Source organism: Aromatoleum toluclasticum ATCC 700605 (assembly GCF_000378245.1).
In the GTDB taxonomy this organism is placed as follows: Bacteria; Pseudomonadota; Gammaproteobacteria; order Burkholderiales; family Rhodocyclaceae; genus Aromatoleum; species Aromatoleum toluclasticum.
Genome location: NZ_KB899500.1, coordinates 1 through 56,692, shown reverse-complemented (window position 1 = coordinate 56,692; position 56,692 = coordinate 1). Strand labels below are relative to the sequence as shown.

At 64.0% G+C, this 56,692-nt stretch carries 52 protein-coding genes and 2 tRNA genes (1 of these 54 cut by a window edge); 23 read left to right on the top strand and 31 right to left on the bottom strand.

Annotation, left to right across the window (positions count from 1 at the left end; all coding sequences use genetic code 11):
- Positions 1–287 carry the 5' portion of a hypothetical protein gene (locus F464_RS0116780; protein WP_018990998.1) on the bottom strand. It extends 55 nt beyond the left edge of the window, so the window shows 287 of its 342 coding nt (coding positions 1–287); its start codon is at positions 285–287; the stop codon falls past the left edge of the window.
- Positions 288–397: 110 nt separating this feature from the next.
- On the opposite strand from F464_RS0116780, the gene F464_RS0116775 reads away from it, so the two are divergent.
- The 4 genes from F464_RS0116775 to F464_RS0116760 all read left to right on the top strand — a co-directional run bounded on the left by F464_RS0116775 (position 398) and on the right by F464_RS0116760 (position 3,666).
- A complete protein-coding gene (locus F464_RS0116775; RefSeq protein WP_018990997.1) occupies positions 398–598 on the top strand; it encodes a helix-turn-helix transcriptional regulator in 201 nt (66 codons plus the stop codon).
- Entirely contained in the window at positions 595–2,931 is a 2,337-nt protein-coding gene (locus F464_RS29995) for a bifunctional DNA primase/polymerase (protein ID WP_018990996.1), read from the top strand. Before F464_RS0116775 ends, F464_RS29995 begins: the two co-directional genes overlap by 4 nt.
- Positions 2,928–3,173, top strand: coding sequence for a hypothetical protein (locus tag F464_RS0116765; RefSeq protein ID WP_232428968.1), 246 nt, complete (start codon positions 2,928–2,930; stop codon positions 3,171–3,173). Before F464_RS29995 ends, F464_RS0116765 begins: the two co-directional genes overlap by 4 nt.
- A 163-nt stretch (positions 3,174–3,336) precedes the next feature.
- Positions 3,337–3,666 carry a hypothetical protein gene (locus F464_RS0116760; RefSeq protein WP_018990994.1) on the top strand — a complete coding sequence of 110 codons (330 nt, stop codon included), beginning with the start codon at positions 3,337–3,339 and terminating at the stop codon, positions 3,664–3,666.
- A 318-nt stretch (positions 3,667–3,984) separates the two neighbouring features.
- On the opposite strand, the gene F464_RS31035 is transcribed toward F464_RS0116760, so the two are convergent.
- Both F464_RS31035 and F464_RS31030 read right to left on the bottom strand, forming a co-directional pair.
- Entirely contained in the window at positions 3,985–4,194 is a 210-nt protein-coding gene (locus F464_RS31035) for a hypothetical protein (protein WP_157353847.1), read from the bottom strand.
- A 238-nt stretch (positions 4,195–4,432) separates the two neighbouring features.
- A complete protein-coding gene (locus tag F464_RS31030) occupies positions 4,433–5,224 on the bottom strand; it encodes a hypothetical protein (RefSeq protein WP_157353843.1) in 792 nt (263 codons plus the stop codon).
- Positions 5,225–5,599: 375 nt separating this feature from the next.
- On the opposite strand from F464_RS31030, the gene F464_RS31025 reads away from it, so the two are divergent.
- Entirely contained in the window at positions 5,600–6,574 is a 975-nt protein-coding gene (locus F464_RS31025) for a hypothetical protein (protein WP_157353840.1), read from the top strand.
- Between the two features lie 46 nt (positions 6,575–6,620).
- Entirely contained in the window at positions 6,621–7,484 is an 864-nt protein-coding gene (locus F464_RS0116755; protein ID WP_026296084.1) for a hypothetical protein, read from the top strand.
- Positions 7,485–7,757: 273 nt separating this feature from the next.
- Here the strand turns inward: F464_RS0116755 and F464_RS31020 are convergent, their stop codons facing one another.
- From F464_RS31020 to F464_RS31015, 3 genes are all read right to left on the bottom strand, one after another.
- Positions 7,758–8,672 (bottom strand): hypothetical protein, encoded by a 915-nt coding sequence (locus F464_RS31020; RefSeq protein ID WP_157353838.1) that lies wholly within the window; start codon positions 8,670–8,672, stop codon positions 7,758–7,760.
- A 124-nt stretch (positions 8,673–8,796) separates the two neighbouring features.
- On the bottom strand, positions 8,797–9,312 hold the full coding sequence (locus tag F464_RS0116745) for a hypothetical protein (protein ID WP_157353836.1): 516 nt from the start codon (positions 9,310–9,312) through the stop codon (positions 8,797–8,799).
- Between the two features lie 283 nt (positions 9,313–9,595).
- Entirely contained in the window at positions 9,596–9,940 is a 345-nt protein-coding gene (locus tag F464_RS31015) for a hypothetical protein (RefSeq protein ID WP_157353834.1), read from the bottom strand.
- A 1,323-nt stretch (positions 9,941–11,263) separates the two neighbouring features.
- Between F464_RS31015 and F464_RS0116735 the strand changes: the two genes are divergently transcribed.
- A complete protein-coding gene (locus tag F464_RS0116735) occupies positions 11,264–11,959 on the top strand; it encodes an SOS response-associated peptidase (protein WP_018990990.1) in 696 nt (231 codons plus the stop codon).
- 476 nt (positions 11,960–12,435) lie between these two features.
- On the opposite strand, the gene F464_RS0116730 is transcribed toward F464_RS0116735, so the two are convergent.
- The 16 genes from F464_RS0116730 to F464_RS0116655 all read right to left on the bottom strand — a co-directional run bounded on the left by F464_RS0116730 (position 12,436) and on the right by F464_RS0116655 (position 27,496).
- Positions 12,436–12,511, bottom strand: a tRNA-Thr gene (locus tag F464_RS0116730).
- A 10-nt stretch (positions 12,512–12,521) separates the two neighbouring features.
- Complete coding sequence (locus tag F464_RS0116725) at positions 12,522–13,682, bottom strand: HD-GYP domain-containing protein (protein WP_018990989.1); 1,161 nt, start codon at positions 13,680–13,682, stop codon at positions 12,522–12,524.
- Between the two features lie 77 nt (positions 13,683–13,759).
- Complete coding sequence (locus F464_RS0116720) at positions 13,760–14,512, bottom strand: Crp/Fnr family transcriptional regulator (RefSeq protein WP_018990988.1); 753 nt, start codon at positions 14,510–14,512, stop codon at positions 13,760–13,762.
- Positions 14,513–14,516: 4 nt separating this feature from the next.
- Complete coding sequence (locus F464_RS0116715; protein ID WP_018990987.1) at positions 14,517–16,382, bottom strand: nitric oxide reductase activation protein NorD; 1,866 nt, start codon at positions 16,380–16,382, stop codon at positions 14,517–14,519.
- Positions 16,383–16,395: 13 nt separating this feature from the next.
- A complete protein-coding gene (locus F464_RS0116710) occupies positions 16,396–17,436 on the bottom strand; it encodes a 4Fe-4S binding protein (RefSeq protein ID WP_018990986.1) in 1,041 nt (346 codons plus the stop codon).
- A gap of 4 nt (positions 17,437–17,440) precedes the next feature.
- On the bottom strand, positions 17,441–17,848 hold the full coding sequence (locus tag F464_RS0116705) for a hypothetical protein (protein ID WP_018990985.1): 408 nt from the start codon (positions 17,846–17,848) through the stop codon (positions 17,441–17,443).
- Positions 17,849–17,879: 31 nt separating this feature from the next.
- A complete protein-coding gene (locus F464_RS0116700; RefSeq protein WP_018990984.1) occupies positions 17,880–18,680 on the bottom strand; it encodes a CbbQ/NirQ/NorQ/GpvN family protein in 801 nt (266 codons plus the stop codon).
- Positions 18,677–18,988 carry a cytochrome C oxidase subunit IV family protein gene (locus F464_RS0116695; protein ID WP_018990983.1) on the bottom strand — a complete coding sequence of 104 codons (312 nt, stop codon included), beginning with the start codon at positions 18,986–18,988 and terminating at the stop codon, positions 18,677–18,679. Before F464_RS0116695 ends, F464_RS0116700 begins: the two co-directional genes overlap by 4 nt.
- A gap of 13 nt (positions 18,989–19,001) precedes the next feature.
- Positions 19,002–19,622, bottom strand: a complete 621-nt coding sequence (locus tag F464_RS0116690; protein ID WP_026296079.1) for a cytochrome c oxidase subunit 3 family protein — start codon at positions 19,620–19,622, stop codon at positions 19,002–19,004.
- Between the two features lie 180 nt (positions 19,623–19,802).
- Positions 19,803–21,185, bottom strand: a complete 1,383-nt coding sequence (locus F464_RS0116685; protein ID WP_018990981.1) for a cbb3-type cytochrome c oxidase subunit I — start codon at positions 21,183–21,185, stop codon at positions 19,803–19,805.
- A 37-nt stretch (positions 21,186–21,222) separates the two neighbouring features.
- Positions 21,223–21,648, bottom strand: coding sequence for a c-type cytochrome (locus F464_RS0116680; protein WP_026296078.1), 426 nt, complete (start codon positions 21,646–21,648; stop codon positions 21,223–21,225).
- A gap of 223 nt (positions 21,649–21,871) precedes the next feature.
- Positions 21,872–22,612, bottom strand: a complete 741-nt coding sequence (locus F464_RS0116675; RefSeq protein WP_018990979.1) for a hypothetical protein — start codon at positions 22,610–22,612, stop codon at positions 21,872–21,874.
- 42 nt (positions 22,613–22,654) lie between these two features.
- Positions 22,655–24,205: a DUF5666 domain-containing protein gene (locus F464_RS0116670; RefSeq protein ID WP_018990978.1), complete on the bottom strand. Its 1,551-nt coding sequence runs from the start codon at positions 24,203–24,205 to the stop codon at positions 22,655–22,657.
- Positions 24,202–25,062: a DUF6502 family protein gene (locus F464_RS0116665; protein WP_018990977.1), complete on the bottom strand. Its 861-nt coding sequence runs from the start codon at positions 25,060–25,062 to the stop codon at positions 24,202–24,204. The genes F464_RS0116670 and F464_RS0116665 overlap by 4 nt, the downstream gene beginning before the upstream one ends.
- 114 nt (positions 25,063–25,176) lie before the next feature.
- Entirely contained in the window at positions 25,177–25,773 is a 597-nt protein-coding gene (locus F464_RS0116660) for a hypothetical protein (protein WP_018990976.1), read from the bottom strand.
- 190 nt (positions 25,774–25,963) lie between these two features.
- Entirely contained in the window at positions 25,964–27,496 is a 1,533-nt protein-coding gene (locus F464_RS0116655) for a fumarate hydratase (protein WP_018990975.1), read from the bottom strand.
- Between the two features lie 249 nt (positions 27,497–27,745).
- Here F464_RS0116655 and acs point away from each other — a divergent pair, with 249 nt between their 5' ends.
- The 7 genes from acs to F464_RS0116620 all read left to right on the top strand — a co-directional run bounded on the left by acs (position 27,746) and on the right by F464_RS0116620 (position 37,774).
- Positions 27,746–29,719, top strand: a complete 1,974-nt coding sequence (gene acs / locus F464_RS0116650; protein ID WP_018990974.1) for an acetate--CoA ligase — start codon at positions 27,746–27,748, stop codon at positions 29,717–29,719.
- 200 nt (positions 29,720–29,919) lie between these two features.
- The gene (locus F464_RS0116645; protein WP_018990973.1) at positions 29,920–30,117 is read left to right on the top strand and encodes a hypothetical protein; all 198 of its coding nucleotides are present in this window, start codon (positions 29,920–29,922) and stop codon (positions 30,115–30,117) included.
- 10 nt (positions 30,118–30,127) lie between these two features.
- Positions 30,128–32,887 carry a sensor histidine kinase gene (locus F464_RS0116640; protein ID WP_018990972.1) on the top strand — a complete coding sequence of 920 codons (2,760 nt, stop codon included), beginning with the start codon at positions 30,128–30,130 and terminating at the stop codon, positions 32,885–32,887.
- A 25-nt stretch (positions 32,888–32,912) separates the two neighbouring features.
- The gene (locus F464_RS0116635) at positions 32,913–33,284 is read left to right on the top strand and encodes a response regulator transcription factor (RefSeq protein WP_018990971.1); all 372 of its coding nucleotides are present in this window, start codon (positions 32,913–32,915) and stop codon (positions 33,282–33,284) included.
- 3 nt (positions 33,285–33,287) lie between these two features.
- A complete protein-coding gene (locus F464_RS0116630) occupies positions 33,288–35,459 on the top strand; it encodes a 3'-5' exonuclease (protein ID WP_018990970.1) in 2,172 nt (723 codons plus the stop codon).
- A 64-nt stretch (positions 35,460–35,523) separates the two neighbouring features.
- Positions 35,524–37,581 carry a sodium:solute symporter family protein gene (locus F464_RS0116625; protein WP_018990969.1) on the top strand — a complete coding sequence of 686 codons (2,058 nt, stop codon included), beginning with the start codon at positions 35,524–35,526 and terminating at the stop codon, positions 37,579–37,581.
- Positions 37,582–37,683: 102 nt separating this feature from the next.
- Positions 37,684–37,774: transfer RNA gene (locus F464_RS0116620), tRNA-Ser, on the top strand.
- Between the two features lie 214 nt (positions 37,775–37,988).
- Here the strand turns inward: F464_RS0116620 and F464_RS0116615 are convergent.
- Complete coding sequence (locus tag F464_RS0116615) at positions 37,989–38,891, bottom strand: LysR family transcriptional regulator (RefSeq protein WP_018990968.1); 903 nt, start codon at positions 38,889–38,891, stop codon at positions 37,989–37,991.
- Positions 38,892–39,041: 150 nt separating this feature from the next.
- Here F464_RS0116615 and F464_RS31010 point away from each other — a divergent pair, with 150 nt between their 5' ends.
- The 7 genes from F464_RS31010 (at position 39,042) to speB (ending at position 46,005) form a co-directional block, all read left to right on the top strand.
- Positions 39,042–39,188 (top strand): hypothetical protein, encoded by a 147-nt coding sequence (locus tag F464_RS31010; protein ID WP_018990967.1) that lies wholly within the window; start codon positions 39,042–39,044, stop codon positions 39,186–39,188.
- A gap of 25 nt (positions 39,189–39,213) precedes the next feature.
- Entirely contained in the window at positions 39,214–40,719 is a 1,506-nt protein-coding gene (locus F464_RS0116605; protein WP_018990966.1) for an aldehyde dehydrogenase family protein, read from the top strand.
- A gap of 77 nt (positions 40,720–40,796) precedes the next feature.
- Entirely contained in the window at positions 40,797–40,970 is a 174-nt protein-coding gene (locus F464_RS31360; RefSeq protein WP_198292287.1) for a hypothetical protein, read from the top strand.
- Between the two features lies 1 nt (position 40,971).
- On the top strand, positions 40,972–42,471 hold the full coding sequence (locus F464_RS0116595; RefSeq protein ID WP_018990964.1) for a purine-cytosine permease family protein: 1,500 nt from the start codon (positions 40,972–40,974) through the stop codon (positions 42,469–42,471).
- 13 nt (positions 42,472–42,484) lie between these two features.
- Positions 42,485–44,170, top strand: coding sequence for a choline dehydrogenase (gene betA / locus F464_RS0116590; RefSeq protein ID WP_018990963.1), 1,686 nt, complete (start codon positions 42,485–42,487; stop codon positions 44,168–44,170).
- 97 nt (positions 44,171–44,267) lie between these two features.
- Positions 44,268–45,005, top strand: coding sequence for a TorF family putative porin (locus F464_RS0116585; protein ID WP_018990962.1), 738 nt, complete (start codon positions 44,268–44,270; stop codon positions 45,003–45,005).
- Positions 45,006–45,030: 25 nt separating this feature from the next.
- Positions 45,031–46,005 (top strand): agmatinase, encoded by a 975-nt coding sequence (speB, locus tag F464_RS0116580; protein ID WP_018990961.1) that lies wholly within the window; start codon positions 45,031–45,033, stop codon positions 46,003–46,005.
- An 89-nt stretch (positions 46,006–46,094) separates the two neighbouring features.
- Here the strand turns inward: speB and F464_RS0116575 are convergent, their stop codons facing one another.
- The 7 genes from F464_RS0116575 to F464_RS0116545 form a co-directional block, all read right to left on the bottom strand.
- Positions 46,095–46,682: an RBBP9/YdeN family alpha/beta hydrolase gene (locus F464_RS0116575; protein ID WP_018990960.1), complete on the bottom strand. Its 588-nt coding sequence runs from the start codon at positions 46,680–46,682 to the stop codon at positions 46,095–46,097.
- Between the two features lie 33 nt (positions 46,683–46,715).
- Positions 46,716–48,017, bottom strand: a complete 1,302-nt coding sequence (locus F464_RS0116570) for an MFS transporter (protein WP_018990959.1) — start codon at positions 48,015–48,017, stop codon at positions 46,716–46,718.
- A gap of 115 nt (positions 48,018–48,132) precedes the next feature.
- On the bottom strand, positions 48,133–49,191 hold the full coding sequence (locus F464_RS0116565) for a BKACE family enzyme (RefSeq protein ID WP_018990958.1): 1,059 nt from the start codon (positions 49,189–49,191) through the stop codon (positions 48,133–48,135).
- Positions 49,192–49,246: 55 nt separating this feature from the next.
- A complete protein-coding gene (locus F464_RS0116560) occupies positions 49,247–50,185 on the bottom strand; it encodes a TauD/TfdA dioxygenase family protein (protein WP_198292286.1) in 939 nt (312 codons plus the stop codon).
- Between the two features lie 89 nt (positions 50,186–50,274).
- Positions 50,275–51,255, bottom strand: coding sequence for a quinone oxidoreductase family protein (locus F464_RS0116555; protein WP_018990956.1), 981 nt, complete (start codon positions 51,253–51,255; stop codon positions 50,275–50,277).
- A 59-nt stretch (positions 51,256–51,314) separates the two neighbouring features.
- Positions 51,315–52,340 carry a universal stress protein gene (locus F464_RS0116550; RefSeq protein WP_018990955.1) on the bottom strand — a complete coding sequence of 342 codons (1,026 nt, stop codon included), beginning with the start codon at positions 52,338–52,340 and terminating at the stop codon, positions 51,315–51,317.
- A gap of 31 nt (positions 52,341–52,371) precedes the next feature.
- Positions 52,372–52,686, bottom strand: coding sequence for a Rieske (2Fe-2S) protein (locus F464_RS0116545; protein WP_018990954.1), 315 nt, complete (start codon positions 52,684–52,686; stop codon positions 52,372–52,374).
- A 231-nt stretch (positions 52,687–52,917) separates the two neighbouring features.
- On the opposite strand from F464_RS0116545, the gene F464_RS0116540 reads away from it, so the two are divergent.
- Complete coding sequence (locus F464_RS0116540) at positions 52,918–55,623, top strand: LuxR C-terminal-related transcriptional regulator (protein ID WP_018990953.1); 2,706 nt, start codon at positions 52,918–52,920, stop codon at positions 55,621–55,623.
- A 231-nt stretch (positions 55,624–55,854) separates the two neighbouring features.
- Here F464_RS0116540 and F464_RS28840 read toward each other — a convergent pair whose 3' ends face one another.
- Positions 55,855–56,274 (bottom strand): hypothetical protein, encoded by a 420-nt coding sequence (locus F464_RS28840; RefSeq protein WP_157353832.1) that lies wholly within the window; start codon positions 56,272–56,274, stop codon positions 55,855–55,857.
- 272 nt (positions 56,275–56,546) lie between these two features.
- Here F464_RS28840 and F464_RS32065 point away from each other — a divergent pair.
- A partial coding sequence (locus F464_RS32065) for a phage integrase N-terminal SAM-like domain-containing protein (RefSeq protein ID WP_040395395.1) occupies positions 56,547–56,692 on the top strand: 146 nt, incomplete at its 3' end.

Below are 56,692 nucleotides of genomic sequence, written 5' to 3'. Positions count from 1 at the left end.
GGATCGTTCGGCTCCAACACGTATTCAGAATAGGCGCGCTTGACGTGACGCGCACTCATTCCCAATTTCGCGCCGACATCCTCCGCGATTTCGTGATTTGAAGGCGTGCGCGCGCCGTGCGCATCCCGCGCGTGCATCGCGGCATCCATCGCAAGGGCCGCTTCGATGCGCCGTCTCCAGATGGCAAAGCTCCCGGCAGGCCGGTGCGCCGGATTCACCGGCAGCGGAGCGCCGCCAATGTTCGCGCAATCCGCGCTATCTAGCTTACCCAGTTCGCCGCGCGACATCCCCGTATCCCATTCAAAGAGCTACTCCCCGTTCAGAGTTCTTGTCACTGAAAGAGTTTCTTGGACCGGCCAGACTGTGTCTGTCACGTCCTCACCCTGGAGCACACAAAATGGATCGGGTTCTACGACTGCCTCAAGTCAAAACGCTTACCGGACGCTCCCGCAGCGCGATCTACGCCGATGTCAAGGCAGGCGCTTTTCCAGCGCCCGTGAAGATCGGGCCGAAAGCGAGCGGCTGGCTCGAAAGCGAAATCGAAGCATGGCTTGCGAAGCGGGTCGCCGAAAGCCGCGCGGGGCACGCGGCAGCATGAGCACCATCGTCTGCGCCTCGTCGATGCGCGACGCTGCCTTCGCCTACGCACGACGCAGTTGGCCGGTTCTTCCTTGCGCTCCTGGAGCGAAGACGCCGCTCACGACGCACGGCTTCCGCGATGCCACGATGGACGGCGGGCAGATCGACGGGTGGTGGACAAAGTGGCCAGACGCGAATGTTGCCATCCTCACCGGCGAGGACTCCGGGCTGCTCGTCGTCGACGTCGATCCACGCAATGGAGGCGATGCATCGCTAGCCACACTGGAAGAGATACACGGCGCGCTGCCCCGCGATTACGTCGTCGAGAGTGGCGGTGGCGGGCTGCACATCTACCTGCGCTTGCCCGAGGGTATCGAGTTGCCTTGCAGCGTGCTCACGGATGGCATCGACGTGAAGTGCGAGGGCGGGTATGTCATTGCGCCTCCGAGCATCCATCCGAATGGCACACCCTACCGACTGTTTGCCGGGGGCGCTGTACCGCCTGCACCGGACTGGCTCGTCGCGCTGCTCCAAGAGCGGGCAGCACAAGCACACGTAGGTACGTGCGGTGCGGTCGAACTGCCGCACATCGACATCGATGAGTTACGCATTCCCGATCGCACCAAGGAACTGATCCGCGCTCGAACACCTCGCGGCAGTCGCAGCGAAGCCATCTTCGGCGTGATGCGTTCGCTAATTGGGTTCGGCTACAGAGACTTCGCCTTGCATACGGCGATCTTCGCGGACCCTCGCTACGGCATCAGTGAAAAGGTGCTGGAGCTAGAAGCGCAGTCGTGTGGTGCTGGACTACGTTGGTTACGCAAAGACTTTGAACGGGCGCAGGCAAAGCCGGACCGCGAGGACGGCAATATTGGCGGCAAGGAACAGAAGATGCATCACAATCCGACGGGCAGCCGACAGTCAGGCAACGAACAAACGCAACGCCTGGAATGCGTTCAAGCCTCCGCCGTCATACCGAAGCCGGTCGACTGGCTGTGGCACCAGTACATCCCACGCGGAAAGACGACGCTCATTGCCGGAATGCCGGGACTCGGCAAGTCGCAACTGATCATCTATCTTGCCGCTGTCGTAACGACGGGTGGAGCCTGGCCCGATGGCACGCGACCTCCAGCACCCGCGAATGTCTTGATTTTTTCGGCCGAGGACGATGCCGATGACACGCTCGTTCCGCGCTTGCTGGCGGCTGGCGCGGACCTTGATCGCGTGCACATCGTGAAGTGCACGATCGCCGGTTGCGACGACAGTGGAAGGTTGGTTGAGCGGTTGCCCGACATGCGCCATGACGTCGACGCGCTGCGCGCCAAAGTCGATGAGATTGGCAACGTAGCATTCGTCGTCTTTGATCCCTTCTCTGTCTATGGCGGCGACACCAATCACGCCAAGAACGCCGACGTGCGCAAACTGCTCGCGCCGCTTGCTGCCTTGGCTGCCGAGAAGAAATTCGCTTTGATATGCTTGAGCCATTTCAACAAAGGCGGTGGTGAGGGGGCACCGCGCGAGGCGCTTACCCGCGTCCTCGACTCAATCGGCTATACGGCGGCAGCCCGTGCTGTCTACGGCGTCTTCAAGGATGCAGACGCCCCGTTGCGTCGCCTCTTCCTCCCGATCAAAAACAATCTCGGTCTCGATACGAGCGGATTCGTCTACCACATCGAATCTGTCATGTCGGGCGGAATCGAGACAAGTCGGGTGGTGTGGGATGGGCCCTGCGAAACGCGCGCCGACGACGCGGTCAATGGCAAAGTTGGCGATGATGTCCCTGATAGCGCAACGCTTGCCCGGGCCGTCGCCTTCCTCTTCATGCAACTGCGCCACGGTGCGCGCAACGCCACGGAAATCGAGAATGGCGCCGCCGCAGCCGGGTTTTCCCAACCAACCGTCAAGCGCGCAAAGAAAATCGCCGGTATCCGTTCCGCGAAATGCGGGATGCACGGCGGATGGGAATGGGAATTGCCATTCGACGACTCCCACAAAAACAATGCTTCCTATAAGAGTGAAAGTAATGATCCCCTTCGTAATACCACCACCATAAAACCTAGTAACCATGCGGGTTTCGCCGAAGGGGATCAAAGGTCGACAAGAACAGGAATGAATGATCCGCTTCGCGGCAGTCCATCCGACACCCGAAACGGCGAAGGGGATCAATGGAACCCTTTGGACTGCGACGGGAGCGGTCCGAAAACTCGCGCCGTTGCCGAAGGGGATCAGATAGCCGAAGGGGATCAACGGGTATGTGAAGGAACTGAACTGGCCGCCACGCCGCCCCTCTCAACGCCCACGCATGCACCGCTGCCGGTGCGCAGCCGCGACGCATGGAAGGGCATGCCATGAAAACTCGTGACATGTCCGACATCTTCAAACTGATGCGCGCGGCCGAAAACGTCGGAGTGGAAATGCGCCTCACCGAGGACGGGTCGAACATCGAGATGCGCTCTGACGACGATGCCTTGCTCGATGAGTGGATCGAGCGTCTGCGTCCTCACAAAACGTCGCTCATCGAGGCGCTTCGCCACATCGATCGCGAATACCGCGACATGCTGGACATGCTCGCACTGAAAGGTCAGCCGCGATGACCCATGCGCGTCCACAACGTACGGCGAGCCCGCGCTTCCCGCGCCAAGGGCGCACGCGGCGAACGCCAACTCGCGCACCGCCATGCAACAGCGTGTGCTGGTGCTCCATCAATACGCATGGATGCATGCCACTCACCCACCGCCACCAATCCGGAGTCAAGTCATGACCGCCACACACCGCAAATTGCCGCGTCCCGTCCCCAACTTCGATGACTACGAACTGATCATCGAGCCGCCAGGAGGGTGGAACGCTAAGCTGCGCGAGAATTCCGACGACTGGCTGCTACAACTCGCTTGGATGCTCGATGACGACCCTGAACGCCTAGCCATGCCGGTCAACTCTTTCTGGTTGCTCACGGGTCTTACGAAAAGTGACTTTGACCAAGCGCTCGAACTCTCGCCCGTGTTCGACCTGGAGGGCGGTTACGTCTGGCGGGCTCCCTACCCGAGCCACGCAATACGTGGCCGCCATCCGGAATCGATCTTCGGGTGAGCCGTTCTCAGCGTGGGGGCCACGTCCGTCGATCGCGTCATACTTCTGGTCCCCGTTTCGTGTGCTTGGATTCGCACACACACAACTCCTGGCTTTCTCGCGCCGACTCACGAAATCAATACGACAGCTCGTGTGAGTTCTACGGCTGTCTCGATACGGGCGGCTTCATGGACGGAAAGGTGCGGTATGCGCCTGTGCGCGGGTACCGTTGCTTATCACTGTCCCTTCTGGTCCATCCTGAAAGACGCACCCGATTCGAAGCGACCGGCGAGTCGGTCTCGCCGAAGGTGGCGTTCGGTGTAGATTATCGGCTGGAAGTCATTGAGTAAACACAGGGGAAGACGACCTGTCGCTCTTCACACCGTCAGCTTCTTTTTCAGTAGCCTCTGGTTCCATGAGCGTCAGACAGATCAACCCGATTTTTCCAAACGTAATTCCAGTCAATCTCTTCAACGCTTGGCCACTCGTTTTGGCTAAAGACCTCCTGCGCATCTCTTTCCCAATCTGCAACAGAATACCCGTTTGCATTTGGCGCTCCTGTCGCTTGGGTAACAATAATCGAAGTCAAAATCGGCAACTTAGAATGCGCGCAGCCAATCCAAATAAGCTCAAGCCCATATCTAATTGAATGCCCTTGAACTCGGTTTCCATAGCCGAGATGGTCGAGCACCTCACGGTAAGATAACTTTCTGTGCTGCTTGGCGCTGATTACGCATATCTCATAGATTTTTCGTGCTTGCTGCTTGCAATCTATTATGAATATTCCTCAGCGCGTTCGGTCTGCCAATATTTCATTTAAAAAATTCCCAATCTCGATCACCGTCCGATTTGACAACTCAAAGGCCGGCTCTAAGACAGAATTAAATGTTTTCTCTGGAATTTCTCTTCCTGCGTATTTAAATGCCGAGAAACGAAACTCATGTCGTTGTGGCCGCGAACCAGTCCAGTCTTCGTTCAGGAGAGGTTTTACGATGCTTTGATGCTTACTCTTGTTTGCAAGAGCCGAAATTATATTATAAGAGGGGTCGCTTTGCATTCTTGAAAACACTTCAGCAATAGGTGCGTGCCCGGGGACGTCTTTAAAGCTCCGCTGAACTGATGCTGCTGAAATGTCGCGTTCCGGCATCGCGTTTTCCCGAAGACTATATCCGAGCGCGTGATAAGTCGCATTCGCGGCGATATCGGAAATGGCGTGAAGGGATAAAACGCAGGCTGTCGCGTGTGCTGCGACTGCGATCATTAATAGCTCAAAATCAACACGACCACTCTCATCTTCGTCGTAGATCACTGCTATGAGCGGCTTTGTGCAGAGATGCAATTCAGAAAAATGGTTTAGGAGGCGTTCGATCTCCTCGTAATGGTATTGAGCATGACTGAGACGGTCAGCGAGCGAATTAAGGCTCGGCGTAACTTGATCACGATGAGCCCGCCCAAACCGCGCTTCAACCAAGTCTCGTGTTTCTGCGATAGACCAGCGCTTCATGTGGGTCGCCATCTTTGTGTTGCAGTGGTTTTCTGACGAAAATTTTTCTTCAGCCTTTCCCTCGCCTGTTTGCATGAGTTGAGTTGCTCATCTCATGCATCAACTTACTTCGCCCCAATCTCTGATTGAAAGTGGAGTTGAAGTGTAACGCCGAAGGACGCCATCTGGCAGGGACTCAGCGTTCGCCCTGCACCGAGACCTGCCGATCAGCCCCCAACTTAGGTCGAATGGCAGCTGCATCCGTGTCCGACGGGCCGGGCCCGACCCCAAGCGGTTCCTCGGATTGCTCCAAAGGGGCCGCACGGGCAGGCACCAGATTTGTGAGTTTCAGATCTACGAAGCGGCCGTTCCCGGACTCGTGCAGTCGGCCAGAAGCAGTCAGGCGCGTCTAACCCCCGAAAGCGGGCCCCCGAACGGCGCACGTGCTATGCTTAACACGCGCAGTTGACCGTGTCGCTTTTCACGGATTGTTATGACGGCTCCGATGCACCCTGTTTGCTGAGAAATCACCTGCGCCAAGTGACTTTCGCCAACGCTGCGTCTACGATGTTATGGAGCAGTGCCCACGTTGCCCAGCAGAGCTGTCGCCAGAAAAATGCAGTTGGGCCGCTTGATGACATGACTTCTGAATCGACCTCAATAAACACAGAATACGAGTTCGAGCCGTTCGAGGAGATATTCTTGCGACGTCGCGAGCAAATTCTTAAGCTCGTTTGGGTTACTGGCGCGGCTCTTCGGCAAATGAACGGCGCGGCTCGCCTAACTGAGGTGCTTCGCAAGCCACCCGAGTCCGTCCAGAAGATGCAGGAACTCGAAGTCTTGGCGGCTGAAGAGGTGGCCGCAGATTTGCCGCTTCTACACAGCGCAGCATCAGTCTTGATTTGGGGGGCACTGGAAGCAGCATTTCGTGACTTCTTGGTTCGATGGCTATTTGCGTATCCTGCTGCCCGCCTTGTTCCGGAATTCAACAACGTCCGTGTCCGTATTACTGAGTATGAGAGCTTTGATGGTGAAGACAAGATGCGGTACCTCGTTGGAATCCTTGAACGAGAGCTTGCTGCCGCACTAAAGCCAGGCGCTGGACGCTTCGAATGCCTCCTTAAGCCTTTTGGCATTCGCCCTCAAGTCACAGAGGATCAGCGGCGCGCCCTTTCTGAATTGGCAGCAGTGCGGAACGTAATCGTCCATCGGGCAGGAGTTGCCGACGTGCGGCTACTTCAGCTATGCCCGTGGCTTCAATTGAAAGTCGGAGATCCAGTTGTTGTGGGGCGCGAGGCATTTCTTCGGTACGTCGATGCTGCCAGTTCTTACGCTGCCTCGCTTATCGAGTCCGCTCGGTTGGCATCTTCGGCGTTCAAGGGTCCCGATGCTGCAGCCCAAACCATCATGTCACCGGACCTTGCGCATGAAGCCAAAGGCCGGTGAGTTCAGACATTAGGCATCAGAAAGCACGCAATTTAGCGGGGAGTTGATGTTCAATCTTTTAGTGACTGGAATGGACGTCGCCGCGCCACGCGGCTCATTGACGCTGCCACATAACCGGGTTTTCCAATACACGGACAAGGATCTGGAGGACCGATACGCTCCAGGTGATGTGCTTGACGCCGCCGCCTTGATGGCGCTGCCTACCATCATCACGAACGAGTCAAGCAGCGATCCGGACTTCCCCGTGATGGCAAGAGTAGGCAAGGTCACCAAGATCAGGCGGGGGGCGGTAGATTACCAAATCGAGTACGAGCTCGATGTCAATGTCCCACCGATCGCCAACTCGGTGCTTGAGTCGCTCGCGGCGCCGCTTCACTTTGTCATTAGCAAACGGTTCTTCGATGACTTCCGCACAAATCACTGGGCAGTCAAGGACGCCGACTTGTTCCGCGTGCTGTTCACGGAAGGCATCGGTCGCATCAAACCGACCATGTTCAAGCTGCCGGAAGCGCCAGTTGATCCAAAGCTCGTAGCGGTGATGATGCCGTTCAGTGCGGAGTTCAACGGCGTTCATTCCGCGATTAAAGCCGGAGTCGACGCAGCCGGCATGCGATGTTTGCGTGCCGACAATATCTGGGATGACGACGTAATCATCCAAGATGTGGTGAAGCTCATCGGCACTGCCCGGGCCGTGATCTGCGACCTGACCGGCAAGAACGCCAACGTGTTCTACGAGGCCGGGATTGCACACACCATGGGCCAAGACGTCATCCTAGTAGCACAGCACGAATCCGACATCCCATTCGACCTTCGGCATATTCGACACATCCAGTACTTGCCCAACGAACAGGGGCTAAGAGAGCTGGCGGAGAAGGTGTCGAATCGCCTAGCAACTTTGGTCAGCAAGTAACCGAGCTTCTCGACTGATGCCTAACTCAAACGTTGAGGGTCCGCTTTGCGATAGCACTTAGGGCAGCTTCGGGTTGAGACGCGACGAGCAACTTTCTTAGTTCACGGCCGGAAGCCGGTCGCTGAGGTTTCTCCTCCCGAAAGCTGCCCTACGCCATCGAGTGCAGCCGACCCACAGCGGTCGAACGAGTTGCAGGAAAGCGGCCCTTCAATGGTTGAACTCACCGAGCCGCGAGGCCTTTTGTGCAGGTCCAGTGAAATGAAGAGTCGGGCATCATCTCCTCACCACTCCAGGGAATATCTTCATTGCGTGCCAAGGAAGAAGCTCAACCAGCACGACGGAAAGAGAAAAAATGACGACTAATGCCCCGCTACAAATGGAAAGCCACGCTATTCCCTCGATCGGAAGCAAAAACAAGCTCGCCACGTAGCATCCAATCGCAGGGGAGATAACGAAGACGATTAGGCCCATTCTTGTTAGGCTATATACAATAGGAATACTTTTGGCTGAAGGAATCCAGTAGGCAAGCCGGCTACGCTTTCGGAGAGTGGGGATGTCAACCGCCGGATAGACGTTGATCAAATGTGGAAAAACCGCAGCGATGTCATTAACTTTTCCGACAAGCAGCGACTCACGGTAGCGGGTGTTGTACAAGCTTCCCAGCCATATGACGAGTACGGGGGCAAGGCTTACTTGAAGCAAGGCCGTAAGCGATTCGAGACGGATTTTGACGTTCGTTCCGAGAATAGGAAGATCGGCTTTTTCAGGAATTTCGATGCCCCGAAACTCAAGCGGGGTGGCACGGAGCTGACTGACTCGCGAACTAAAATCTGCAATCAGTTTTTCAGGAGATGTTTCGGCGCCTTGGTCCAACAGAGGCTTAACTTGCGCGTGACATCCTGAGGATACTCCCGGCAATATCCAAAGCGTAGTAAGTTCGTGCTTGTAACTGTTTGCGAAGTACTTCGATTTCTTCCTCTCTTGCACATAAGTGGTCCAATGAGTATCTAAAATATCCCTGTTGTCATTAAGAGTATTGATTGCGACTTCAAGACATTTGGCAAGAACGCGTTCGTTCTGCGTTGTCGAGGCAAAGGCAACAAGCAAGACCACGAGCGCCACTAAAGCCAAAGGGCCACTCAGGAATAGCAGTCGCTCATAACGACGACCCAGTTCGTTTGATATCATCAGCGAAACCAATACAAAGATCGGTGGAGGACGATGGCGGCGCCTCGCGAATGGAGATGACCGGCGGTCAGCGGGCGGGCGAAGCCCGTGGATAGCATGTCCCTCTCGATCGACTTGTCAGAGCTCACTCCTGGGCCTTTCGCACAGCCTTCAGCCGCTCGTCCAGCTTTGCACGTTCCTCCTCCCGGTCCGCCTTGGAGTAGACGTCGACCTTTGCCTTCTTGAACCCCGTCGTAACGTTATGCACGTCCTTTGCCATCGCCTCAACGTGCTTCGCAATCTTCATGAGGGGGGGTTCTCCAAGACGACTGCTTCCTTTGAGGTCAGAAAGGTCGATTACGCACGTATGCTGATATGAGACGCCTGTAACCGATCGATAGGAGGCGTCGACGAGCAGACGGCTGTCAACTTTGGAAGCGTGCCCGTCCACTAGACTCGTCCAAAACGACAAGTACTCCTCATTGGGGCCGAGGTACGCCAGTCCCTTCTGAAACGGTGACAGCTTCAACAAGCGATCAATCAGTTCGGTAGTACCAGGCACATCGGTTTCGCCGCGAACACTGAGTTGAATGTTGTGCGCCGGCCCGAGGCCAATGTTTCGAACCGAGATGTCCAAGAAGTTTATCCAGTGCTCGCTCACCCGATACGTCACCTGAATCCGTGGCTCAGTCTGGACTTGACGCATTTTTCGCGTTTCTTGAACAAGCTTCGCGGTGAGCCACGCATAAATGACAGTTGCAACAGTTACCACTCCCGAGAACACAGCACTCAAGGCTCCCGAGTTCTTATTCAGTTGATCTAGGAAGTCAGACATAGTCTTCGTTAACTATAACCATTTGCCATGCGCGGCGGACAGCAGACGGCGAAGCCGGGTGTTGAACGTCCGCTCGCTGGAGGGGTTGAGCGAGACGACCACTGACCGCTCACTTCGGACTGCGCGCAACAAGGTCTCGAGCCTTCATCGTTGGCAGCACCGATGAATGAAGAGAGCCGTCGAATCCGTTGCCCGATAGGCCAGCAGATAGCCTGCGCTCCTTACTTACCAGACCGTCACGCTCAAGCCGATTGAGCAAGGTCATCATTTCATTGTGCGATACGTGGAAATGCTTCGTGCATTGTTCCGTCGTGGGCGGCACAATGTATCGCGACTTTGTTGCCGCCTTCTTGCGAAGGTACTCATCGGCCCAGACAACAAGTTGCCGCAGAACGCGGCTTTCTTGATGACTGAATCCCGGAAGAGGAAAGGCAAACGGCTCTTTGCTTTTCATGGTCGTTGTAAGGAAGATAACGTATCACGTGACGCCCAACATTCGACATGAGCGAAGCCCGATGGAGGTGTTGGGCGTCGTTGCACGTGCTGCCTAACTTGCGTGACCGGATTGAACTTAACCGGATTTTTTTGACTTAAGCAGCGCCGAAACAGCAACTTGCGTGCATTCAGCGAGGGTCTGCGCAAAGTCTGGGTGCTCTGCGGAGAGTTGTTTGAGTAGAACTCGTAAGTCTTCAAGACCTACGCTCAGCTGGACTTGCGTATCCCCACCGCCCTTGGACGGAAACATGAAGCTGAACCGAAGGCCCTCGGCGCCGGTCTGCCCGGAGACGTCCTGGGTGCCACCAGACCAGTACGAGGATGTTACGCCACCGCGTTTGACTGACGAGTGTCTTAGCTGCATTTGCGCTTCCTCTCGATTCTCGTGTGAGGCCCAAATTTGCTCTAGGGAGCCTGCATTACCGCATAGTATGGGCAGTGTTCGATAACATCGAATCGCACAAGCCTTCTGCCTTCTGCGAAGATGGGCACTTAGCACCATAGGTGACGCTTCTCGCGCCGAGCAACAGATCGCAGAAACGGGCGACGCTACAAACGCGAACAGCATACCTTATATCGATGTGGAAGGCCCGCTAGACGCGGCAACTCTCACTGACCGTTCCTCGCCGGACCGAGACCTCAGGAAGGCGATGGCCAGAGTCTGGAGCACTCACAGAGAAGCTCGCTATTGGCGGAAGCCGCCTCTGTCGGGCGAACGGCGGCTTACGGGCCCGAGATCCACTTTAATGTCGGCTTAACGGCAGAATCGTCACCGGCAGGTCCTGGCCGGGTAGCGCCAAAGCGGGGTTCAAGTTCGCCGCCGTAAACCGGTCGCTCACGAAAGGTCGAGCGTGGAAAATTCAGAGCGGACCACGAACAGCCGGTTGTGGCCGCCTGCCGTCGGTGATCAACATGGTCGATCTGGATGATCACAGGGCCGGACAGTCCGATCAACACTACCGGTGTCCGCGGCTGCGATGCCGTCACCACCGGCGCCATGTACGCACGGTTGAGAGGCGCGTGGGCGCGCTGTCCCCGCCGCATCGGTCGCGGCTGTCGGTTACCGACTCCGAAGAGCTGGCGAGTGAACGGCAGGCTTCGAGGCTGCACGGAAGAACGCCCTGCGCACGACCTCGACAGCGGCTCCACGTCTCGGAAAGAGGGCTTGCCGGGCGGCCTTGAGCCATTCGGACGACTCCTGCCCACGCTACCCATCACTCACACCCGATACACGGCTCGCCGGGTGTAGGCTGTGCAGGTCGCCAACCGGAGGATGTGCGCGATGTGTGGCAGATATGCGCTGTATGGTCCGACGTCGCGGATTGCGATGCAATTCGACGTGGAAGTGGATGACTTCGACCAGATGCCCCACGATCTGTGGAATCCCTTCAATATCGCGCCTACGCAAACTCCACCAGTAGTGCGCGCTCGGCCAGACGGCACGCGCGAACTGGTACTCGCGCGTTGGGGGCTTTTGCCGAGTTGGGTCAAGGAGCCTGCGGCCGTGGTGCATCCCATCAATGCGAAACTGGAGACCGCCGCAGCGAAGCCGATGTTTCGCCACGCGTTCAAGCACTCGCGCGTGCTGGTGCCCGCCTCAGGTTTTTACGAATGGCAGGCGGTCGCAGGCCACAAACAACCGTACTTCGTCCGCCCGGCTGCCTTGCAGTGCTTCGGGTTCGCGGGGCTGCTGGAGCGGTGGCGTGGCCCGGAGGGAGATCTTTTGACATTCGCAATTCTGACCACGGCAGCAAACGAGTCAGTGCGTCCGATACATGATCGGATGCCGGTCATCATCCAGCCCGCAGATTACGCGGCCTGGCTCGACCCACAGCTTGTCGACGCGGATCTCGTGTGCGAACTTGCCGGAGAATTTCCGCCGGCGCTTATGGAAGCGTATCCCGTCGGCCGAGCCGTCGGGAACCCGCGCGCGGAGGGCCCCGAGTTGATCGAGCCTGCGGACGATTTCCAGCGCTGATTGAGTTGCGCCCCGGCACGGAACTTCGACACAACAATTTCAGAGATTTGCCCGATTGCCTAGTTTGGCCGATTGGAGGGGCGCCTCACGTAACGCGCCCGTCGAGGCCCTACAGACATCTGCACTGCTGGCGGAATCACCCCTCTTGGCGCTGAGTTTATGCCTCAATGAGGTTCCAGCCTTAACGATGCCATGGTGACGTCCGATGTGCTTTACGCAGGATTCCAGCGCCATGTTGGCAAAGTGCCGCCCTGCGGGATCGGTGATCGTGATAAGTGGCGCTTATTGTTAGAGCAATAAATTTGATGGATTGCTCTTCTAAACAGGCAATCACTTCGTCACTCAAGCCAACGGACTGGCTGCGACCCTCGCCACGGAAGGGAGTAGGAAGGTCGAGAAAGGAACCATCAACGGAACCATGAACAATAACTTGCTTGCTCGGACCGGAACCAGTTGCTGTAAGCCCTTGTTTTGATTGGTGCCGACAATCTGACTCGAACAGATGACCTACCGCTTACAAGGCGGTTGCTCTACCAACTGAGCTATGCCGGCGCGGGCCGGATTATAGCGTAAGGATGGCGTCCTGAAAGCGCTGATAGATGGCTTCGACTTCCGTGCGGCAGTCGAGCAGGGCCTGTACCGCAGGAGCATAGAGCTGGGTGCCCGCGATGCGTTCGATTTCCTGGAAGGCGTTGGCGAGCGTCCAGGCGGGTTTGTAGCTGCGTGCGCAGGCGAGCGCATCGAAGACGTCGGCGGTGGCGACGATGCGGGCTTCGAGCGGGATGGCCTCGCCCGCGAGGCCGTGCGGATAGCCGCTGCCGTCCATGCGCTCGTGGTGGGCGGCAACGATGTTGCGCAGCATGTCGATGTTCGACAAGGATGCGAGGCCGAAGTCGTTGATCAGGCGTTCGGCCATCTGCAGCCCGACGATGACGTGCTGGCGCATCTCCTGGCGTTCGGTGTCGTCGAGCTTGCCGGGCTTCAGGAGGATGCGGTCGGGTACGCCGACCTTGCCGATGTCGTGCAGCGCGGAAAACAGGAAGATGTGTTCCGCGTAATCGTCCGTCTTGCCGTGCGAAGGCCCGATTTCGCGGGCAATGATCCGGGAATAGCGCGCCATGCGGTCGAGGTGGGCGCCGGTTTCCAGGTCACGCACATGGGCGAACTGGCTCGCCAGCCGCAGGCCGCCGACGAGCATCTGCACGGTGGCGAGTTCCTGCGTCACGATCATGCCGATGAGATGGCCGTAGAGCAGCAGGTCGGCGACCACGGGATCGGTGAAGACGTCGCGTTCGCGCGCGTCGAAGAAAAGAAAACCGAGCAGCTGGTCGCTGCGCCGGATCGGCAGCGTGAGGCTGGACAGGAAACCTTCATGGTGTAGCCAGCGTGAGTGCGTGGCCTCGCTGTGCGGCAGCTTGCTGAGGTCGTTGAGGACTCGCGCCTGTCCGCTGTCTGCGATCGCCAGGAGCGACGGGACGCTGTCGATCGGGCACTCGTAGCCGTGCAGCGGCGAGATCCCCGGGTCGTTGCTGGCGACGAAGGTCTTGAGTCGACGCATCTCCGGGTCGTACAGTGCCACGGCGATGCGCGCGATCGCGGGGTAGCGTTGGTGAATGCGCTCGTGCAGTTCGCGCACCTTGTCGCTGACCGAGGCCACATGCAGATTGCTGGCCTGCCTTGCGGCCGATGCGGCGAATTCCTGCCAGCTGTCGATGACGCTCATGATCCTGGTTCGCACTGGAACGGGGATCAATTATCAGTTACGGCCCGGGGCGCCGCCAGTACTTTCGGCACAGCCTCTCAGTAGCGCGCGCCTGTGGTGCGCAGGCGTTCGACGTCCGGGATATGGATCGTGCGCCCCTCGACGACGATCAGCCCGGCCTCGGCCAGTTCGTGCAGGATGCGCGAGAAGTGTTCCTGCGTGAGATTGAGCCGCGAGGCGATCGTGCCCTTGCTGGTGGGCAGGCGGATCGATACCCGTCCGCACAGGCCCGGTTCGCCGCTGCTCTCCTCCTCGCGCAGCAGGTAGCCGACGATGCGTTCGCGGCCGGAGAGCAGCGAGTAGGTCTCGACGTCGGCGATGAGGTGGTGCAGGCGCTGCGACAGGCCGGCGATGATGCGGCGGCAGAACGTGGGGTCGCGGTCCATCTCCTCGAACACGACGTTCTTGGCGATGTGCAGCAGCCGGCTGTCCGTGAGGGCCTGCGCCATCACGAAGTACGGTTTTTCCATGAACATCACCGCCTCGCCGAAGCTCTGGCCCGGGCGCATGATCTCGATGACCTTCTCCTGGCCTTCGGCGGACGTGAAGGCGAGCTTGATCTGGCCGCAGAGCACGAGGTGGAAGCCGTGACAGGGGTCCCCGCGATGGAACAGCACGGTTCCCTTGTCGACGTTCTGTTCGCGCACGCCGCGGGCAAAGCGGGCCAGTTCGGGCGGGTCCAGACCTTCGAGAAGGGGGACATGGGCGAGCAGGCGGCACACGTTCTCGGTGTCGGCGTGCTGTGTGACGGGCGCGCTGGAGCGGTCGCGCAGGCATTCGGTCACAGGCATGGCATCACCGCGTCAGTTGGGCATAGAACATCGGCAGGCGCGCGGGCAGTTCTTCCGGCTTGCGGATCACCGCGTAGCCGGCCGGACCGAAGAGATGGGGCAGGTAGCCTGCGCCCTCGCGGTCGATCGTGACGCAGAACGGCACGAGGCCTTGCTTGCGCGCCTCGGAGATCGCGACGCGCGTGTCCTCGATGCCGTAGCGGCCTTCGTAGAGGTCGAGATCGTTGGGTTTGCCGTCCGACAGGATCAGGAGGATGCGGCGCGCGGCCGGCTCGGCGGCGAGGAGCCCGCTCGCACGGCGGATCGCGGCGCCCAGGCGCGTGTAGTAGCCAGGCTTGATCGCGCTGATGCGGCCGCGGATGCGGTCGTCGAAGCGGTCGCCGAAATCCTTCAGGCGATGGAAGCGCACCTGGCTGCGTTTCACAGAGGAAAAGCCGGCGATGGCGAAGCGGTCGCCCGTCGCACCCAGCGCTTCGCCGAACAGCAGCAGCGCGTCGCGGATCACGTCGATGACGCGGGCCTCGCTCGATACCCAGCTGTCCGTGGACAGGGAGAGGTCTGCGAGCACCATGCAGGCGAGGTCGCGTTCGCGTTTTTCCAGCGACAGCCAGAGCTGGTCCGAAGGGTGGCGTCCGACGGCGCGGTCGGTCTGTGCGCGCACGATGGCGTCGACGTCGAGCTCGGAGCCATCCACCTGCGCCTTGATCCAGCGCCGGCCCGGCTGCAGCGCGGCGAACTGCTGGTGCAGCCGCTTCGCGGTGCGGCGCAGGTGCTCGGGCAGCGGGCAGGGTTGTGCGTCGCGCGCAGCGAGTTCGACGAGGCGCACGTGGTCCTCGAGCAGCACGCCTTTGCGGTAGTCCCATTCGGGAAACGGCAGGCCCTCGCCGAGCACGACGTCATCCTCGGCGGCGGAGGGCAGGTCGAGGTCGAAACGGACCTTGGAGGCGACGCGCTCCTTGTCCTGCGTGAGGGCAAGTTGATCGAGATCGCGTGCCGCGTCGGCGGCGTTCGGGTCGGGGTCGTCGTCGGTGGGGCGGTTGATGCGCAGGAACTCCGCGATCGCGAGCAGGCTTTCGGCGCGGAACATCAACATCAGCCCGTTCTTCTCCTGCGGCATGTCGACCTGTTCGGCGTGATGGGCGCGACGCTCCGATTCCTCGAAGGCGGGCGGGCCGCCGTCGGCGGTCTGCTCGGGATCGGCGCTGCTGCGACGGGTCGCACCTCCCCTTGCTGCCAGCGATCCAGTGAGCCACAGCAGCACGGGGTGCGCGGGCGGCGTACCCTGCGGCACAGCCGGCAGCGCGAACACCGTACCCGGCGTTTCCAGCGCGCGCCGGATCGCACGTTCGCGCTCGGCTTCCTGCGGGGGCAGCTTCTCGGGCTTGGGGCGCTTGGGCAGATAGGCCGCCACGAGCCGCCGGTAGCGCGGCGCGAGGCCCGGCCACGCATGCAGCGCGGCGCAGGTCGCGAACTGGTTGCGGCGGAAGTCGCGGTCGGCTTCGTCCTCGCCTTCGGCATCCAGTCCTTCGTGCGCCGCGGCGAGCGCAGCAAGCCACAGATAGAGGTCACGGTTCAGCGACTTCTCGGGGAAAGCGTCGATCTCCGGTGGCAGCCGCAGTGTCGACGGATCCATGCGCGCCCGCGCGGCCCGGTCGCCGGCGCCGGCGATGCGCGAGAGCAGGCCGCGCCGGGCGCCATGTTCGTCGTTGGTGGCGGCGGCCACACGCAGGCCCGGGTCGCCCCCCAACGCGCGGAAGAACACCCCCGCCGTGCGTTCGATGTCCTTGAGCCGCACCACTGCGTCGGGGTGGTTGCCGACCGCGGCGCGGGTGATCAGACGGTGCCAGATCTTGCCTACGGCTTCTTCCATGTCCTTGTCCTGGCTAGCGTTCCTTGCCGGAGCGGAATCCGGCCTCGTTCTGGCGTGCGGCTTCCTTGCTCACCCACTGCAGCAGGGGCCCCTGAGGGTTGTCGCGCTGGCTCTGCTCGCAGGCCTCGACGCACTGCGCGCACTGCGTGCAGGTGAACATCAGGCGCTTGATGTTGCGCGGCGTGAGGCGCATCGGGCAGACGGCATCGCACGCGGACTGGCGGTCCGGCAGGCAGTTCGCACAGTCGGCGGCGCGCTTCCTCTGGAAGCCGACCACCATCGCATTGCGGTTGCCCATCCACGCCAGGCTCTGGAACAGGCCGACGGCGCAGGCGTAACGGCAGAAGAGATGGCGGGCGAACAGGAATTCGACCGACAGTGCGCAGGTTGCCGCGGTGAGGAAGATCGTCTGGTTGCGCGTGAGCGTCCCGGCGAAGAGATTGCCGTACACCTCCGCCGGCGGCAGCAGGTAGGTCAGGAACACCAATGCCCACAGCAAGGCGAAAAATCCCGCAGCCGGCACCACGATCAGCCACCAGCGGGCATCCGCGCGCCACGGCGTGCCGTCCGCCTTCCACGGCGGCAGCGGTTCCCGGATCCACACGCTGGGTTTGCCCGAGGCCTTCTGCATCAGCTTGTTGATCGTCTCTACGACCGAGAAGTGCGGACACAGCCAGCCGCAGTACAGGCGCCCCCACTTCCACGAAACCCACAGGAAGGCGGCTGCACCGACGAGGATGGGAACGAACAGCCGGATCATCACGTTCGTGCCCGCTTCGAGCGCCCCGATGCGCCCGGCGACGAAATCGTCCATGCCCAAGCGCCATTCCATGCCGAGCAGCCATGCGTGGCCCGCGTCGAGGTCGTAGCGGAGGATGTCGAACACCGGGGCGAGGATGAACAGCGTGAAGAAGGCGACCTGGAAGGCGATGCGCTTCTTCTGGGTGCGGTTGTGGCCCATCGGCTTCGCGCTTGCGATGGGGATCACGCGGCGCGCCGGTTTCGCCTCCACATCGGGTGTCGCGGACAGCAGGGATGGATGCGGGGCATTCATGGACTTACTCGTAGAGATCCGGGCCGATGAAGGGGTACTGCCAGCTGCGGCCGAGAATCGCGTGATTCAGTCCGACGACGCCGAAGATCACCAGCGTGGCGTGAAAGGAAACGAAATAGAGAATGCCGAGCACCCACGACCACGGATCGTCGAGTCCCCCCAGCATGAAGATCCCGATGCTGACACCGAGCAGCATCGCGCCACCATAGATGCTTGCGACGAGCGTCTGGCGCAGGTGGTTGCGCACGACCAGCGGGGCGCTGTCGCGATGGCGTCGCCACAGCACCAGCAACACGAGGAAGGCCAGTCCGGGCGCGACCAGGAGGTTTGCGAGGAAGAGCGCCTCGGCGACGATCGCCAGGCGCGGGCCGGGTATCTGCTCGGTGAGGAGATCGGGTTCCTGGGCGGACATGGGTATATGCCTCGTGACCCGGGGGGCTGTGTCAGCGCCCGAAGGTGGCCGACACGACCTCCATCAGCGCGTCGGCGACCTCGGGGTCGTCCGTCAGGCTCTCGACGATCGCCGCGCGGCAGGCCGTCACCGGATCCATGCCATCGCGTACCAGCAGCGCCGCATACACCAGCAGGCGCGTGCTCGCGGCTTCCTCCAGATCCTGGTCCTTAAGGGTGCGCAGCGCATGCGCGATCGACACCAGACGCTTGGCCAGATCCGGCGCGCAGCCCGATTCGCCGATGAGGATGCCTTCCTCGCGCTCGGTGGCGGGGAAGTCGAAACGCAGGCTCACGAAGCGCTGCCGCGTCGACGGCTTCATGCCCTTCAGCAGGTTCTGGTAACCGGGGTTGTACGACACCACCAGCATGAAGGACGGCGGCGCCGCGAGCAGCTCGCCCGTGCGGTCGATCGGCAGGATGCGGCGGTCATCGGCGAGCGGGTGCAACACCACGGTCGTGTCCTTGCGCGCCTCGACGACCTCGTCGAGGTAGCAGATGCCGCCTTCGCGCACCGCGCGCGTCAGCGGGCCGTCGCACCACACGGTTTGCCCGTCGCCGATCAGGTGGCGGCCGACGAGGTCCGCTGCGGTCAGATCGTCGTGGCAGGCCACCGTGTACAGCGGCAGTCCGAGGCGCGCGGCCATGTGCGCGACGAAGCGCGTCTTGCCGCAACCGGTGGGGCCCTTGATCAGCAGGGGCAGACGGTTCTTCCAGGCGTGCTCGAAGACGTCGATCTCGTCGCCGGCGGGCTGGTAGAAGGGAATATCGAGATGAGGCGTGTCGAGCATCATGCGGCGAGTCCTTTCCAGTAAGCGATCCCGATCAGGGCGCAGACGAGGGTCATCCACCCGAGTGCGAGCAGCGGCCACATCAGCGGGGCGCGGCGAAGGGCCATGTAGTCGAGGATGATCATCGTGCCTTTGCCGAACGCGATCGAAAACAGCAGGCCGACGATGGCAGGGCCGGCGGCGCCGGTCTCGCCGACGCTCCAGGTCACGATGGTTGCAGCGATCAGCACGACCCAGATGACCGTGGCGCGCAGCGGTGTGCCGTGATCGGAGTGGTGCAGGGCGAGGGCGGAGGATCTTTGGGGTTGCATCGTTTCGTACCTCTCAACGCATTACATAGACCAGCGGGAACAGGATCAGCCATACCAGATCCACCATGTGCCAGTAGGCGGCTCCCGTCTCGATCCCGTTCATGTTGCCCGGGCCGTAGCGCCCCTTGCGCGCCCCGTTCCACAGCGCGGCGAGGATCACGAGGCCCAGGATCACGTGCATGAAGTGGAAGAAGGTCAGTATCAGGTAGAACATGTGGAAGGTGCTCGACGACAGGCTTACTCCCGCCGCGAACTTCGCCGCGTATTCGAACAGCTTCACGACGATGAACCCGGCGCCACATGCGAAGCCGCCGACGATCCACTTCGCGGCGCCGCGCCCCTGGCCGGCCTCGGCCGCCTGCACCGCGCGCACCACGAGGTAGCTCGAAGTCAGCAGCAGCATCGTGTTGATCGCCCCGGCGTTGCGGTCCAGCGCCAACTGCTGCGCGTTGAACAGCTCGACGTTGTTGGCGCGCGCGAAGGCGTAGGCGATGAAGAAAGCGCCGAAGGCAAGCAGCTCGGCGAGGATGAAGAACCAGATCGCCAGGTCGCCGGGAAGGCGCCGGGGGGCGCTGTCGGAAGCAACGGCCGGGAGGGCGGACGGGTTCACGAGTGTTTGGGCGCATGTATTCATGGGTCCCAGTCTACGAAGGGGGCGTGCGCCGGACCTTGATTCTGGTTAACTCACGGATTTGGTGAGATAAAGAAATGGGGAATATGCCCCAGTACGTCGCAAACCAAAAAAAAAGGGGCGGCCGAAGCCGCCCCGCAATCGCTTCACGTGCCCCGCGGAGGGCCGGAAGCGAGGGATCCATCATGCATGGATCAGGGGCTTGCTCTCACCCTTGACGAAGAAGCTCGCAAGGTAGGTAACGAGGCCCGCGGCGAACACGACGCCCGCCCACAGACGCATCCAGTAGAACAGCGAGATCTGCTCCTGCACCGCCATGAAGGGCATCGGCGTCGAGGACACGCGTTGCAGCCACACTTGCAGAATGCCGGCAGCGGTGAGGAACAGCGTGATGAAGACCATCGAGATCGTCATCAGCCAGAAGCCCCACATCTCGCAAACCTGCGCACGCTCGTCGTTGGCGGCACGGCCACGCAGCAGCGGCATCGCGTAGCTGATCATCGTCAGCACCACCAGCACGTAAGCGCCGTAGAACGCCATGTGACCGTGTGCTGCGGTGATCTGCGAACCGTGCGTGTAGTAGTTCACCGGAGCCAGTGTGTGCAGGAAGCCCCACACGCCGGCACCCAGGAAGGCCATCACGCCGGTGCCCAGCGCCCACAGCACGGCAGCCTTGTTCGGATGCTCGCGGCGGCGGCGGTTCACCATGTTGAAGGCGAAGACGGTCATTGCGAAGAACGGGATCGGTTCAAGAGCCGAGAACACCGAACCCAGCCACTGCCAGTAGGCCGGCGTGCCGATCCAGAAGTAGTGGTGGCCGGTACCGATCAGGCCGGTGACGAGCGCCAGCGTGATGATCACGTACAGCCACTTCTCGATCACTTCACGGTCGACGCCGGTCACCTTGATCAGCACGAAGGCGAGGATGGCGGCCATGATCAGTTCCCACACGCCTTCCACCCAGAGGTGCACAACCCACCACCAGTAGAACTTGTCCTTGACCAGGTTGCCCGGGTTGTAGAACGAGAACAGGAAGAAGATCGCCAGACCCCACAGGCCCATCAGCAGCACGATGCTGATGACGGTCTTGCGGCCCTTCAGCATCGTCATCGTGATGTTGAAAAGGAAGGCCAGGGCCACGATCACGATGCCGATCTTGGTCAGCAGCGGTTGTTCCAGGAACTCCCGTCCCATCGTCGCGAGGATGTTGTTGCCGGTCATCTCGGCGAGCGTCGCGTAGGGCACCAGCAGGTAGCCGAGGATCGTCGCCGCGCCTGCGAGCAGGAACACCCAGAACATCACCAGCGCGAGTTTCGGACTATACAGCTCCGTTTCCGCCTCCTCGGGAACAAGGAAGTAGGTGGCGCCCATGAAGCCGAACAGCAGCCACACGATGAGCAGGTTGGTGTGCACCATCCGCGCGATGTTGAACGGAATTGCCGGGAAGAGGAAATCGCCGACGACGTACTGCAGACCCATGGCGAGACCGAAGATGATCTGTCCGACGAACAGACCGATGGCCGCTATGAAGTACGGCATCGCGACCGATTGCGATGAATATTTCATGGTTATGAATTCCCTTGAAGTTGTCGATCCGATGCGCTCAGCCTTCGATGTTGGGTGGCCATTTCTGGGTGTCGATTTCGGAGGTGTACTTCAGGAAGGCGACGAGGTCGTCGAGCTCCTGGTCGGTGAAATTGAACTGCGGCATCTGACGGCGTCCCGGCGTGCCGGTCGGCTGCGACTTGATCCACGCCTTGATGAACTCGGCGCCGCGACGCGGATAGACGTTGCCCAGCTCCGGAGCGAAGTACGCGCCTTCGCCGAGAATGGTGTGGCAGCCGATGCAGTTGCGTGTTTCCCAGATGTGCTTGCCACGCAGGACCGACTCCGTCAGGTTCGCACGGTTGTCGGATTTTGGCAGGCCACCCATGGTGTCAAAGCTCAATGCCACCAGAAGGAGGAAGAAGAACACCGCCCCACCGTAGAAGATGTTGCGGGCCATCGCCTTGGTAAATGTACCGCTCATGGTTCGTCCCTCATTGTTTTGTCATGCGCCCGAGTGATTGAGAAATAACCCGAAGGTTGCACGCATTCTCGGCAGCGGGAGCGGGGCGCTCCATGATTTGAATCAATTTCGGGAATTCAGCGTCCTGATTGTCTCGAACAATGGAAAACGGGGCCGGGACCGCGGACGGAGCGTTTATCCTCCCGCGATCCCGGCCCCGCCGGGTGCCACCGTCATGAAGTGGTCAGTAGGTATAGCCGACCATCACGCCGCCGCCCCAGTCCGGGCTGTTGTCGGAAAACCCTTTTACGCCATAGACTTGCAGCTTCCACTGGTCGCTCAGCTTCTGGCTCAGAAACAGCGAGGCCTCGCGGATCGGATCGCGGGAGGATCTCAGCCGCGCGCGCCAGTCGTAGGCTGCGCCGACGGTCGTCGTCGGCCCGAGCTTGGTGGAAATGCCCAGGGACGCATAGAAGGGGTTGCGCAGGTCGGAATCGCCCATGTCCTTCCAGCCTGCGGTGCCGAACGCGGTCACTGCACCGAAGGCCTTGGCGGCGTCGACCTGCAGCGCATAGTCCGTCTTGTTGTTGCCCAGGCACTTGCTTTCCGCCGTCGGCATCTTCACTTTCGCCACCGCATCGAGCAGCAGGCCGTTCGTAGTGCCGTCGAGCAGGTTGTAGCCCGCGCTCGCCGTGATGTCGCCGAGCCCGGTCTTGGTGCCCGCGCAGTCGACCCCCTCGATCGGGTCGCCGTCGGGGCCGACTACCGCGTTGGTGACACGCAGGTACGGGATGGTCGTCTTGTACGTCATGCGACCCGTTTCGTACTTTGCCGTGATCGGCACGTACCACATTTCACTGGTCGTGCTCGTGCCGTAGTCGCCGGTAGAATAATCAAGCCCTGTCGTCAGGCTCAGCTCGCTGGTGCCGGCGGCCAGTGCGCTGCCCGACAGCAGCAGCGCCAGCAGGATGCGCTTGTGCTTCATTCGATTTTCCTCCGCGTTGGGATGTCTTGTTCCTGTTGTGCTTCAGTCGTGTTCGGGGCGTTCGATGCGTTCCGGCCGTTCCAGCTTCTCCGGCCGTTCGATACGCTCGATGCGTTCTGGCCGTTCGATACGTTCGACGCGCTCGACCCGGCCGCTGCCGTCGAAGCGCTCGATGCGCTGGCGGGTCTCGACGCGGTCGCCCGACGTGCGTGTCTCGATGCGTTCGCGCAACAGAAGATCTCCGCTCGGGCTCACCTCCGTGCGTTCGATCCGCTCGCGCTCGACTTCGCCGGTGGGTGAGAGCTCGCGCTCGAAGCGCTCGCGTCCCGATCCGCTCTCAGTCTCGATGCGTATCCGCTTGTCGTCGATCTCAGTCCGTGTCTTGCCCGAATCGTGTTCCTTGCCGTCGTCGCCGCTGCCGGATTTCTTCCCGGATCGGGAACTCTCGCGGCTCTCGCTGGCGCCGAAGCCGTCGCGCACGACCTCGATGCGGGCGGCCTTGACCTTGTGCTCGCCGGTGAAGGTGCCTTGCACCCGTACTCGCGTGTCCTTGTCCAGCGTGCCCGTCGCACCGTCTGCGAATTCGGTGCCTTCCGCCAGTTCCACTTCGAAACCGCTGATATCCAGCCGGTTGTCGATGCGCTCGAACACCAGGCCTTCCACGACCGCGTCGCGTACGCGCCCGGCGAAAGGAGTCGTTGGATTCGCGGTCGTCTGCGATACCGCCAGCGCACGCCCCGTCCATGTGCCGCGTACCAGCGACTCCGCAACGCCGCCTGCATCGCCGCTCAGCGCCAGTCCGTGCAGCGTACCGTCTCCGCCGCGCGTTCCGATCGCGCTCGCCTCGCGCAGCTGGGGCGCCCGCTCGACGCGGGTCGCAAGCACCTCGCCGGACGCATTGCGGAATCCGCTCACCCGCACCATCTCGCCGGCACGCAGGCCCGCGTCGACCTTTGCCCCTGACGCAAGCTTCACCGTCTGACCCATCACGCGCAGCGGCGCGGAACCCTGCCGCGCCGTGGTCACCGGGCCCTCGTAGGCGTGGACGATCGCAATGCTGCGTGCTTCCAATCCGCGCGGCGAAGTGCCGGCCTCGACGGCGACGACCTGCCCCACGGCAAGGCGCGACACGCTGCCGCCGATGCCGTTTTCGGTCACCGGAACGGCCTCGTCGTAATGCACCTCCACGCCGTTCACGCAAATCGATGCGAAGCCGGTGATCGTGCCGACGATGCCCGTGCCGCCGGTTCCGCCGTCGCGGGCGGGGGCACCCGTACCGCCGATCCCGCCCTGTGCGACCGGCGCGCCCGTGCCTCCTATTCCCGACGCCACCGGCGCCCCGGTGCCGCCGATCGCCGATGCGGTGGGGGCTCCCGTACCGCCGATCCCCGATGCGACGGGGGCGCCTGTGCCGCCGATGCCGGATGCCGGCGACCCCGTGCCGCCGATTCCGCCTTCGCGCCGGGGCGCGCCCGTACCGCCGATGCCGCCCGGGTCCACGCATACCGGCGCCGCAAGCGCCGGGACGACACCGCACAGCGCGAGCGCGAGACCCGCCGCAAGCCGGCGCAGTGTTTGGAGTCGATCACTCATGACGGGGTTTTCGGCGAGGCGCTGCCCGACAGGCTGGTGCCCGAATTCGGTTCGCTGTAAAAATACAGGCCGATCGTGACGCGCTGTCGTGCATCGGGGCCCTGGGCGTCCTGCGCTTCGAGATCCGCGGCCAAGGTGTTGAAGGCGATCAGCGCCTGCATCCCTTCGTTGGCGACCGCGTCGCGCAGGCGCGCGATGCTCGCGGTGGATAGGGCGTCGTAATGCACGCTGCGCTCGAAATACGGCGGACCTTCTGCAGTCAGGTTATGCACCGCCGCACAAGCGTGGTCATGCACGTTGTGACCGAAATAGGCCGCCTTCTCGTCGAAGCCTTTTTGCGGAATGAAGGCTGCCGTTTCCAGATGCACGCGGTCGTGTTCATCCACGCGTACGATCCCGAGCCGCAGCCATTCGTCCAGCACCACGCGGGCCCGGATGTCCTTGCTGACGCGGGCGACGAGTGCATCGAAGGAACGTTCTCCGCCGGTACTGGCGAGCCGAGGCAAGGGCGCGGGCTCGCCCGGCCGCGTGCAGAACGGCGCGGAGGTCTGCCAGGTGCTCACGAGGTGGGCTCCCAGGGATATGGCTGCGGGCAGATCGTCCTCCACATCCGGCGGTTGACTGCGTAGACGCTTGACGTCCTTGCGATGCACGCTGGTCAGGAGGCTGATCCTGCTGTCGCTCGGCGCCTTGGCGTCGAGGCGGAATTCCTGCTCAGCCACCTCCACGAAGACGCCCTTGAGCATGTCCGAGAAATAAGTATAGGTCACACCCTTGCGCAGCATCAGCCGCACCAGCGGCCGCATCACGCGCCGGAGCGCTTGCAGCAGCGAAGTCGGCGGGGTAGGGGAATGCATGGGGGGGTCATCCCGAGTCAGATATTTGCAGTCTAACTTGGCGTGGGAAAAAATTCCATGCAATCCGCCGATGCCGGCGTGACCGGCACCCCGCCTTCAACTCGATAGATGGTCTCAGTCGCGTTCGCGGCGTTCGATACGTTCCACCCGCTCGGGCTTCTCGGGGCGCTCGACGCGTTCGAGTCGCTCTACCCGGTCGAGCTTTTCCGGACGTTCGGCACGGGCGACGTGTTCGGCGTTGTCGGGCCGTTCGGCCGCGGGACGCGAGTCGCCGCGTGCGTGCGCGACTTCGCCACCGGCGATCGTGCGGCTGGAACTGCGTTCGCTCAACACCGTGCCGTCGGATGCCGTGCGAACCTCGGTCGTCGTCTGGCTGGCGAGGCCGCCCTCGGCGTTGAAGGTCATTTCCTTGCTGCGGACGCGCTTGGGCGCTGCGCCGGTGGCGCTCAGGGTGCGCGTGCGGGTCACCGTCGTCGTGCCATCCGCATTGGTGACGGTCTCGACGCTCTGCACGGGCATGGCGCCTTTGGAGCGCAGTGCGCTGACAGCGGCCGTGCCGTCGGTCGTCACGGTGGTTGCGGCCGGCTCCAGCTCGGCTGTAGTCGTTGCAGTCGTTGTCGCCTCCTGCGCAGGGGCGAGGCCCGAATGCAGTCCGAAGGCCAGGCTGGCTGCCGCGTAAAACGAAACGGAAATCCCGGGGTGAAGTTTCATCTGATCCTCCTTAAGCTTTAGAAGTGGGAAAAAATCCCACGTGTACAAACTTTAGGCGCCGGCTCCCGTGAAGGTCAAGCGCTTGAGGGCACACAGATGTTTCGGTATGTGTGTCCTGCAGTTCCTGACGCCGAAAAAAAGCCCGGCCGCGTGAGCGGCCGGGCTTGGGAAACTTCTGTCTGCGAGCGGATCAGGCTGTTGCGAGCGGGATCTTGCCGATCTTCACTTGCCACTCTTTCGGGCCGGTGTTGTGCACGCTGGTGCCGTTCGAATCGACCGCGACCGTCACCGGCATGTCCTGCACGTCGAACTCGTAGATCGCTTCCATACCCAGGTCGGCGAAACCGACGACCTTCGCGCTCTTGATCGCCTTGGCGACGAGGTAGGCTGCGCCGCCGACGGCCATCAGGTAGGCGGACTTGTTGTCGCGGATTGCGTCGATCGCGGTGGGGCCGCGCTCGGCCTTGCCGACCATGGAGATCAGGCCGGTCTGCTCCAGCATCATGCGCGTGAACTTGTCCATGCGCGTCGCGGTGGTGGGGCCTGCCGGGCCGACGACTTCGTCACGCACCGGATCGACCGGGCCGACGTAATAGATCACGCGGTTCGTGAAGTCGACCGGCAGCTTCTCGCCCTTCGCCAGCATGTCCTGGATGCGCTTGTGCGCAGCGTCGCGGCCCGTCAGCATCTTGCCGTTGAGCAGCAGCACCTGGCCCGGCTTCCACGACGCGACTTCTTCCTTCGTCAGCGTGTCGAGGTTCACGCGCGTGGCGACCTTGGTGTCGGCCTGCCAGGTCACGTCCGGCCAGTCTTCGAGCTTGGGTGCTTCCAGCTTCGCCGGGCCCGAGCCGTCGAGTTCGAAGTGCACGTGGCGGGTCGCTGCACAGTTCGGGATCATCGCCACCGGCAGGCTCGCCGCGTGGGTGGGGTAGTCGAGGATCTTGACGTCGAGCACGGTCGTCAGGCCGCCCAGGCCCTGTGCGCCGATGCCCAGCGCGTTGACCTTCTCGAACAGCTCGAGGCGCAGTTCCTCGGCGCGCGTGAGCGTCGCGCCGGAAGCGGCCTTGTCCTTCAGTTCATGGATGTCGACCGGCGCCATCAGCGATTCCTTCGCCAGCAGCATCGCCTTCTCCGGCGTGCCGCCGATGCCGATGCCGAGGATGCCCGGCGGACACCAGCCGGCGCCCATCGTCGGGACGGTCTTCAGCACCCAGTCGACGATCGAATCGGACGGGTTCAGTGCATAGAACTTGGTCTTGTTCTCGGAGCCGCCGCCCTTGGCTGCACAGATGACCTCGACGTGGTCGCCCGGGACGATCTCGTAGTGCACGACCGCGGGGGTGTTGTCCTTGCTGTTCTGGCGCTTGCCGGCCGGATCGAGCAGCACCGAGGCACGCAACTTGTTGTCGGCGTTGGTGTAGGCGCGGCGCACGCCTTCGTTCACCATTTCCTGGACGCTCATCTTCGCGTCCCACTGCACGTTCATGCCCACCTTGAGGAAGACTACGGCGATGCCGGTATCCTGGCAGATGGGGCGATGGCCTTCGGCGCACATGCGCGAATTGGTCAGGATCTGCGCGATCGCGTCCTTCGCTGCGGGGCTTTCCTCACGCTTCCAGGCCTCGCCGAGGGCCTTGATGTAGTCAAGCGGGTGGTAGTAGCTGATGTACTGGAAGGCATCCGCGACGGACTGGATCAGGTCTTCTTCGCGAATCACGGTCATGGGGCATCTCTCCAGGTAAGGCCGGGTCACTAGGTAGGGGCGCAATTCTAGCAGCCCGGGGGAGCGTCGTTCCACCGGAATGGGCAATGTTCCACGGTGTGCGGGTGTAAGTCCTGTGTAAGATAGACAGCCTTAAATGCCGACCAGATCGCGAAGGCGGCGTCTTCAGCGAACGATACATAAGACCGGCTCGACCGGTCGGCCCTGCAGGGCGCTTCAATTACTTTGAATAGTTGAGGAGAGGTCAGTATGTCGAACGAACAGCAGCCCCGTCTGTATTACCCGTCGGAAGAGATCGTCAGGAATGCCGCGGTCTCGGGTATGGACGCTTACCGTGCGCTGTGCAAGGAAGCCGAGGACGACTACGAGGGCTTCTGGGCGCGTCAGGCCCGCGAGATGGTTGAGTGGAAGAAGCCTTTCACCCAGGTCCTCGACGAGAGCAACGCCCCTTTCTTCAAGTGGTTCGCCGACGGTCAGCTGAACGTCTCCTACAACTGCCTCGATCGCAACGTCAATAACGGCCTGGGCGACAAGGTCGCGCTGATCTTCGAAGCCGACGGCGGCGATGTGACCCGCGTCACCTACAAGGATCTGCTGTCCCGCGTCTGCAAGTTCGCCAACGCGCTGCGCAACATGGGCGTCAAGAAGGGCGACCGCGTAGTCATCTACCTGCCGATGTCCATCGAAGGCGTCGTCGCGATGCAGGCCTGCGCCCGTATCGGTGCGACCCATTCGATCGTCTTCGGCGGCTTCTCGGCCCAGGCTCTGCGCGACCGCATCAACGATGCCGGCGCCGTTGCACTGATCACCTCCGACGGCCAGTTCCGCGGCGGCAAGGCGCTCCCGCTGAAGCCGATCGCCGACGAAGCCCTCGGCATGGGTGGCTGCGAAAGCATCAAGAACGTCGTCGTGGTCCAGCGCACCGGCGGCGCGTGCAACATCGTAGAGGGCCGCGACAAGTGGTTCCACGACGTCTGCGCCAGCGAGGCCGAGACGTGCGAGCCGGAATGGGTCGATGCCGAGCATCCGCTGTTCCTGCTCTACACTTCGGGCTCCACTGGCAAGCCGAAGGGCGTCCAGCATTCGACCGGCGGCTACCTGCTGCATGCGATCCTGACCATGAAGTGGACGTTCGACATCAAGCCGAACGACGTCTTCTGGTGCACGGCGGACATCGGCTGGGTCACCGGCCACACCTACATCACTTACGGTCCGCTCGCCTGCGGCGCGACCGAGATCGTGTTCGAAGGCGTGCCGACCTACCCGGATGCCGGCCGCTTCTGGAAGATGATCCAGGACCACAAGGTCAGCGTCTTCTACACCGCGCCGACCGCGATCCGCTCCCTGATCAAGGCCGCAGACAACACCCCGGCCGTGCATCCGACCAAGTACGACCTCTCCAGCCTGCGCATCCTCGGTTCGGTTGGCGAGCCGATCAACCCGGCTGCGTGGGAGTGGTACTACGAGAACGTCGGCGGCAGCCGTTGCCCGATCGTCGATACCTTCTGGCAGACCGAGACCGGCGGCCACATGATCACCCCGCTGCCGGGTGCGACGCCGCTGGTGCCGGGCTCCTGCACGCTGCCCTTCCCGGGCATCATCGCTGCCGTCGTCGATGAGACCGGTACCGAAGTGCCGAACGGCCAGGGCGGCATCCTCGTCGTCAAGCGTCCGTGGCCCGCGATGATCCGCACGATCTGGGGCGATCCCGACCGCTTCAGGAAGTCCTATTACCCGGACGACTTCAAGGGCAAGCTGTATCTCGCCGGCGACGGCGCGATCCGCGACAAGGACACCGGCTACTTCACGATCACCGGCCGTATCGACGACGTGCTGAACGTCTCGGGCCACCGCATGGGCACGATGGAAATCGAATCGGCGCTCGTTGCGCACGAGAAGGTTGCCGAGGCCGCCGTCGTGGGCCGTCCGGACGACCTGACCGGCGAGGCCATCGTCGCCTTCGTCGTGCTGAAGGGCGCGCGTCCGACCGGTGAAGAGGCCAAGGCGATGATCAAGGACCTGCAGAACTGGGTCGGTCACGAGATCGGGCCCATCGCCAAGCCCAAGGACATCCGTTTCGGCGAGAACCTGCCGAAGACCCGTTCGGGCAAGATCATGCGCCGGCTGCTGCGTCAGCTGGCGAAGGGGGAGGAGATCACCCAGGATACGTCGACCCTCGAGAATCCGGCGATCCTGGAACAGCTCAAGCAATCCGCGAGCTGACCCGTCATGACGGGCGACCGGTCCGCAAGAGATCGGCCCCGCATAAGAATAATTGAGGCAAGCCGGCGCGAGCCGGCGGTGGGAGGAGGAGAAGGCGCGCGCAAGCGCGCCTTTTTTTTCTCCTCGAGGGACTGCGTCGCGGGGTCCCCGGCGGGCACCGGTATACTCCGGGTAGCCATCGTCATCATGAGGGAGACATGATGCGCAGAGGTCTGGCTGGTCAGAGGCTCGTTGCAGCGTTCCTGGGCGGAGCGTTGCTGTTCAACTATCCCGTGCTGTCCCTGCTGGACAGGTCCGAACCCTTCTTCGGCATGCCGATGCTTTGGGCGTGCCTGTTCATCGTTTGGGCTGCGCTGATCGCCGTGGTCGCGTGGATCGCGGAGCGTGGCGCGCGTTGAGGAGGCGGGGATGCTGTCGGGCACCGTCGTAGTCGCCGCATCGTTCGCGTACCTGCTGTTGCTGTTCGCGGTCGCCTGGTATGGCGACCGGCGAGCGGAGCAGGGGCGTTCGATCATCGCCAATCCGTGGACCTACGCGATGTCGCTCGCGGTGTACTGCACCGCATGGACCTATTTCGGCAGCGTCGGGCGCGCGGCATCCGGCGGGGTGTGGTTCCTGCCGATCTATCTCGGGCCGACACTCGCGATGAGCCTGTCATGGCTGGTGCTGCTGAAGATGATCCGCATCTCGCGCACCTACCGCATTACGTCGATCGCCGACTTCATTGCGAGCCGCTATGGCAAGAGCCATCTCCTTGGCGGCCTGGTGACCATCATCGCCGTGGTCGGCATGGTTCCCTACATCGCCCTGCAGCTGAAGGCGATCTCCAGCGGCTATTCGGTGCTTACCGGCAGCGACGACAGCGGCGTCTTTCCCTTCGCCGCGTCGAGCTGGTTCAACGACGGCACGCTCTACGTCGCACTGACGCTCGCCCTCTTCACCGTGTTGTTCGGTGCGCGCCACCTCGATGCGGCTGAGCGCCATGAAGGTATGGTCGCGGCGATCGCGTTCGAATCGGTGGTCAAGCTGCTGGCTTTCCTGGTCATCGGCGGATTCGTCACCTGGGGAGTCTATGAGGGTTTCGGCGACATCTTCGCGCGCGCCTTCGCAAACCCGGAGCTGGCGCCGCTGCTGAGCCTCAAGACCGCGAGCTCCGCGGGCTACGGGGGGTGGTTCGCGCTCACGCTGCTCGCAATGCTGTCGGTGATTTTCCTGCCGCGTCAGTTCCAGGTGACCGTCGTCGAAAACGTGAATGAGCAGCACCTGCGCCGTGCAGTCTGGCTTTTTCCGGGTTATCTACTGCTGATCAACATCTTCGTGCTGCCGATCGCACTCGGCGGCCTGCTGTATTTCGGGCGCGGCACCGTGGACCCGGACACCTTCGTGCTTTCCCTGCCGCTGGCGCACGGCGAACGGGCGCTCGCGCTGCTGGCCTTCATCGGCGGTCTTTCCGCTGCGACGGGCATGGTCATCGTCGAGACGATCGCGGTGTCGACGATGGTGTGCAATGACCTCGTGATGCCGCTGCTGTTGAGCACCGAGCGCTTCAAGCGCAGCGATCATCCTGACCTCACCGGGCTTCTGCTTGGCATTCGGCGCGGTGCGATCGTCGTCGTACTGCTGCTGGGCTACCTGTATTTCCGTCTTGCCGGCGAGGCCTACGCGCTGGTGAGCATCGGACTTATCAGCTTCGCCGCGGTCGCGCAGTTCGCACCGGCGATGCTGGGCGGGATGTACTGGCGCGGTGGCACCCGGGAAGGCGCGTTCGCGGGCCTGCTGGCGGGCTTCGTCGTATGGGCCTACACGCTGATGCTGCCGTCCGTGGCGAAGTCGGGCTGGCTAGACCGGTCCTTTCTCGACAACGGGCTCTTCGGCCTGGAATACCTGCAGCCGGAACAGCTTTTCGGCCTTGCCGGGCTGGACAGCATCAGTCATGCGCTCTTCTGGAGCCTGACTGCGAACATCGCGTGCTACGTGCTGGTATCGCTCGCGCGCGTCCCGACGGGGCAGGAGGCCACCCAGGCGACGCTCTTCGTCGACGTCTTCAGCCGCGGCCAGGACGCCCCGGCGACTTTCTGGCGCGGCAGCGCGCAGGTTCAGGATCTGCAGCCGCTCGTGGCGCGCTTCCTTGGCGCAGAGCGCGCACGGCGGATGTTCGAATCCTATGCGCGCGAGCGTGGCCTTGCCCGTATCGACGAGCTGAAGCCGGACGCCGGTCTGGTCCAGTTCGCCGAAACCCAGCTCGCCGGCGCGATCGGCAGCGCCTCGGCGCGCGTGATGGTGTCATCGGTGGTGCAGGAAGAGCCGCTCGGGCTGGACGAGGTGATGGATATCCTCGACGAGGCCTCGCAGGTGCGCGCTTATTCGCGCGAGCTGGAGGAGAAGTCGCAGGCGCTGGAAGAGGCGACGGCCGAGTTGCGGGCCGCCAACGAGCGCTTGAAGGAGCTCGACCGCCTCAAGGACGATTTCATGTCCTCGGTGACGCACGAGCTGCGCACGCCGCTGACCTCGATCCGCGCGTTTTCAGAGATGCTGCTCGACGATCCGGAGATCGATCTCAAGGATCGCATGCGCTTCCTCGGAATCATCGTGTCCGAGACGGAGCGCCTCACGCGTCTGGTGAACCAGGTTCTGGACATGGCCAAGATCGAGTCGGGGCATGCCGAATGGCACAACACCGACATCGACATGCGCGAACTGGTCGGTCATGCGGTGGAAACCACCGAACAGCTTTTCCGCGACCGCGGCGCGGTGCTCGAACTCGATCTTCCCGACCAGGCGCCGCACCTGCGTGCCGACCACGACCGCGTGCTGCAGGTGTTGCTGAACCTGATTTCGAATGCCGCGAAGTTCGTGCCGGATGATGCCGGGGTAGCGCGTGTGCGGCTGTCATGCGAAGCGGGACAGCTTCGCGTCGATGTCTCCGACAACGGTCCGGGGATTGCGCCCGGGCAGCTTGGGGTGATCTTCGAGAAGTTCCGCCAGGGCGGCGACGAGCATTCGCGTCCGCAGGGCACGGGACTGGGACTGCCGATCAGCCGGCAGATCGTGGAGCACTTCGGCGGCAGGCTGTGGGTTCAGTCAAGGGCTGGCGAAGGTGCGACCTTCAGCTTCGTCCTGCCCCTGTCGCCCGAGGCCGGCGACGGCCCGGACCACGCAATGACTTAGAATATAAAGAAGGAAAGGGGAGAGCATGGCCAAAAAAATATTGATTGCCGACGACGAGCAGAACATCGTCATTTCACTCGAGTTCCTCATGAAGCGCGAGGGCTACGAAGTGAGCGTCGCCAACGACGGCGACGAGGCGGCGCGGCGCATCCGTGCCGAAAAGCCCGATCTCGTGCTGCTCGACGTGATGATGCCGAAGAAAAGCGGGTTCGAGGTGTGTCAGGAGGTGAAGTCCAATCCGGAGCTGCAGTCGGTGCGCATCCTGATGCTTACGGCCAAGGGGCGCGACACCGAGGTCGCGAAGGGGCTTGCCCTCGGGGCCGACGCTTACATGACCAAGCCGTTCTCGACCAAGGAACTCGTGGAGCGCGTGCGCAGCATGCTCGCGGAGCGCTGACGGATGACCGCTCGTGCGCGCTTCATCCTTGCGGTCTGCATTCTTGCGTTGCTGATGACCGGCCCCTTCGTCGTGACTGTGGGGCTGGTGTGGCTGGAGGCGGGCGAGGCCGACCGGGCACGGCTGATCGACGTGGTTGTGCCGCACCTGCCGCTGGGTGCGCTGATGACCATCATGGGTTTCACGGCCGGAATGGCTGTCGTGCGCAACCTGTTCCGGCACTATGTGCGGGGCCTCCTGCGCATGGATGAGCACCTCAAGCTGATGCACGGCGCCAACCGCGAATTCCGCGTCAAGCCCGAGGGGCCGCCTGAGGTGCAGGCGCTCGCGCACGCGGTCAACGTCCTGGCGCAACAGCGCGACGAGCTGCTGCAGGACGTCGAGGCGCAGATCGCCCAGGCGAAGCACTCCGTGGAGGAGGAAAAGAACCGCCTCGCCGCGCTGATGTCGGAACTCACGCAAAGCGTCGTCGTGTGCAACCTCGACGGCCGCATCCTGCTCTACAACCACCGGGCACGACAGCAGTTCCGCGCCTTGTCGGACACGCCTGCGGTTGCCGGCGGCGGCGAGCTGATCGGGCTCGGACGCTCGATCTATGCGGTCTTCGAGCGCAACCTCGTCAATCATGCGCTGGAAAGCATCCAGCATCGCCTGCGGCGCAGTGCGGCACAGCCGGTCGCCAATTTCGTGACCACGACACGCGCGGGCCAGCTCCTGCGCGCGCAGATGGCGCCGGTGCTTTCGGTTGCGCAAGGGGAGGGCGACGAGCGGGCCATCACCGGCTTCATCCTGATGCTCGACAACATCACGCGCACCTTCGAGACCGAATCGAAGCGCGACCAGATGCTGCACACGCTCACGGAAGGCAACCGCGCGGCACTCGCCAACGTGCGTGCCGCGGCCGAGATGCTCGAATACCCGGACCTGCAGGAAGAGCTGCGCGAGCGCTTCCGCACTGTAATCCGCGACGAGGTGCGGGGAATGAGCACGCGCCTCGACGAGACCGCCAACGAATTCGCCGACTCCCTCAAGGCGCGCTGGCCGCTCGAGGAGATGCTCGGGGCGGACCTGATCGCCGCGGCGCAGCGGCGCATCGAGAATGTCGTCAAGCTTCCGACGAAGCTGGAGGAGGTCGACGAGGCGCTGTGGGTCAAGGTCGACAGCTTCTCGCTGCTGCAGGCCCTGACGTATCTGGCGAGCCGCCTCTCGGACGAGTTCGAGGTGCGCGAGGTGCGTTTCCGCCTGACACCCGCCGCGGGGCGGCTGGTCCACCTCGACCTGATCTGGTCGGGCCAGGCGATGAGCACCGAGACGGTGATGAGCTGGGAACTCGAAGCGATGCGTTTCGCCGATGAGGTCAGCCCGCTGACGGTGCGCGACGTGATCGAGCGTCACGACGGCGAGATGTGGCTCGAGCGCGAGAAGGTTCGCCACCGCGCGTTCTTCCGCATTCTGCTGCCTGCCGCCGTGCCGCAGGAACAGCTCGACGAGGCGACGATCCTGAGGGGCGAAAGCCGGCCGGAATACTACGACTTCGACCTCTTCAACTGGTCCGACAGGTCGCGCGCGCTCGACGACCGGCTGCTCAGCGAGCTGACCTATACCGTCTTCGACACGGAAACGACCGGGCTCAACCCCTCGCAGGGCGACGAGATCATCCAGATCGGCGCGACCCGCATCGTCAATGGCAAGCTGCTGCGTCAGGAGTCGTTCGAGCAACTCGTCGATCCCTGCCGCCACCTGCCGCCGGAGTCGGTGCAGATCCACGGCATCACGCAGGGCATGCTCAAGAACCAGCCCACCATCGAGGCGGTGCTGCCGGCTTTTCACGCGTTTACCGAGGATACCGTGCTGATCGCGCACAACGCGGCGTTCGACATGCGTTTCCTGCAACTGAAGGAGGAGGCGACCGGCATCCGCTTCGACCAGCCCGTGCTCGACACGTTGCTGCTATCCGTCGTCATTCATCCGAACCAGGAGTCGCACCGCCTCGAGGCGATCGCCGAACGGCTCAACCTGCCCATCCTCGGACGCCACACGGCTCTGGGCGATGCGATCGTCACCGCCGAGGTCTTCCTGAAGATGATTCCGTTGCTGGCGGCAATGGGCATCCGCACTCTTCGCCAGGCGCGCGAGGCGGCCGAGAAGTCGTATTACGCGAGGGTCAAGTATTGAACGCTGACTCCTTGCGGCGCGCGCCGGGGCCTGTTGTGCGCTGCTTGAATGGACGGCTGTCCGCATGACCGGACCGTCCCCTTTCGCGCGCCGTCTGCGCCGCTACTACCTCTGGTACACGGTCAGCTTCATCAGCTTCGTCGGGTTTCTGGCGATCGGCGAAAAAATGGGCATGTCGCCGGGCGTGATCGGCCATGTCTTCCTGTTCGCAACCATCGCCATCTACGCAGGCATCGGCGTCATGAGCCGCACCGCCGACGTGTCCGAATACTACGTCGCCGGGCGTCGCGTGCCTGCCATGTTCAACGGCATGGCGACGGCGGCGGACTGGATGAGCGCCGCCTCGTATATCGGCCTCGCCGGCACGCTGTATTTCACCGGCTTCGAGGGACTCGCCTTCGTCACCGGCTGGACGGGCGGCTTCGTGCTCGTCGCGCTGCTGCTCGCTCCCTACCTGCGCAAGTTCGGCCAATACACGATTCCCGACTTCCTTGGTGCGCGCTACCAGGGCAACGCGGCGCGTGTCGTGGGCCTGGTAGCCGCGGTCGTCGCCAGCTTCGTCTACCTGGTCGCGCAGATCTACGGGGTCGGGCTGATCACCAGCCGCTTCGTCAGTGTCGAGTTCGAGATCGGGCTCTTCGTCGGGCTGGCGGGCATCCTGGTGTGCTCCTTCCTCGGCGGCATGCGTGCGGTCACCTGGACCCAGGTTGCGCAGTACGTGATCCTGATCGTCGCGTATCTCGTACCGGTCACGATCCTTTCATACAAGGTCACCGGCGTGCCCGTCGCGCCGGTGATGTACGGTACGGTGCTCGGCAAACTCTCGGAGAAGGAGAACGAGCTGTTTGCCGACGAGGCCGAAGTCGCCGTGCGCAAACAGTTCGCCCAGCGCGCCGGAGACTACGCCGCCAAAATTGCCCATCTGCCGGATTCACTCGCCGCGGAGCGGCGCGAGCTCATCGAGCGCCTCAACCAATTGCGCCTGAACAACGCGGCCGCGCGCGACATCGCGCACACGGAGCGGGCCCTGCGCGATTTGCCGCGCACGCCGGATCAGGCTCGCCAGTTGTGGGAACGCGCGCGCGTCGAGGCGATCGAGCGCTCGCGTCCGCCGCCGCGCCATGCCCAGGCTCATCCCGGCGAAACGCCCGAGCAGCGCCAAGTCGCGCGCAACAACTTCCTCGCGCTCGTGTTCGTGCTGATGGTCGGCACCGCCGCGCTGCCGCACGTGCTGATGCGCTACTACACCACCCCCGGGGTGGTCGAGGCGCGCAAGTCGGTGTTCTGGGGGCTGTTCTTCATCTTCCTGCTGTACGTCACGGCACCGGCCTACGCGGTGTTCGCGAAGTGGGAGGTGTACAACAATCTCATCGGCAGCAGCATCGCGATGTTGCCGAACTGGCTCGTCTCGTGGGGCAAGGTCGGCATGGTCAACATCGAGGACATCAACGGCGACGGCATCCTGCAACTCGCCGAGCTGAGCCTCAATACCGACGTTATCCTGCTCGCTACCCCCGAGATCGCGGGATTGCCTTACGTCATTTCGGGCCTGGTCGCCGCCGGCGGCCTGGCTGCGGCGCTGTCGACGGCTGACGGCCTGCTGCTCACCATTTCGAATGCGTTGTCGCACGACCTTTACTACAAGGTCATCAACCCGCGCGCGAGCACGCAGCGCCGCCTCGTCATCTCGAAATCGCAGCTCCTGGTCGTTGCCGTCGTCGCCGCGTGGGTCGCCTCGCTCCGTCCGGACAACATCCTCTTCATGGTCGGCCTGGCATTCTCCATCGCCGCGGCGGCATTCTTCCCCGCACTGGTGCTGGGAATCTTCTGGAAGCGGGCGAATCGGCCAGGCGCGGTCGCCGGCATGCTCTCCGGCCCCGCGGTCACGATCTACTATTTCGTTCGCACGCACGCCTTTTTCGGTGGCTCGATGGACAACGCGTGGTTCGACATCAATCCGATTTCGAGCGGTGTGTTTGGCGTGCCGCTGGGTTTCCTCACCATCGTCGTCGTCAGCCTGCTCACCCCGCCGCCTCCGCCGGAAGTGCGCGCGCTTGTGGATTACGTGCGCTACCCGCGGCTGCCACCCGATGATCAGGGCATCTTCACCGAATCCAAGTAGGCAGACTGCGACTGCGCACGAGTGGAAGTGCCGGAATTCTCCGCGGAACGCGAAAATGGGGTTCCGTATCACGGGCGTTCTGCTACAATGCGCGCCTTCCACGGAGAGATGGATGAGTGGTTTAAGTCGCACGCCTGGAAAGCGTGTTTGGGATAACATCCCAACGCGGGTTCGAATCCCGCTCTCTCCGCCAGAATACACATTAAAGCCCTGAGTTTTCAGGGCTTTTTTGTTTCGTAGAACGTCATTCTACGTTTCCAGATGGCGCAAAAAAGCCGGATTTCTCCGGCGCCGCACCTATGCCCATTTTGGGCAACTTCACATCCTGAGCGGCGACACCTCGACCTTCTGACGCTGGAACAGCCACCCATAGCGGCAGGCATCGGCGGCACCCTACGGGTTAGGCCTCACACTCCGCTCAGCCCCAACAACCCGTCGACGAAGGCCCGCAGCACGGCTGGCATTGCCTGGCTCCGACGGGTGACGATCGAGAAGGGCCACCGGTTTTCGAGATTTCGTGCGCGTAACCGGCGCATGCGCCCGCGATCGACCCAGCGTTGTGCGTAGTGCAGAGGCAGGAAGCCGATGTAGGCACCGGAGAGGATCAGGATGGCCTGCGCCTCGACGTTGTCCACGGTCGCGGCTGCCACGTTTGCCTTGAGCAGGTGCAGATCCCTTTCCTGCATGTAGGCGCGCGCGACGATACGGCTCGTCGAGATCAGTTCGTCCAGCGCCTCGCCGTCGTCGTCTGCGGCGTGGAGCGGATGGCCCTGGCCGCAGAAGAGACCGTCGGCTTCGTCGTAGACGGGGGTGTAGTCGAGGCCTGCGACCTGCAGCGGGAAGTGGCCGATCGCGACGTGGAGGCGGCCGTCGAGGATGCGGGCTTCCAGTTCGGCCGGGCTGCCGATGTAGATGTCGATCTGCACGTCGTGGCCGAGTGCGAGGAAGCGTTGCACGGCCGCGAGGATCGGCGACGCTTCGTCGGTGACCGTGTTGTCGATGAGCCCCAGTTGCAGGCGTCCCGCGATGCGTTGCGCGAGCACGCTCGTGTCCATGCAGAAATTTTCGACCGCGAGCAGCAGGCGCTGGGCCGCTTCATAGGTCGCGTGGCCGTGCTCGGTGAGGCGGAAGCCGCTGCGTCCGCGTTCGCACAGCTTTAGTCCGAGACGGGTCTCCAGCGTCGTCATCTGCTCGCTGATCGTGCTCTGGCTGGCATTCAGTGCCGCCTGCGCGGCGGAGAAGCCGCCGTGGCGGACGACTGCGACGAAAACCCGGACCAGTTTCAGGTCGACGTCCTGCAGTTGCTTCATCTCTTTGCTCCGACGAGTTATTTCGGAATTGCCGATGTGAACATCTTGTCGCGACTATTCTTCCGAAGCAAGAGCGGAAATATAGTCCGCCCATGCCCGACTCCGGTCGTCAGAACCGGGGCGGCGCATAACGAACGAGGAGACACCGCAATGCCCACCAAGCCCGCCCTCGCGGCGCGTCGCAGCAAGCGCGCGCCTGCAACCTGGAAGTTCTTCCGCGTCGACCCGCATGCCGTCGAGTCGACGCTTTCGCTCGATCGTTCCCGCTTCACCGCCTACCTTCGCGCCCACGCCTGAGCGCGCACAATCACGGAGACAACGCATGGACAGCATCGTCGAAACCTACCTGCAGCGCTACGAGGTGTCGCCCGCGGCGCAGCGATTCCTGAGCAAGACGCAGAAGATGTACATCGACGGCGAGTGGATGGCCGCGAGCGACGGCGCGACGGCCGACGTGACCGAGCCGTCGACGCTGGGCTGCATAACGCGGATCCCCCTTGCCACCGTGGCCGACCTGGACCGTGCCGTCGCCGCCGCGCGCGCGGCCTTCGACAGCGGACCGTGGCGCACGATGAAGCCGCTGGCGCGCGAGCGCCTGCTGCACCGGCTGGCTGACCTGATCGAGGCCAACGCGGCGGAAATCGCCGAAATCGAGTCGGTGGATATGGGCAAGTCGGTCACCAGCGCGCGCGACGTCGACGTGCAGGGCACGGTGGATACCTTTCGCTATTTCGCAGGCTGGGCGACGAAGATCCACGGGCGTACCGTCGAGCCGTCCGCGCTCCCCGGCGATTACGTCGCGTTCACTCGCAAGGAACCGGTCGGTGTCGTCGGGGCGATCGTGCCCTGGAATTTCCCGTTGCAGACCATGGCATGGAAGCTCGCGGCGGCGCTCGCCGCGGGCTGTACGGTGGTCGTCAAGCCGGCCGAGCTGACCTCGCTGTCGACCTTGCGCTTCGCCGAACTGGTCGAGGAAGCCGGCTTCCCGCGCGGGGTCGTCAATATCGTGACCGGCACCGGTCGCGATATCGGCGCCGCGATGTCACGCCATCCGGGCATCGACAAGCTGAGCTTCACCGGCTCGACCCCGGTCGGGCAGGAAGTGGGGCGTGCGGGGCTCGAGAGCCTCAAACGCCTGACGCTGGAACTCGGCGGCAAGTCACCGGTGCTCGTGCTCGAGGATGCGGATCTCAAGGCGGCGGCGCGCGCGGTCGCGAACGGCGTGTTCTTCAACTCGGGTCAGGTGTGCGACGCGGGCACGCGCGTGTATGTGCAGCGCGACGTACACGACGAATTCCTGCGCGAACTCATCGACGTGACGCGCACGCTGAAGATGGCGCCAGGCCTGGATCCGGAATGCTTCATCAGCCCGCTGGTATCGATGCAGCAGAAGCGCCGCGTCGCGAGCTATATCGACGCCGGGATCACCGAGGGCGCGGAGCTTGCCTATGGCGGGCGGGCGCAGGACGGGTGCTTCGTCGAACCGGCGATCTTCGCCCATACTCGTAGCGACATGCGCATCGTGCGCGAGGAGATCTTCGGGCCGGTGCTGGTCACGGCACCTTTCGACGATCTGGAGACGGCGGTGGCGGAGGCGAACGATTCGCCCTACGGGCTTGCTGCGGCGATCTACTCGAACGACCTTGGTCGCGTGCATCGCCTGATCCCGCGCCTGAAGGCCGGCTCGGTGTACGTGAATGCGCACAGCACGATCGATCCGGCGATGCCCTTCGGCGGCTTCAAGCAGTCGGGTTTTGGACGCGATCTGGGCCCCGAGCAACTCGACTTCCTGACCGAGACCAAGGCCGTGTGGATCACCCTGCCCTGAACACATCGATAAACGCTGTGGCCGGACGCGCGCAAGGAAATAGACGCACGCCGGCTGCAGACGACGAGGAGACAAACATGCAAACGACAATGGATCGGGAGCGCGAGCAGGATCTGGAACTTCGCCTGCGCGCCTACGAAAGGCTGGCCGACCAGCCGTACTGGCCGGGCGCGATGACCGCGCTCGATTACTGCCTGGTGCTCGCGTTGACCGTGGCGCTGGTGATCGGCTTCTACCTTTGGGGGGTGTGAGATGTCGAACGCCGAACTCTTCCGCCAGGCCGCCGAGCGCGGCGATACCCCGCTGCTGCCCGGCGAGCGCCTGTGGGGTTTCTGGGAATTCACCTACGCCAACTCCGCCCTCGCGATCGCGACCTGGGCTTTCCTGATCGGCGGTGCGACCGCGGCCTTCGTCGGGCCGCGCGAGGGCATCGCGGCGGTCATCATCGGCAACATCCTCGGCGTGATGCTGGTCGCGCTGCCGACCTGCCTGCCCAGCGGCAAATACGGCGTCGAGCAGTTCACGCTGTTGCGCAGCACATTCGGGCGCAATGGCAGCCGGCTCGTGTATGCGCTGGCGGTCGTGCTGCTGACCCTCGGCTGGCTCGCCGTGCTTGGCATGATGTTCGGACGCTCGGTGGACGGCATGCTCACGCTGCTCAAGACCGGCGAGGCCGTCACGGAACCCGCCAACGGCGTGCTGGTGTCCGTGCTGGCCGCGGCGGCGATCGTCGTGACGGGGTTCGTCGTCGCACGCGGGCCGACGTCGATCAAGTTCTTCAACATGATCATGTCGCCTGCGCTGGTGCTGCTGATGTTCGTGATGATGTGGCTGATCCTCGGCCAGCATCAGCCGGCCGAGCTGCTGGGCCTGCCCGCGCTGGCGCCGCCGACGGAGGACAAGCGGCTCAACTTCATGATCGCCGTGGAGGTGAATATGGCCGCCGGCTTCTCGTGGTGGCCCTATCTCGGCAACCTCGCGCGCCTGTCGAAGAACGAGCGCACCTCGTTCTGGCCCAACGTGGTCGGGGTGTTCGGTGCAGCGTCACTGGGCGAGATCGTCGGACTGCTGGGCGCCGCTGCCCTGGGCAACGCCGACCCGACGATCTGGATGACCGCGATCGGGGGAGTCGCGATCGGCATCGTCGCGCTCGGCTTCATCGCCTTCGCCAACGTCACGAGCATGATCAACATCCTCTACACGTCGGTCGTGGGGCTACGTCAGTTGGCAGGACCGGTGCTCGGGCGCCTGTCGTGGGACATGCTCGTCGCCGCCTTCTGTGTCGTGCCGCTCGTCGTGGTGTTCTGGGCGCCCGGCATCTACGACGGCTTCTTCATCTTCCTGGTGTGGACCTCGGCCCTGAACGCGACGCTCGCGGGGATCGGCATGGCCGACTATTTCGTGCTGCGGCGCCAGCACATCAGCCTGCGCGCGGTGTTCGCGTCGCCCGAGCGGAGCCCCTTCGCGTACTGGGGCGGCTTCAATCCGATTGCGCTGACGGCGCTGGTCGCGGGCTCGGCGGTCTATGTGCTGGTGTTCAATCCGCAGACGCTGGCGGCGGGGCCGGGCTTCACGGCGCTGTCGGCGTCGATGCCGGCCTTCCTCGCGGCGGCCGTCGTGCAGTGGGTGGGCACGCGGATGTTCGGCAGCCGGCGCTTCGGCGACTATGGCGAGCGCATCACCTCCGGCGCCGCGACGACCGTTGAGTCGCTCACGGTCGTGGAGCCCGCGGTCGATGCGATCGTTCGGTGAGGGGGAGACGGACATGCAAGAGACTTTCGACTACGTCGTGGTCGGTGCCGGCTCCGCGGGTTGCGTGCTCGCGGCCCGCCTGACTGAAGATCCGAATGTGACCGTGCTGGTGCTCGAATACGGCGGCAGCGACCGCAGCGTCATCATCCAGATGCCGAGCGCGTTTTCGCTGCCGATGAACACCCGCCGCTTCAACTGGCACTACGAGACCGTGCCCGAGACCCACCTGAAGGGTCGGCGCCTGCACTGCCCGCGCGGCAAGGTGCTGGGTGGATCGTCGTCGATCAACGGACTGGTGTACATGCGCGGCCACGCCTGCGACTTCGATGAATGGGAATCGCTCGGCGCGGAAGGCTGGGGCTATCGCAACTGCCTGCCGTACTTCAAGCGCGCCGAGCACTTCAAGTTCGGCGGGGACGCCTATCGCGGCGGGGCAGGGCCGCTACACACCAACAACGGCAACAACATGACGAACCCGCTCTACGGCGCTTGGGTCGAGGCGGGCGCGCAGGCGGGCTACATCAAGACCGAGGACTGCAACGGCTACATGCAGGAAGGCTTTGGCGCCATGCACATGACGGTGAAGGACGGCGTGCGCTGGTCCACGGCGAACGCCTACCTGCGTCCGGCGATGAACCGGCCCAACCTCAAGGTTGTCACGCATGCGATGACGCGCGAGATAGTGATGGAAGGCAAGCGCGCGGTCGGCGTCCGTTACGAGACGGGTGGCGATGTGTGTACCGTCCGCGTTCGGCGCGAGGTGCTGGTCGCGGCGGGGCCGATCGGATCGCCGCATCTGCTGCAGCGCTCCGGCATCGGCCCGGGCGACGTGCTGCAGCGGGCCGGCGTCGCGGTGCGCCACGACTTGCCCGGCGTCGGCGCCAACCTGCAGGACCACAGCGAGATTTACATCCAGTGGGCCTGCAAGGAGCCCATCACGCTCAACGGCAACATGGACCTGATGGGCAAGGCGGCCATCGGCGCGCGCTGGCTGATGAAGCGCGACGGACTCGGCGCGAGCAACCACTTCGAGGCCGGCGGCTTCATCCGCTCGGCCCCGGGGCTGCGCTGGCCGGACATCCAGTTCCACTTCCTGCCGGCGGCGATGCGCTATGACGGCCACAAGCCGATCGAGGGACATGGCTTCATGGTGCTGACCGGACCCAACAAGCCCAAGAGCCGCGGCCACGTCCGCCTCGTGTCGGCCGATCCCTACGTGCATCCGGAGATCCGCTTCAACTACCTGGCGCACGAGGCTGACCGCGAAGGCTTCCGCCGCTGCGTGCGCCTCACGCGCGAGATCGTCGGCCAGCCGGCGATGGACCGCTACCGCGGCGAGGAGCTCGCGCCGGGGCCGGACGTGCGCACCGACGACGAGATCGACGCCTTCGTGCGCGAGAACATGGAGTCGACGATGCATCCCTGCGGCACCTGCCGCATGGGTGAGGACGACATGGCGGTGGTCGATTCGAGCCTGCGCGTGCGGGGTGTCGAGGGTCTGCGGGTGATCGACTCGTCGGTGTTCCCGACCGAGCCGAACGGCAACCTCAACGCGCCCACCATCATGGTCGCCGAGCGGGCCGCCGACATCGTGCGCGGCAGGCCGATGCTCGCGTCCGACGACGCGCCGGTGGGCTTCGTCGAAGACTGGGAGACCAAGCAGCGCAGCCGAAGTCCGGCGCGTCGCGTGGCCGTCTGATCCGCATCCCCTGATTCAACCCCTTGCCGTATCCGCGGAGGTGGCCTGTGCGCCCCCTCCGGGGACCCCTACGCCCCAAATTCCGAGGAACTCACCGATGAAACTCCGCACCCTTGCCCGCGCACTGGGCTTCTGCGCCGTGCTGGCCGCCGGCCAGGCGCACGCCGACCTCGTCCTGAACGTCGCCGCCGTCAGCGAGTACCGCGCCCGCGGCTTGTCGCAATCCCGCTTCAATCCCGCGCTGCAGGCCGGTGCGGACTACACGAACGGCGGCCTCTACCTTGGCGCCTTCGCGTCGACGGCGCAATGGATCAAGGACATCCCCGGCGGCAATGCCGACTACGAACTCGACCTGTATGGCGGCTATGCCGGCGAGCTAATCGACGGAATCGGCTACGACGTCGGCTTCCTGCGTTACATCTTTCCGGACAACAACCTCCATCCCGGTGCCGATACCACCGAGCTTTACGCGGCCCTCAGCTACGGCGTCGCGAAGCTGAAATTCAGCCGGACCGTCAGCAAGAACTTCCTGGCGATTCCCGACAGCGGTGAGAGCTGGTACGCGGAGCTCGGCGCGACGGTCGATCTCGGCGACGGCTACACACTCGTGCCGCACGTGGGTTACCAGTACATCAGCGGGCCGTTCTCGAGCGATGCGAGTTATGCGGACGTTGCGCTGACGCTCTCCAAGGATTTCGACGGCCTGGTGCCGAGCATCTCGTTGATCGCGACCGACGCGCAACACGACTTCTACAACCCCGGTGCCGGGATGACCGGCGATTCGCGCAACCTCGGGCGAGCCGCCGTCGTGCTCGGCCTGAAATACAACTTCTGACCCCCGCTTCGACAGGAGACCGAACATGTCCAACAACGCTTACGAATCCGGCCGCCTCAACCTCCCATTCGTCGGGCACTGCACCTTCGCGAAGTCCCCCCCGTGCGTCGATTGGGACAACATCGACGCCGACGTCGCCGTGCTCGGCGCGCCCAACGACATGGGCACGCAGTGGCGCTCGGGCGCGCGCTTCGGCCCGCGCGGCATCCGCGAGGCCTCGACGCTGTTCTCGTTCGGCCACGCGGGCGCCTACGACTTCGAGGACGACGTCATGTACCTGACGCGCGACGAGGTGCGCATCACCGACGTCGGCGACGCGGACATCGTGCACACCGACATGGCGAAGAGCAACGCCAACATCGAACTCGCGGTGCGCAAGATCCTCGAGAAGGGCGCGATGCCGCTGGTGCTCGGAGGCGACCACTCGATCCACGCGCCGGTGATCAAGGCCTTCGAAGGCCGCGGGCCGATCCACATCCTGCATGTCGACGCGCACCTCGACTTTGTCGATGAGCGTCACGGCGTGCGCTTCGGTCACGGCAACCCGCTGCGCCGCGCCTCGGAGATGGACCACATCGTCGGCATGACGCAGATCGGCATCCGCAACGTCTCGTCGTCGAACCGCGACGACTACATGGCCGCTCGTGAAGCCGGTTCCCAGATCCTGTCGGTGCGCGACGTGCGGCGGCTGGGCACCGAAGGCGTGCTCGCGAAGATCCCGCAGGGCGTGTCGTACTACATCACGATCGACATCGACGGCTTCGACCCGTCGATCGCGCCGGGCACCGGCACCCCGAGCCACGGCGGTTTCCTGTACTACGAAGTGCTGGAAATCATCCAGGCGCTCGCGAAGCGCAGCCGGGGCAACATCGTCGGTATGGATCTGGTCGAAGTCGCGCCGGCCTACGATCCGACCGGCACGACCTCGATCCTCGCCGCGCAGTTGCTGATGAACAGCATCGGCTTCATCTTCCACGCGCGCAAGGCCAGGGACAGGTGACAGGACACGAGTGATTCCGGCGGGCTGCCTTCGACAAGGTGCCCGCCGTTCAGCGCGCTGTCCTGCCTCGCGGCAAGGAGCGCGTCCCGCTAGGCGATGTGCGTCGCCTGGGGTTCCAATTCCCGGATCAGGCTCTCCGCGAGAGGCCATTCGCCGAAGCCGGCCGTCGGATTGAGGTGGCCGACGGCGCCGACGTTCTCGAACCGGCTGCCCCAGGCCAAGGCGAATTCGGCCACGCGATCGATGTTGCCGAGCGGGTCGTTCGTGCTCGCGGCGACGACGCTCGGGAAGGGCAGGGGACTGCGCGGGATCGGCAGCCAGCCGTTGTCGCGCAGCGCGTCGGTGGTCGGATAGCCGGGCGGGAAGGGGGATTCCAGATCGGCCGGCGCCGCGAGCAGGGCGCCGAGGACCGGCCGATCGTGCTGCTGTGCCCAATGCACGGTGATCATGACGCCGGCGCTGTGCGCGACGAGGATCACCGGGCCGTCGATCTCGGCGAGCGCCTGGTTCAGCGCCGCGACGCGGGCGTCGCGGCTCAGCTTGTCGTGCTCGAGCGGCGGGACCGAGCGCGCCGGCTTGCCTGCAGCGATGAGCTTCTGTTCGAGGAGGGTCTGCCAGTGCTCCGCGACGTGGTCGCGCAGGCCGGGGACGATGAGGATGGTCGGGGTTGTCGTCATGTTCTTGTGCGTGGTGAAGGGTGAAACGGGAAATCAATGTTGCTGCGCCTGGATGCGCGCGAGGTCTTCGGCGTAGTGGCGCTTGCCGATGGCGAAGGCGGCGACGGCCCCGAGGGCGATCAGCGGCACCATCTGCATCGCGTCCATCAGGCCGACGCGGTCGGCAATGAGGCCGGTGACGAAGGGGCCGGGGGCCAGGCCCAGCAGGTTGTTCGCCAGCGTCAGCGTCGCGAACGCGGTCGCATGGATGGGGGCGGGGGTCAGGTTGGCGACCATCGCGCCGGCCGGGCCGGTGGTGCCGGCGACCATCGCCATGCCCGCGCCGAGCAGGCCCAGCTGCGCGGGGCCCGGCGGGAACTGGAAGGCGAGGAGCAGCAGGCCGGCCGAAGTCAGCGAATAGGTCATCGCGATCGTCCATTTGCGCTCCGCGTTGGCTCGGCTGAGGCGGTCGGTGACGATGCCGCAGACGATCATGCCGACCGCACCGATCAGGATGAAGACCGCGGCGCCGACTCCGGCCTTGTCGGTGGGCAGGTCGTAATAGCGGTTGAGGAAGCTGGGCAGCCACGCGAGCATCGACGCCATGATGAAGAGCTGCAGCCCGCTGCCGATGTAGGCGGCGATGACGGAGACGGATGCGAACAGCCCGGAGAAGATCATCCGCAGGCCGGGGCGGGCGGCGCGCTGCGCGACGCGGCGCATCCCGCCGTGCGGGCACAGGCGATTTTCACGGACGATGAGGGCGTAGAGCACCACGAGCGCGAGCCCGAACGCCGCCATCGCGCCGAAGGCCCAGCGCCAGCCGAGCTGCGCGGCGATGATGCCGCCGAAGGCCATGCCGACCACGGAGCCGACCGGGCCGCCGGCCATGAAGGCGCTGCTGAGCGTCGAACGCAGGTGGGCCGGGAAGATGCTCAGGATCAGCGCGATGCCGACGCTGCCGTAGGCGGCCTCGCCGACACCGACGCAGAAGCGGGCGATGAACATCTGGTTGTAATTGGCGGCCAGCGCGCAGCCGAGGGTCGCGAGGCTCCACAGCGCGGCCATGAGGGTGACGCTCTTCACGCGGCCCCAGCGGTCGGCGACGACCGAAAGCGGGAAGGTCAGGAGGCCGACGAGCAGGGCGACAATACTGCTGAGCGAGCCCAGTTGCGTGTCGGTGAGCGTCCATTCGGCCTTCAGCACCGGAAAGACGGCGTTCAGGACCTGGCGCGACATGTAGTCGGACAGCAGCAGTCCGAAGGTCAGTGCGAACACGATCCAGGCGTAGGTGCGCGGAGCGGTCGGGGTGGAGGTCGGTGCCTCCGGCAGGGCCTCTGCAATATACGCGGCCAAGCTTGTCTCCTCTTATTGGTGGCCGTTCCGGCATCGCGGGACGGCGCTTTATGCGGGCAAGGGGGCGAAATCGCTCCCTTGCCCGTACTGCATCGGTATTACCTTGTGCCGAGAATCATGCTGCGTGCTGCAGGAAGCCGACCTGGCCCGGCTTGCGGTTCGGGGCGAAGCCGTTCTTGGCGAGGGTTTCGTCGGCACCTTCGTAGAACGTGCCGATCTTGTAGATCTCGCGCGCTTCCTTGCCGTTGGCGACGTCGCGGCCGAACTCGCGCGACAGGCGCACGAGCTGTTCGATCTGCTCGATGGAACCCATTTTGCGGTCGCGGCGCTGGGTCCAGATGTTGTCCTCGATGCCGCAGCGCACGTGCAGGCCCATCGCGATCGCCATCATGTTGAGCGGCAGCACGTTGAGCATGGAGGTTTCCAGCGTCAGCACCGAGCCGTCCGGGCAGGCGCGCACGAAGTTCGCCAGGTTGTAGAGGTTCGGCGCGTCGAAACCGCCGCCGATCGCCACCCAGGTCAGGATCAGCGGCACGTTGCAGACGCCGCGGCGCATCATGCGCTCGACGGTTTCGAGCTGCGAGATCGTCGCCAGCTGGAAGTGCGTCTGGATGCCCTTCGACGACAGGCGACGGATGTGCTCCTCGACCCAGTCGGGTCCGGCCGGGATCGTCATCTCGCGGTAGGCCTTGTACATCGCCGGCTCGCCCAGCGAGGTGCCGGCGACGTCGGCGGCGCACATCTGCTCGACCACGTTCATCTGGTTGGTGTTGATCGCGATCGTCACCTGGTCGGGCGTCGGCTGCAGCTCGGCGAGCATGTGGCGGGTGTCGTCAGACAGCCACTTGGCCGCTTCGCCCTCGCCTTCGGGGGCGAAGGAGATCGAACCGCCGACCTGCAGGATCATGTCCGGCACGCGGGCGCGGATGCCGGCCAGCAGTTCATTGAATTTCGACAGGCGCTTCGACCCGTGGCCGTCGAGTTCGCGCACATGCACGTGCAGCACGGTGGCGCCGGCGTTGTAGCAGTCGACCGCCTTCTGGATCTGCTCCTCCATCGTCACGGGAATGTCTTCGGGGAAATCGGAAGGCATCCACTCCGGGCCGTAGGGGGCGGCGGTGATGACGAGTTTCTGCTGGTTTTCGGGGAACAGCGATCCGTCGAGGAAATTCATGTCAGGGGCTCCTTGCAGGGATAGGTAGCGATTGGGGGATTCGTGTCGGCGCGCTTCAGGCGCCGGGGCCTTCGAGGCCGCAGGGCTTGTCGCCGATGATGCCGGCGCGTTCCATCTTGCGATGGCAGGGCGCGTAGTCCATGACGGCGTAGTGCTGGGTGCTGCGGTTGTCCCAGATCGCCATGCTGTTGGGCTTCCAGCGCCAGCGCACCTGGTACTCGGGGACGAAGGCCTGGCGGATCAGGTACTGCATCAGCTCGGACGCGCCCGGGGCGTAGTCCTGGCCGAAGCGCACGTTGGCCGGGGTGTGGAAGTTGGTGAAGTGGGTCGTGAAGGCGTTCACGAACAGCACCTTCTCGCCGGTCTCGGGATGCAGGCGCACCACCGGGTGTTCAGGGTCCGGGTACTGGGCCTTCAGCGCCAGGCGCTTCTCGATCGGCATCGCCGCCCCGAAGCTCGCCTCAATGCTGTGGCGGGCGCGCAGGTGGGCGATCTTCGCCTTGATGTCCTCGGGCAGGCGCTCGTACGCCAGCATCATGTTCGCCCACATCGTGTCGCCGCCGACCGGCGGGCATTCCACGCAGCGCAGCACGCAGCCCATCGGGGGCGCCTCGCGCCAGGTGGCGTCGGTGTGCCAGGCGTTTTCGTAGCGGTCCATCGGCTGGTCGGGCGACTTGTAGATCTGCACGAGGCCGGGGTGTTCCGGGTGGCTGCCGGCCACGGGGTGGTCTTCGAGCTTGCCGAAGCGCTCCGCGAAGGCGACATGTTCGGCGCGGGTGATGTCCTGATCGCGCAGGAACAGCACCTTGTATTCGAGCAGCAGGGCCTTGATCTCGGCAAAGAGCGCCGGATCGCGCGAGGCGTCGCCGAGGTTCACGTTGATCAGTTCGGCGCCGATGCTCGCGGTGAGCGGCTCGAACTTCACCGAGCTGTTCAACGCTCCCGGCCGCACAAAGGCCGGTGCAGCGGGCTTATCCTGAGTCGTCTGGTTCATGAAGCTGTCTCCAGGTGTGGTCTGACGGGTATGTCGGGTGAAAGGGCGTCCGTGGTTTTCTTGTCTCTCTGTCGGGACGCTATTTCCGGTCAGACCGTGAAGATCGACGAGCCGATCGTCTTGCCGGCTTCCATGTCCCGGTGCGCCTGCACGGCGTCCTGCAGCGCATAGCGCTGGTTGATCTCGATCTTGATGCGGCCGGCGGCGACGTGGTCGAAGAGCTCGCCGGCGAGCGCGTCGCGTTCTTCCGGGGTGGCGATGTAGTCGGCCAGCGCCGGGCGGGTCAGGTAGAGCGAACCCTTCATCGCGAGCAGTTGCGGGTTGAAGGCATCGATCGGGCCGGACGCGGTGCCGAAGCACACCATCAGGCCGCGGCGCTTGAGTGAGGCGAGCGAGCCCTCGAAGGTTGTCTTGCCAACGCTGTCGAACACCACCGACACGCCGGCGCCGTTGGTGATTTCGCGCACACGCGCCGCGACGTCTTCCCGCCGGTAGAAGATCACGTGGTCGCAGCCGTGCGCACGCACGATCTCCGCCTTCTCCTCGCTCGACACCGTGCCGATCACGGTGAGGCCCAGCAGCTTCGCCCACTGGCACACGATCAGGCCGACACCGCCCGCCGCCGCGTGGATCAGGATCGTGTCGCTGGCGTTGAGCGGCCAGATGCGGCGCATCAGGTAGGCCGAGGTCAGGCCGCGCATCGTCATCGCGGCGGCCGTCTCGCACGAGATCGCGTCCGGCAGCTTGATCAGCGGCGCGGCGGGGATGAGGCGGGCGGTGCTGTAGGCGCCGAGCGTATTCACGAAGCCGGTGTAGGTGACGCGGTCGCCTTCGGCGACGTTCGTCACGCCTTCACCGACCGCCTCGACCACGCCCGCGGCCTCGACGCCCAGGCCGTTGGGCATGGGGATCGGATACAGGCCGGTGCGGAAATAGGTGTCGGCGAAGTTCAGGCCGACGGCCTCGTGGCGCAGGCGGACCTGGCCCGGGCCGGGGTTGCCGACTTCGACGGATTCCCAGCGCATCACTTCCGGCGCGCCGGTCTCGTGGATTCGAATCGCATTAGCCATGCTGTGTGCTCCTTGCTGCGGCGCGAAGTGCGGCCGCGGTATGTTTTAAGTAAAGCTCTTTATTGCTTCGCGGGCGAGGGCGCGAGATTCACGATGCGCGAGAACAGCCGCTTGAATTCCGCGTCGGTGTCGCGACCGAAGCGCGGATCGCAGTTTTCGGAGAAGGCTGCGTTGATCTCGTCCCAGTCGGATGGGGTCAGGTAGCGCTGCGCGGCGGGCAGGATCACGCCTTCCTCGCGCCCCATGTGCTCCCAGATGAAGAGCGCATAGCGGCTCACCGCTTCCTTCACGGTTGCGAGGTCCGCCTCGCCCGCGGCATGGCGGTCCACCGCCTTCGCCAGTTCATCCACCAGCTGAAGGTCGCGCTCGTGCTGGCGTTCCAGTTCATCCAGTTCGGCGTTGCACTGCGAGGTGCGTTCGCGCAGCTTGCGGAACAGGTAGTCCTCTTCCTTCGGGTGGTGCAGCGCGACCGGGAAGGCCTTGATGTAATGAAGCATCGCGCGCATCAGTTCGTCGCGTGAGCCCTCGGCTGGGCCGCTGTCGGATTCCAGCAGGTGTAGCCACGCGTGCAGCACCGCGGCGAGCGACCGGTGCTCGTCGCGGATGATGCCGATCGCCTGTGAGGTGGCGGGCGGACTCGACGTCGCCGCGACCAGCACCGGGATCCCCGCGTTCACCAGCACTTTCAGTGTCTGTGAGCCCAGCATCATGCCGATGCTGCTGCGCCGTCCGTGCGAAGCCATGTAGATGAGATCGCAGCCGGCGTCGTGTGCCGCGGCGATGATCGCGCGATAAGGCGAATCGCTCACTGAGGTGGAGGAATCGCACGGCACACCGAGCGCCCGCGCCGCCGATTCGGCCTTTGCCAGCAGTTCGCGTGCCCGCCCCTGGTAGGCGTAGGCGAAGTCCGCCGGCGAGGTCAGGCGCACGATCTCGGCCTCGCCGCCGAACGCCGCCGCATGGTTCGGCTGCGCGTGGAAGAAGGTGATGCGGGCACCCAGGCTGCGGGCGAATTCGACGGCGTTGCTGACGGTTTCGGTCGCGAGGTCGGTACCGTCGATGGGCACGAGCAGATGGCGATACATGGCTACTCCTGGAGGCTGGGCGGGTGGGGACTCAGGCGGCGCTGCCGGGCGCGACGCGCACCCTGCCGTCGACAATTTCGACCGGATATTTCTGTACCGACATCTCGGGAGCCACGAGCAGTGCGCCCGTCGTGACGTCGTATTTCCATCCGTGGGCCGGGCAGGCGACAATCCGGCCGCACAGCTTTCCGCCCGCGAGGGCCGCGCCGGCATGGCGACATGCGTTCTCGATCGCATGCACCACGCCTTCGACATTGAACAGCGCCAGGTCGCGGCCGCCGGCACGCACGGCCAGCGATGCGCCCGGGGCGATGTTTTCCAGTGCGCAGACATCGACGTATTGCATCCGCTTCTCCTCGCATGGGGGATGACTTGAAACGGATGGTAGAGAGGGGGTGCAAGGGCCACCCCCCTCGTATAAGGGGGGGAGGCCCCCCACGGGGGGTATGCCTATAATTGCCCAGCCTCCGCGCAAGCGCGGGTATAAGCTGCAATGGCGCCCCGTGCGGTGCTCTCCGCTTTCCGGAGGTGCGAACGCCGCGGCGCATGTGCCGGATCCAAACCTGTCGGGACGTTCATGACCTCTGCGATCGGCGCTGCCGTGCTGCCGGAACTCGTTCTCAAGACCACGCCGCCCCGCGCGCCGCGGCACCTGCTGCTGCGGCCCCGGCTCAGTCTCGACGAAGAACAGTTCCGCGACCGGCAGGTGATTGTCGTGCAGGCCCCGCCGGGCTTCGGCAAGACCTCGCTGCTCGCGCAGTGGCGACGCGAGATCCTCGCCCACGGCGCGGCGGTCGCGTGGATGTCCGTCGATGAACACACCGACCCCCAGCGCCTGCTGCAGAGCCTCGTGCAGGCGGTACGCACCGGCTGCGGCCGGCCGGCGTTCGGCCGCATCCTCGTCGAAGGCGCCGGCGCGTCGGCGAGCGAGCTCGAAGGGGTCACCGCCTGGCTGGCCGAAGTCGCGCAGACTTCGCTCGACCTCGTGCTGATGGTGGACGAGGCGGAGCGCCTGCCCCAGGCGTCCTTCACGCTCCTGTCCTACCTGCTGCACAACGCGCCCCCGAACCTGCGCCTCGTCGCCGCCGCGCGCAGCGGCTTCGACCGCGAGGTGGCCGACCTGTGCTCCTACGGCTACTGCGTGCTCCTGGGTGCGGAATCCTTGCGCTTCCGCCTCGACGAGACGCTCGACCTCGTGCGCAACCGTTTCGCTAACAAGGTGGATGCCGACACCTGCGCGCGCATCCACGAGATCATCGAAGGCTGGCCGCTCGGCCTGCAGCTCGCACTCGCGGCACTGGAAAGCGGCGGCGATCCGCGTCTCGTCGTCGACGCCCTCGCGGCCCGTGCCGGCGGCCGTCAGGACCAGCTCCTCGGTGGCCTGCTCGCCAAGCTCGCGCCGGACGACGCAGCCTTCCTTACGCGCCTCTCGGCCGTCGACATGCTCCACCCCGACCTGTGCGGCGCGCTCACCGGCGTTCCCGACGCCGCCGACCGCATGGCGCGGCTGATGCGCGACATCCCGATCTTCGCCGTCGGCGACGACAGCGAATGGGTCCGCCTGCACACGCTCGCGCGCGACGCGCTGCGCGCCCGCCTCGCGGAACTGCCCGCCGCCGAGCTGGCGGAAGTGCACACGCGCGCGATGCGCTGGCTCGAAGCGCACGGCATGCTCGAGGAGGCCGCCCGCCACGCGCTCGCGGCGGGCGAGCGGGACGTCGCCTTCGGCCTCGCCGAGCAGTGCCTCTACGAAGCGGCGCTGCAAGGCCAGGTCGGCATGGTGCTCGACTGGGTGGAACTGCTGCCCGAAGCCGAACTCGACAAGCGCCCGCGGCTACGCCTCGCCGCCGCCTGGGTGCTGGCGCTGAGCGAGCGCCACGACGCGGCCGAACGCCTCGTTGCGCGCATCCTCGAAGGGGCGGACGTCGACGTCGGCCTGCGCTACGAGTGCGCGCTCATCGCCAGCGGCGCCGCCTATTACGCCGACGAGCCCGACCGCTGCATCGCCCTCTTCGAACCCTGGGTGGATGCGCCCCCCGCGCGCGAACCACGGCTGCTGCAGATGCATGCCAACCGCCTTTCGGTGCTCGCGATCCTGCGCGGCGACCCGGCGCTCGCGCGCCGTCACCAACAACAGGTGCCGCGCGGCGAATACGGCGTCGCCTACGCGTATTCGGCGCGCTGGGGCGAGTTCATCACCGGCCTGAGCTACCTCTGGGAAGGGCAGGTGAGGCTAGTCGAAGAGGTGCTGCGCCCGGCGCTCGCGCACGCCGACGAAGCGCTCGGCCGTCGCCATCCGCTGTCGTGCATGCTCGCCTCGCTGCTCGCCGCCGCGGCCTACGAACGCGACCGCGTCGATGAAGCCGCTGCGCTGCTCGCCAACCGCCTCGACGTGCTGGAACGCACCGGCACCCCCGAAACCGCGCTGCTCGCCTACCGCACGGCCGCCCGTGTCGCCGCCGCGCAGGGGGTCGAGCACCGTGCGCTGGACCTCCTCGAGACCCTTTTCGCGATCGGCGCCGCGCGCAACATGCCGCGCCTGTGCGTCGTCAGCCTCGCCGAACAGGCGCGCATGCACGCCGGCCGCTTCCGCCCGGAAACCTGCCGCGCGCTCGCCCAGCGCATCGACGACATCCTCGCGCGTGAGGAGGGCAAACACGGCCCCGTGTGGCAGCGCATGGTCGAACTGCAGCGCACCATGGCCCACGCCAACGCCGCGATCGCCGCTCAGGACTGGCGCAGCGCCCGCGACGCCCTCGAACGCGCCGCCCCCGTCGCCGACGGCCTCAAGCTCGGCCGCGCGTACATCGAAAACATGGCGCTGCGCGCCTGGGTGCTCGACCGAAGCAGCGAACACGGACGCGAACTCCTGCGCGAAGCGATGGACCTCGCCCACACCTACGGCCTCGTCCGCGTCTTCGCCGACGCCCACCCCGCGATCGCCGACTGGGCGCGCAACCTCTCCCTAGACGAGAGCGGCCATCCCGAGCCCGGCCGCAGCATCGCCGTCGCCCGCGTCCTGCGCCCGGCAGCGCCCGCGCCCACCCGCGACGCCGCCGTCCCGCGCGCCCTCCCGAGCATGGTGCTCACGCCCAAGGAGCGCGAAGTGCTCGAACTCCTCGCGCGCAACCTCTCCAACAAGGAGGTCGCCCAGGCGATGGGCGTCGGCGAAGAAACCGTGAAGTGGCACCTCAAGAACCTGTTCGGCAAACTGGATGCGGCGAACCGGAAGCATGTGGTGAGGCGGGCGCAGTTGTTGGGGTTGCTGGAGGGGGTGGAGTAGGGGGGCGGCACGTCGGCCTCACGTGCCGTTGGCGTATGTCGAGGCCAATGGCAGCGATGGTATGGTCCGCCGCCGTAGCTCTTCGAGTTGCCTCTACGTCTGCTTCAGAGTTCATGCTACTACTGGAACCTCCCTATTGCCGCGGTTCGGTTTCGCGGGAGGTCGATGACAGGCTCTTGCGTCTTGCGTCCGCCCGTCGTGTAGCGCGCAACTTTTTTACGCGCGCTGTCTTTAATTTGTAGCCGTTTGGAGCTCAGACCCCGGCGGGGCCGGATCGAGGTCAAGATAGACATAGCTCGGCTCGCGTCGGAGCCCCTCGGCCGGATACGTACGCACCAGTCGCCGGTATTTCAGGTCGTAGGTCGTGCCGTCCACCAAGCACGCCTCGGCGATGCGCGGGTTGTATCCGTGCAGCCAGACGTAGTGCTTCCTCGTCCAGGCCAACATGGCCTTCTGAAGCGCCCGACTGTCCTTGTCATAGTCGTTTTGCCTGATGGTGAACCCCATCACGTTCAGGCAGAAGCCGAGAATCTTTGCCCCCTTGAAGTTTGCAAAGCGCCTCATGTCGGCAATCTCGTTGTATAGGAGCCGGCGCACCTTGAACTTGACGACGGCACCGGCCCTGCCCTTGAGCCGGTCGAAGTTGAACAATTCCCCCCAGACTGAGTTGCGCTGAATCCACCAGCACAAGTCTTTTGGCGAAGTGACCGCGGAGGCAGCAGACACTACCTCGAATATCAAGCTGGCAATGTGATCGTAGAAGGTTTCGAGACCATGTCCGTTCTTGTCCCATGGACTAAACCGCTCTCGCGGTAGGGCGCGCTGAACCGCTTCGAACGGTCAGGACGTCGGGGGTGTGCATCGGCAGTGCTCTGCCATGTTGGAGATGAGGCGACCCGCCTCGTTTTCGACAGGAGCACGTCATGGAAACGACTACCCGCCCGATCAGCCCCCTACGCCAGCGCATGCTCGACGACATGCGGATGCGCAAGCTCCATCCCAAGACGCAGTCCGCGTACATCCGCGCGGTGTGCAACTTCGCCCGCTATCTGGGGCGCTCGCCGGATAC

Excerpts from the sequence above, each read along its gene's own strand:
- F464_RS0116775 (WP_018990997.1), top strand. The coding sequence starts at position 398 with ATGGATCGGGTTCTACGACTGCCTCAAGTCAAAACGCTTACCGGACGC.
- F464_RS29995 (WP_018990996.1), top strand. The coding sequence starts at position 595 with ATGAGCACCATCGTCTGCGCCTCGTCGATGCGCGACGCTGCCTTCGCC.
- F464_RS0116765 (WP_232428968.1), top strand. The coding sequence starts at position 2,928 with ATGAAAACTCGTGACATGTCCGACATCTTCAAACTGATGCGCGCGGCC.
- F464_RS0116760 (WP_018990994.1), top strand. The coding sequence starts at position 3,337 with ATGACCGCCACACACCGCAAATTGCCGCGTCCCGTCCCCAACTTCGAT.
- F464_RS31035 (WP_157353847.1), bottom strand. The coding sequence starts at position 4,194 with ATGCAAACGGGTATTCTGTTGCAGATTGGGAAAGAGATGCGCAGGAGG.
- F464_RS31030 (WP_157353843.1), bottom strand. The coding sequence starts at position 5,224 with ATGCAAACAGGCGAGGGAAAGGCTGAAGAAAAATTTTCGTCAGAAAAC.
- F464_RS0116755 (WP_026296084.1), top strand. The coding sequence starts at position 6,621 with ATGTTCAATCTTTTAGTGACTGGAATGGACGTCGCCGCGCCACGCGGC.
- F464_RS31020 (WP_157353838.1), bottom strand. The coding sequence starts at position 8,672 with ATGATATCAAACGAACTGGGTCGTCGTTATGAGCGACTGCTATTCCTG.
- F464_RS31015 (WP_157353834.1), bottom strand. The coding sequence starts at position 9,940 with ATGAAAAGCAAAGAGCCGTTTGCCTTTCCTCTTCCGGGATTCAGTCAT.
- F464_RS0116735 (WP_018990990.1), top strand. The coding sequence starts at position 11,264 with ATGTGTGGCAGATATGCGCTGTATGGTCCGACGTCGCGGATTGCGATG.
- F464_RS0116725 (WP_018990989.1), bottom strand. The coding sequence starts at position 13,682 with ATGAGCGTCATCGACAGCTGGCAGGAATTCGCCGCATCGGCCGCAAGG.
- F464_RS0116720 (WP_018990988.1), bottom strand. The coding sequence starts at position 14,512 with ATGCCTGTGACCGAATGCCTGCGCGACCGCTCCAGCGCGCCCGTCACA.
- F464_RS0116715 (WP_018990987.1), bottom strand. The coding sequence starts at position 16,382 with ATGGAAGAAGCCGTAGGCAAGATCTGGCACCGTCTGATCACCCGCGCC.
- F464_RS0116710 (WP_018990986.1), bottom strand. The coding sequence starts at position 17,436 with ATGAATGCCCCGCATCCATCCCTGCTGTCCGCGACACCCGATGTGGAG.
- F464_RS0116705 (WP_018990985.1), bottom strand. The coding sequence starts at position 17,848 with ATGTCCGCCCAGGAACCCGATCTCCTCACCGAGCAGATACCCGGCCCG.
- F464_RS0116700 (WP_018990984.1), bottom strand. The coding sequence starts at position 18,680 with ATGATGCTCGACACGCCTCATCTCGATATTCCCTTCTACCAGCCCGCC.
- F464_RS0116695 (WP_018990983.1), bottom strand. The coding sequence starts at position 18,988 with ATGCAACCCCAAAGATCCTCCGCCCTCGCCCTGCACCACTCCGATCAC.
- F464_RS0116690 (WP_026296079.1), bottom strand. The coding sequence starts at position 19,622 with ATGAATACATGCGCCCAAACACTCGTGAACCCGTCCGCCCTCCCGGCC.
- F464_RS0116685 (WP_018990981.1), bottom strand. The coding sequence starts at position 21,185 with ATGAAATATTCATCGCAATCGGTCGCGATGCCGTACTTCATAGCGGCC.
- F464_RS0116680 (WP_026296078.1), bottom strand. The coding sequence starts at position 21,648 with ATGAGCGGTACATTTACCAAGGCGATGGCCCGCAACATCTTCTACGGT.
- F464_RS0116675 (WP_018990979.1), bottom strand. The coding sequence starts at position 22,612 with ATGAAGCACAAGCGCATCCTGCTGGCGCTGCTGCTGTCGGGCAGCGCA.
- F464_RS0116670 (WP_018990978.1), bottom strand. The coding sequence starts at position 24,205 with ATGAGTGATCGACTCCAAACACTGCGCCGGCTTGCGGCGGGTCTCGCG.
- F464_RS0116665 (WP_018990977.1), bottom strand. The coding sequence starts at position 25,062 with ATGCATTCCCCTACCCCGCCGACTTCGCTGCTGCAAGCGCTCCGGCGC.
- F464_RS0116660 (WP_018990976.1), bottom strand. The coding sequence starts at position 25,773 with ATGAAACTTCACCCCGGGATTTCCGTTTCGTTTTACGCGGCAGCCAGC.
- F464_RS0116655 (WP_018990975.1), bottom strand. The coding sequence starts at position 27,496 with ATGACCGTGATTCGCGAAGAAGACCTGATCCAGTCCGTCGCGGATGCC.
- acs (WP_018990974.1), top strand. The coding sequence starts at position 27,746 with ATGTCGAACGAACAGCAGCCCCGTCTGTATTACCCGTCGGAAGAGATC.
- F464_RS0116645 (WP_018990973.1), top strand. The coding sequence starts at position 29,920 with ATGCGCAGAGGTCTGGCTGGTCAGAGGCTCGTTGCAGCGTTCCTGGGC.
- F464_RS0116640 (WP_018990972.1), top strand. The coding sequence starts at position 30,128 with ATGCTGTCGGGCACCGTCGTAGTCGCCGCATCGTTCGCGTACCTGCTG.
- F464_RS0116635 (WP_018990971.1), top strand. The coding sequence starts at position 32,913 with ATGGCCAAAAAAATATTGATTGCCGACGACGAGCAGAACATCGTCATT.
- F464_RS0116630 (WP_018990970.1), top strand. The coding sequence starts at position 33,288 with ATGACCGCTCGTGCGCGCTTCATCCTTGCGGTCTGCATTCTTGCGTTG.
- F464_RS0116625 (WP_018990969.1), top strand. The coding sequence starts at position 35,524 with ATGACCGGACCGTCCCCTTTCGCGCGCCGTCTGCGCCGCTACTACCTC.
- F464_RS0116615 (WP_018990968.1), bottom strand. The coding sequence starts at position 38,891 with ATGAAGCAACTGCAGGACGTCGACCTGAAACTGGTCCGGGTTTTCGTC.
- F464_RS31010 (WP_018990967.1), top strand. The coding sequence starts at position 39,042 with ATGCCCACCAAGCCCGCCCTCGCGGCGCGTCGCAGCAAGCGCGCGCCT.
- F464_RS0116605 (WP_018990966.1), top strand. The coding sequence starts at position 39,214 with ATGGACAGCATCGTCGAAACCTACCTGCAGCGCTACGAGGTGTCGCCC.
- F464_RS31360 (WP_198292287.1), top strand. The coding sequence starts at position 40,797 with ATGCAAACGACAATGGATCGGGAGCGCGAGCAGGATCTGGAACTTCGC.
- F464_RS0116595 (WP_018990964.1), top strand. The coding sequence starts at position 40,972 with ATGTCGAACGCCGAACTCTTCCGCCAGGCCGCCGAGCGCGGCGATACC.
- betA (WP_018990963.1), top strand. The coding sequence starts at position 42,485 with ATGCAAGAGACTTTCGACTACGTCGTGGTCGGTGCCGGCTCCGCGGGT.
- F464_RS0116585 (WP_018990962.1), top strand. The coding sequence starts at position 44,268 with ATGAAACTCCGCACCCTTGCCCGCGCACTGGGCTTCTGCGCCGTGCTG.
- speB (WP_018990961.1), top strand. The coding sequence starts at position 45,031 with ATGTCCAACAACGCTTACGAATCCGGCCGCCTCAACCTCCCATTCGTC.
- F464_RS0116575 (WP_018990960.1), bottom strand. The coding sequence starts at position 46,682 with ATGACGACAACCCCGACCATCCTCATCGTCCCCGGCCTGCGCGACCAC.
- F464_RS0116565 (WP_018990958.1), bottom strand. The coding sequence starts at position 49,191 with ATGAATTTCCTCGACGGATCGCTGTTCCCCGAAAACCAGCAGAAACTC.
- F464_RS0116560 (WP_198292286.1), bottom strand. The coding sequence starts at position 50,185 with ATGAACCAGACGACTCAGGATAAGCCCGCTGCACCGGCCTTTGTGCGG.
- F464_RS0116555 (WP_018990956.1), bottom strand. The coding sequence starts at position 51,255 with ATGGCTAATGCGATTCGAATCCACGAGACCGGCGCGCCGGAAGTGATG.
- F464_RS0116550 (WP_018990955.1), bottom strand. The coding sequence starts at position 52,340 with ATGTATCGCCATCTGCTCGTGCCCATCGACGGTACCGACCTCGCGACC.
- F464_RS0116545 (WP_018990954.1), bottom strand. The coding sequence starts at position 52,686 with ATGCAATACGTCGATGTCTGCGCACTGGAAAACATCGCCCCGGGCGCA.
- F464_RS0116540 (WP_018990953.1), top strand. The coding sequence starts at position 52,918 with ATGACCTCTGCGATCGGCGCTGCCGTGCTGCCGGAACTCGTTCTCAAG.